General features: G+C 47.5%; 59 protein-coding genes, 1 other RNA gene, 1 pseudogene, 2 riboswitches and 1 other annotated feature (2 of these 64 only partly in view). Of the genes and pseudogenes, 13 read left to right on the top strand and 48 right to left on the bottom strand.

Going from position 1 to position 57671, the window contains the following annotated elements:
- From AF331_RS04670 to AF331_RS04555, 24 genes are all read right to left on the bottom strand, one after another.
- Positions 1–646 carry the 5' portion of an alpha/beta fold hydrolase gene (locus tag AF331_RS04670; RefSeq protein ID WP_053426980.1) on the bottom strand. 209 nt of this gene lie to the left of the window's left edge, so the window shows 646 of its 855 coding nt (coding positions 1–646); it begins with the start codon at positions 644–646; its stop codon lies beyond the left edge, outside the window.
- A gap of 104 nt (positions 647–750) precedes the next feature.
- The gene (locus AF331_RS04665) at positions 751–1305 is read right to left on the bottom strand and encodes a precorrin-2 dehydrogenase/sirohydrochlorin ferrochelatase family protein (RefSeq protein WP_152915537.1); all 555 of its coding nucleotides are present in this window, start codon (positions 1303–1305) and stop codon (positions 751–753) included.
- Positions 1286–2053, bottom strand: a complete 768-nt coding sequence (locus tag AF331_RS04660) for a sirohydrochlorin chelatase (RefSeq protein ID WP_235576312.1) — start codon at positions 2051–2053, stop codon at positions 1286–1288. The genes AF331_RS04665 and AF331_RS04660 overlap by 20 nt, the downstream gene beginning before the upstream one ends.
- Positions 2040–2807: a uroporphyrinogen-III C-methyltransferase gene (gene cobA, locus AF331_RS04655; RefSeq protein WP_053426977.1), complete on the bottom strand. Its 768-nt coding sequence runs from the start codon at positions 2805–2807 to the stop codon at positions 2040–2042. Before cobA ends, AF331_RS04660 begins: the two co-directional genes overlap by 14 nt.
- Positions 2808–2827: 20 nt before the next feature.
- Complete coding sequence (locus tag AF331_RS04650; RefSeq protein ID WP_053426976.1) at positions 2828–3049, bottom strand: DUF3906 family protein; 222 nt, start codon at positions 3047–3049, stop codon at positions 2828–2830.
- Positions 3050–3063: 14 nt separating this feature from the next.
- The gene (locus tag AF331_RS04645; protein ID WP_053426975.1) at positions 3064–4674 is read right to left on the bottom strand and encodes a nitrite/sulfite reductase; all 1611 of its coding nucleotides are present in this window, start codon (positions 4672–4674) and stop codon (positions 3064–3066) included.
- A gap of 12 nt (positions 4675–4686) precedes the next feature.
- Positions 4687–5280 (bottom strand): adenylyl-sulfate kinase, encoded by a 594-nt coding sequence (cysC, locus tag AF331_RS04640; RefSeq protein ID WP_048003716.1) that lies wholly within the window; start codon positions 5278–5280, stop codon positions 4687–4689.
- A 9-nt stretch (positions 5281–5289) separates the two neighbouring features.
- Entirely contained in the window at positions 5290–6429 is a 1140-nt protein-coding gene (gene sat / locus AF331_RS04635) for a sulfate adenylyltransferase (protein WP_053426974.1), read from the bottom strand.
- A 22-nt stretch (positions 6430–6451) separates the two neighbouring features.
- Positions 6452–7513, bottom strand: coding sequence for an inorganic phosphate transporter (locus AF331_RS04630; protein ID WP_152915570.1), 1062 nt, complete (start codon positions 7511–7513; stop codon positions 6452–6454).
- 13 nt (positions 7514–7526) lie between these two features.
- Positions 7527–8225, bottom strand: coding sequence for a phosphoadenylyl-sulfate reductase (locus AF331_RS04625; protein ID WP_053427787.1), 699 nt, complete (start codon positions 8223–8225; stop codon positions 7527–7529).
- Between the two features lie 101 nt (positions 8226–8326).
- Positions 8327–8440 carry a DUF2292 domain-containing protein gene (locus tag AF331_RS04620; RefSeq protein ID WP_370296022.1) on the bottom strand — a complete coding sequence of 38 codons (114 nt, stop codon included), beginning with the start codon at positions 8438–8440 and terminating at the stop codon, positions 8327–8329.
- Between the two features lie 114 nt (positions 8441–8554).
- Positions 8555–8659: riboswitch (SAM riboswitch) on the bottom strand.
- A 265-nt stretch (positions 8660–8924) separates the two neighbouring features.
- Positions 8925–9677: a 3-oxoacyl-ACP reductase FabG gene (fabG, locus tag AF331_RS04615; protein WP_053426971.1), complete on the bottom strand. Its 753-nt coding sequence runs from the start codon at positions 9675–9677 to the stop codon at positions 8925–8927.
- 216 nt (positions 9678–9893) lie between these two features.
- Positions 9894–11162: a threonine ammonia-lyase IlvA gene (ilvA, locus tag AF331_RS04610; protein ID WP_053426970.1), complete on the bottom strand. Its 1269-nt coding sequence runs from the start codon at positions 11160–11162 to the stop codon at positions 9894–9896.
- Positions 11163–11212: 50 nt separating this feature from the next.
- Positions 11213–11433: a binding site (T-box leader), on the bottom strand.
- A gap of 152 nt (positions 11434–11585) precedes the next feature.
- On the bottom strand, positions 11586–12398 hold the full coding sequence (gene thiD, locus AF331_RS04605) for a bifunctional hydroxymethylpyrimidine kinase/phosphomethylpyrimidine kinase (protein WP_053426969.1): 813 nt from the start codon (positions 12396–12398) through the stop codon (positions 11586–11588).
- Positions 12364–13428 (bottom strand): ThiF family adenylyltransferase, encoded by a 1065-nt coding sequence (locus AF331_RS04600; RefSeq protein ID WP_053426968.1) that lies wholly within the window; start codon positions 13426–13428, stop codon positions 12364–12366. The genes thiD and AF331_RS04600 overlap by 35 nt, the downstream gene beginning before the upstream one ends.
- Positions 13425–14189, bottom strand: coding sequence for a thiazole synthase (locus tag AF331_RS04595; protein WP_053426967.1), 765 nt, complete (start codon positions 14187–14189; stop codon positions 13425–13427). Before AF331_RS04595 ends, AF331_RS04600 begins: the two co-directional genes overlap by 4 nt.
- A 1-nt stretch (position 14190) precedes the next feature.
- Positions 14191–14394, bottom strand: coding sequence for a sulfur carrier protein ThiS (gene thiS / locus AF331_RS04590; protein WP_053426966.1), 204 nt, complete (start codon positions 14392–14394; stop codon positions 14191–14193).
- On the bottom strand, positions 14351–15472 hold the full coding sequence (gene thiO / locus AF331_RS04585) for a glycine oxidase ThiO (protein WP_053426965.1): 1122 nt from the start codon (positions 15470–15472) through the stop codon (positions 14351–14353). Before thiO ends, thiS begins: the two co-directional genes overlap by 44 nt.
- Positions 15469–16086 (bottom strand): thiamine phosphate synthase, encoded by a 618-nt coding sequence (locus AF331_RS04580; protein WP_160316485.1) that lies wholly within the window; start codon positions 16084–16086, stop codon positions 15469–15471. The genes thiO and AF331_RS04580 overlap by 4 nt, the downstream gene beginning before the upstream one ends.
- A complete protein-coding gene (gene tenA / locus AF331_RS04575) occupies positions 16086–16787 on the bottom strand; it encodes a thiaminase II (protein WP_053427786.1) in 702 nt (233 codons plus the stop codon). The genes AF331_RS04580 and tenA overlap by 1 nt, the downstream gene beginning before the upstream one ends.
- A gap of 100 nt (positions 16788–16887) precedes the next feature.
- Positions 16888–16996, bottom strand: a riboswitch (TPP riboswitch).
- A gap of 739 nt (positions 16997–17735) precedes the next feature.
- Complete coding sequence (locus AF331_RS04570) at positions 17736–18335, bottom strand: response regulator transcription factor (protein WP_053426963.1); 600 nt, start codon at positions 18333–18335, stop codon at positions 17736–17738.
- On the bottom strand, positions 18332–19465 hold the full coding sequence (locus tag AF331_RS04565) for a sensor histidine kinase (protein ID WP_053426962.1): 1134 nt from the start codon (positions 19463–19465) through the stop codon (positions 18332–18334). Before AF331_RS04565 ends, AF331_RS04570 begins: the two co-directional genes overlap by 4 nt.
- A 33-nt stretch (positions 19466–19498) precedes the next feature.
- A complete protein-coding gene (locus AF331_RS04560; protein WP_397548125.1) occupies positions 19499–19699 on the bottom strand; it encodes a hypothetical protein in 201 nt (66 codons plus the stop codon).
- A gap of 204 nt (positions 19700–19903) precedes the next feature.
- Entirely contained in the window at positions 19904–20182 is a 279-nt protein-coding gene (locus AF331_RS04555) for a DUF6509 family protein (protein WP_053426961.1), read from the bottom strand.
- Between the two features lie 122 nt (positions 20183–20304).
- On the opposite strand from AF331_RS04555, the gene AF331_RS04550 reads away from it, so the two are divergent.
- Complete coding sequence (locus tag AF331_RS04550) at positions 20305–20595, top strand: hypothetical protein (RefSeq protein WP_053426960.1); 291 nt, start codon at positions 20305–20307, stop codon at positions 20593–20595.
- An 89-nt stretch (positions 20596–20684) separates the two neighbouring features.
- Here the strand turns inward: AF331_RS04550 and AF331_RS04545 are convergent, their stop codons facing one another.
- Positions 20685–21602: a phosphatidate cytidylyltransferase gene (locus AF331_RS04545; protein ID WP_053426959.1), complete on the bottom strand. Its 918-nt coding sequence runs from the start codon at positions 21600–21602 to the stop codon at positions 20685–20687.
- 119 nt (positions 21603–21721) lie between these two features.
- Between AF331_RS04545 and AF331_RS04540 the strand changes: the two genes are divergently transcribed.
- Positions 21722–22282 (top strand): C40 family peptidase, encoded by a 561-nt coding sequence (locus AF331_RS04540; RefSeq protein ID WP_053426958.1) that lies wholly within the window; start codon positions 21722–21724, stop codon positions 22280–22282.
- A gap of 27 nt (positions 22283–22309) precedes the next feature.
- Here the strand turns inward: AF331_RS04540 and AF331_RS04535 are convergent, their stop codons facing one another.
- The 4 genes from AF331_RS04535 to speD form a co-directional block, all read right to left on the bottom strand.
- The gene (locus AF331_RS04535) at positions 22310–22879 is read right to left on the bottom strand and encodes a branched-chain amino acid aminotransferase (protein WP_235576311.1); all 570 of its coding nucleotides are present in this window, start codon (positions 22877–22879) and stop codon (positions 22310–22312) included.
- 14 nt (positions 22880–22893) lie between these two features.
- The gene (locus AF331_RS04530) at positions 22894–23661 is read right to left on the bottom strand and encodes an exodeoxyribonuclease III (protein WP_053426957.1); all 768 of its coding nucleotides are present in this window, start codon (positions 23659–23661) and stop codon (positions 22894–22896) included.
- Positions 23662–23871: 210 nt separating this feature from the next.
- On the bottom strand, positions 23872–24945 hold the full coding sequence (locus AF331_RS04525; protein WP_053426956.1) for a PRK06851 family protein: 1074 nt from the start codon (positions 24943–24945) through the stop codon (positions 23872–23874).
- Between the two features lie 125 nt (positions 24946–25070).
- The gene (speD, locus tag AF331_RS04520; protein ID WP_053426955.1) at positions 25071–25886 is read right to left on the bottom strand and encodes an adenosylmethionine decarboxylase; all 816 of its coding nucleotides are present in this window, start codon (positions 25884–25886) and stop codon (positions 25071–25073) included.
- 137 nt (positions 25887–26023) lie between these two features.
- On the opposite strand from speD, the gene AF331_RS04515 reads away from it, so the two are divergent.
- Complete coding sequence (locus AF331_RS04515; RefSeq protein ID WP_235576310.1) at positions 26024–27145, top strand: CAP domain-containing protein; 1122 nt, start codon at positions 26024–26026, stop codon at positions 27143–27145.
- Between the two features lie 433 nt (positions 27146–27578).
- On the opposite strand, the gene AF331_RS04510 is transcribed toward AF331_RS04515, so the two are convergent.
- The 4 genes from AF331_RS04510 to AF331_RS04495 form a co-directional block, all read right to left on the bottom strand.
- Complete coding sequence (locus AF331_RS04510) at positions 27579–28295, bottom strand: DsbA family oxidoreductase (RefSeq protein ID WP_053426954.1); 717 nt, start codon at positions 28293–28295, stop codon at positions 27579–27581.
- Between the two features lie 66 nt (positions 28296–28361).
- Positions 28362–30920 (bottom strand): helicase-related protein, encoded by a 2559-nt coding sequence (locus tag AF331_RS04505; protein ID WP_053426953.1) that lies wholly within the window; start codon positions 30918–30920, stop codon positions 28362–28364.
- 84 nt (positions 30921–31004) lie between these two features.
- Complete coding sequence (locus AF331_RS04500) at positions 31005–31442, bottom strand: CoxG family protein (protein ID WP_053426952.1); 438 nt, start codon at positions 31440–31442, stop codon at positions 31005–31007.
- A gap of 25 nt (positions 31443–31467) precedes the next feature.
- The gene (locus AF331_RS04495) at positions 31468–32253 is read right to left on the bottom strand and encodes an HAD family hydrolase (RefSeq protein ID WP_053426951.1); all 786 of its coding nucleotides are present in this window, start codon (positions 32251–32253) and stop codon (positions 31468–31470) included.
- Between the two features lie 147 nt (positions 32254–32400).
- Here AF331_RS04495 and AF331_RS04490 point away from each other — a divergent pair, with 147 nt between their 5' ends.
- Positions 32401–32697 carry a DUF948 domain-containing protein gene (locus AF331_RS04490; RefSeq protein ID WP_048003742.1) on the top strand — a complete coding sequence of 99 codons (297 nt, stop codon included), beginning with the start codon at positions 32401–32403 and terminating at the stop codon, positions 32695–32697.
- 162 nt (positions 32698–32859) lie between these two features.
- Here AF331_RS04490 and AF331_RS04485 read toward each other — a convergent pair.
- The 3 genes and pseudogenes from AF331_RS04485 to AF331_RS04480 all read right to left on the bottom strand — a co-directional run bounded on the left by AF331_RS04485 (position 32860) and on the right by AF331_RS04480 (position 34772).
- Positions 32860–33933 (bottom strand): annotated as a pseudogene (locus AF331_RS04485) (metallophosphoesterase family protein).
- 165 nt (positions 33934–34098) lie between these two features.
- Positions 34099–34286, bottom strand: a non-coding RNA gene (gene ssrS / locus AF331_RS21750) — 6S RNA.
- A gap of 48 nt (positions 34287–34334) precedes the next feature.
- On the bottom strand, positions 34335–34772 hold the full coding sequence (locus AF331_RS04480) for a peptidylprolyl isomerase (protein ID WP_048003744.1): 438 nt from the start codon (positions 34770–34772) through the stop codon (positions 34335–34337).
- A gap of 177 nt (positions 34773–34949) precedes the next feature.
- Between AF331_RS04480 and AF331_RS04475 the strand changes: the two genes are divergently transcribed.
- Entirely contained in the window at positions 34950–35240 is a 291-nt protein-coding gene (locus tag AF331_RS04475) for a phage holin family protein (protein ID WP_053427782.1), read from the top strand.
- Positions 35241–35260: 20 nt separating this feature from the next.
- On the opposite strand, the gene AF331_RS04470 is transcribed toward AF331_RS04475, so the two are convergent.
- Together AF331_RS04470 and AF331_RS04465 are read right to left on the bottom strand one after the other, a co-directional pair.
- Positions 35261–35785 (bottom strand): type 1 glutamine amidotransferase domain-containing protein, encoded by a 525-nt coding sequence (locus AF331_RS04470; RefSeq protein WP_053426950.1) that lies wholly within the window; start codon positions 35783–35785, stop codon positions 35261–35263.
- 63 nt (positions 35786–35848) lie between these two features.
- Positions 35849–36775, bottom strand: a complete 927-nt coding sequence (locus AF331_RS04465) for an NAD(P)-dependent oxidoreductase (RefSeq protein WP_082346858.1) — start codon at positions 36773–36775, stop codon at positions 35849–35851.
- An 85-nt stretch (positions 36776–36860) separates the two neighbouring features.
- On the opposite strand from AF331_RS04465, the gene AF331_RS04460 reads away from it, so the two are divergent.
- The 3 genes from AF331_RS04460 to AF331_RS04450 all read left to right on the top strand — a co-directional run bounded on the left by AF331_RS04460 (position 36861) and on the right by AF331_RS04450 (position 39320).
- Positions 36861–37115 (top strand): hypothetical protein, encoded by a 255-nt coding sequence (locus AF331_RS04460; protein ID WP_152915536.1) that lies wholly within the window; start codon positions 36861–36863, stop codon positions 37113–37115.
- Positions 37116–37233: 118 nt separating this feature from the next.
- A complete protein-coding gene (locus tag AF331_RS04455; protein ID WP_053426947.1) occupies positions 37234–37920 on the top strand; it encodes a response regulator transcription factor in 687 nt (228 codons plus the stop codon).
- Entirely contained in the window at positions 37917–39320 is a 1404-nt protein-coding gene (locus AF331_RS04450) for a sensor histidine kinase (protein WP_053426946.1), read from the top strand. The genes AF331_RS04455 and AF331_RS04450 overlap by 4 nt, the downstream gene beginning before the upstream one ends.
- 1461 nt (positions 39321–40781) lie before the next feature.
- Here AF331_RS04450 and AF331_RS04445 read toward each other — a convergent pair.
- Both AF331_RS04445 and AF331_RS04440 read right to left on the bottom strand, forming a co-directional pair.
- Positions 40782–41711, bottom strand: coding sequence for a DUF1002 domain-containing protein (locus tag AF331_RS04445; protein ID WP_053426945.1), 930 nt, complete (start codon positions 41709–41711; stop codon positions 40782–40784).
- A gap of 147 nt (positions 41712–41858) precedes the next feature.
- Positions 41859–43100: a M24 family metallopeptidase gene (locus AF331_RS04440; RefSeq protein ID WP_053426944.1), complete on the bottom strand. Its 1242-nt coding sequence runs from the start codon at positions 43098–43100 to the stop codon at positions 41859–41861.
- Between the two features lie 253 nt (positions 43101–43353).
- Here AF331_RS04440 and AF331_RS04435 point away from each other — a divergent pair, with 253 nt between their 5' ends.
- Together AF331_RS04435 and AF331_RS04430 are read left to right on the top strand one after the other, a co-directional pair.
- Positions 43354–44610, top strand: a complete 1257-nt coding sequence (locus AF331_RS04435; RefSeq protein WP_053426943.1) for a helix-turn-helix transcriptional regulator — start codon at positions 43354–43356, stop codon at positions 44608–44610.
- A 237-nt stretch (positions 44611–44847) separates the two neighbouring features.
- The gene (locus AF331_RS04430) at positions 44848–46083 is read left to right on the top strand and encodes an aminopeptidase (RefSeq protein WP_053426942.1); all 1236 of its coding nucleotides are present in this window, start codon (positions 44848–44850) and stop codon (positions 46081–46083) included.
- 334 nt (positions 46084–46417) lie between these two features.
- On the opposite strand, the gene AF331_RS04425 is transcribed toward AF331_RS04430, so the two are convergent.
- Both AF331_RS04425 and AF331_RS22310 read right to left on the bottom strand, forming a co-directional pair.
- Positions 46418–46900: a DUF5694 domain-containing protein gene (locus AF331_RS04425; RefSeq protein ID WP_053426941.1), complete on the bottom strand. Its 483-nt coding sequence runs from the start codon at positions 46898–46900 to the stop codon at positions 46418–46420.
- Positions 46901–46921: 21 nt separating this feature from the next.
- Positions 46922–47098 carry a hypothetical protein gene (locus tag AF331_RS22310; protein WP_160316484.1) on the bottom strand — a complete coding sequence of 59 codons (177 nt, stop codon included), beginning with the start codon at positions 47096–47098 and terminating at the stop codon, positions 46922–46924.
- 213 nt (positions 47099–47311) lie between these two features.
- On the opposite strand from AF331_RS22310, the gene AF331_RS04420 reads away from it, so the two are divergent.
- The 3 genes from AF331_RS04420 to AF331_RS04410 all read left to right on the top strand — a co-directional run bounded on the left by AF331_RS04420 (position 47312) and on the right by AF331_RS04410 (position 50218).
- Complete coding sequence (locus tag AF331_RS04420; RefSeq protein ID WP_053426940.1) at positions 47312–48148, top strand: alpha/beta hydrolase; 837 nt, start codon at positions 47312–47314, stop codon at positions 48146–48148.
- Between the two features lie 117 nt (positions 48149–48265).
- Complete coding sequence (locus AF331_RS04415) at positions 48266–49462, top strand: class I SAM-dependent rRNA methyltransferase (RefSeq protein ID WP_053426939.1); 1197 nt, start codon at positions 48266–48268, stop codon at positions 49460–49462.
- A gap of 204 nt (positions 49463–49666) precedes the next feature.
- Positions 49667–50218: a D-glycero-alpha-D-manno-heptose-1,7-bisphosphate 7-phosphatase gene (locus AF331_RS04410; RefSeq protein WP_053426938.1), complete on the top strand. Its 552-nt coding sequence runs from the start codon at positions 49667–49669 to the stop codon at positions 50216–50218.
- A gap of 49 nt (positions 50219–50267) precedes the next feature.
- Here the strand turns inward: AF331_RS04410 and AF331_RS04405 are convergent, their stop codons facing one another.
- From AF331_RS04405 to AF331_RS04380, 6 genes are all read right to left on the bottom strand, one after another.
- The gene (locus tag AF331_RS04405) at positions 50268–51530 is read right to left on the bottom strand and encodes a glutamate-5-semialdehyde dehydrogenase (RefSeq protein ID WP_053426937.1); all 1263 of its coding nucleotides are present in this window, start codon (positions 51528–51530) and stop codon (positions 50268–50270) included.
- Between the two features lie 74 nt (positions 51531–51604).
- Positions 51605–52714 (bottom strand): glutamate 5-kinase, encoded by a 1110-nt coding sequence (proB, locus tag AF331_RS04400; RefSeq protein WP_053426936.1) that lies wholly within the window; start codon positions 52712–52714, stop codon positions 51605–51607.
- 25 nt (positions 52715–52739) lie between these two features.
- On the bottom strand, positions 52740–53558 hold the full coding sequence (proC, locus tag AF331_RS04395; RefSeq protein WP_412177709.1) for a pyrroline-5-carboxylate reductase: 819 nt from the start codon (positions 53556–53558) through the stop codon (positions 52740–52742).
- A 445-nt stretch (positions 53559–54003) separates the two neighbouring features.
- Positions 54004–55155, bottom strand: a complete 1152-nt coding sequence (locus AF331_RS04390; protein ID WP_053426934.1) for a Ger(x)C family spore germination protein — start codon at positions 55153–55155, stop codon at positions 54004–54006.
- Entirely contained in the window at positions 55152–56588 is a 1437-nt protein-coding gene (locus tag AF331_RS04385; protein ID WP_053426933.1) for a spore germination protein, read from the bottom strand. Before AF331_RS04385 ends, AF331_RS04390 begins: the two co-directional genes overlap by 4 nt.
- Positions 56585–57671: the 3' portion of an endospore germination permease gene (locus AF331_RS04380; protein WP_160316483.1), read on the bottom strand. It continues 20 nt past the right edge of the window; the window shows 1087 of its 1107 coding nt (coding positions 21–1107); the start codon falls outside the window, past its right edge; the stop codon is at positions 56585–56587. The genes AF331_RS04385 and AF331_RS04380 overlap by 4 nt, the downstream gene beginning before the upstream one ends.

Genomic DNA, 57671 nt, shown 5'->3' with positions numbered 1-57671 from the left:
TCGGTGTGGACAATCCCTTCATTGCTTTTGGCATATGATATCGATAAAGGGCCAGGAGAAGACCGATTCCCGACGGGGAAGCTTCCTGCATGGAAAGGATCGCTTTTCGAATGAACGCATCATCGTTGAGTTCGAGGCTTGAGATCAGTGATACCATTTCTTCTTCGGTTTTCACATTGGAATCTGTTTTTTTCTCTCCATCCTGTCCAAGAAACCTTGGTCCGAATAAGCGATGAAGCCCACTGATGATAGGGAGGAAATATCCCGTTGTGCCGAACATACTGACTGGAAACCGTTCAATCCGCGCAAATCCGATGTCAAGGAGCACCAGTTTATCAACCCGGTCCGGATGAAAGGATGCTGTTGATAAGCCAATGGCGCCTCCCAATGAGTGACCGATGATGGCGGCGCTTTTCCAGCCCTGTTCATCCATGTATCCCTTCACCCAGCCGGCTGCATCTTTCATGGAAATCCTTCCTGAAAGACCTTCCCCCCTCCCGATACCTGGCAGGTCGATCATATGGACCGTGTAGGAATTGGATAGCGCTTCTGCAATGGACTGGCCGACATTCCCTCCCCATCCCGTCCCGGGCAGGAATATGAGGGGGGATGGTCCGCTTCCGACTACTTCAACAAAGTACTTCATATCCACTACCCCTCTTTCATTCGTCTCTTACCAATCTAACACATCCCAAAATATTCCACCACAAGAAAATGACCGGCCTCCCCGGAGACCGGCTTTCCTGTTTTTCATTGGCGCATGAGTCCCTGTATGAAAAAGCGAATCCGCTCCCTCCTCTCTTGCATTGGCAGGGTATTCTTGATTCGCTCCCGCTCTTTTTTGATGACAGGCAACTTTTCCGCAATCGATTTGCACCGGTCCATGAGGATCCCGGACAATTCTTTCGCCAGCCCGGGGCTTGAGCCAGAGGTGGAAACGGAAATGGTGAGCTCCCCATCCCGTTTGAAGGACATCATCTGCATGTTCCCCTTATTACCGTCACTTGCCACACAGACCCATGTGCCTGTATCCGCCATGCCGCATAGCGCTTCATTCGTGGAGGGATCATTCGTGGCAGCGATGAGAAAATGGGCTCCCTCCAAATCTTCTTTCTTAATGACGGCTTTTTTCCAAAAGAGTGCGCCTTTTTCATGAAGTCGCTGGATTTCTTCAGATGCCTCCGGGCTGATGACGGTGATCTCCGCTCCCTCCTTCATGAAAATGGATAACTTGCGCAGGGCAACCTTCCCTCCGCCGGCGACGATCACCTTCTTCCCGGTAACATCAAGCATCAGCGGCAACAAATTGCTCACCCCTCCTATAGAGCGGACTGGAAAGGGCTTCGTGCGTACGCTCCACGAATGCTTCCCTCACCAGATGGTTGTATCCGAGATACTTCCCAAGTTGAAGATGGGGATTTCCGATCCTGTTGATTTTCATTTGGATCTCTTTCATCAATAGGCCCGTGAACAGGAGGTACGGAATGAAAAGGACCGGCTCCCTTGTGTCTGACCTATCTTCCAGTGCCCTTGTGAAGGATGGTTCACACGCTGTCAGAAAACACGTCTGGACTGTTTTCATTCCGGAACGCTGACGTACCTTCTCTGCAATGGTGCCGAGATCACGTTTGACTGCCGGATCGGAACTTCCCCTTCCGATTAGCACAACGTGATCAACCATTGAACTCAAATGGAGGATCACACTTTCAATCATCTTGTCATGCACCCCGATCGGACGCCCGTAGCTTACGGATATCTCGGGGTACGCTTCCATGCAGTTATCAATCTCACCCGGGATATCTTTTTTTGCATGAACGGCCGTCAGTAAAAGGAGTGGTACGACGGCGATGTGTGTGGCGCCTCTCTCCACACAGGCAGCGAACCCTTCCTGGATGGATGGTTCTGCAAGTTCAAGGAAACTGATTTCTTGGATCTCTGCGTCTACATGGACTTTGCACGAGGTGATGAAGTCGACGGCTTCATCCCTCGCTTCCTTCACACGGCTTCCGTGACAGACATATAAAACGGCTTTCTGCATTTTATAATGCCTCACTGATGGCCGGTTCCGGCATATTCTCGAACCATTTGATCTTTTCACGGAAACGGACGACTTCCCCGACGATGATCATACTCGGATTCTGCACGCCTTCTTTCTTCACCACATCGACAATATCAGCGAGCGTTCCGGTGACCGTCTTCTGTACATCCGTCGTGCCCCAATGAACAAGGGCAACCGGGGTTTCGGGAGATTTACCGTAGCGGATCAGGCGGTCCCGGATAAAGGGGAGGTTGCCGACCCCCATGTAGATTGCAAGGGTGTCGACACCCTTGGCAAGGCCTTCCCATTTCTCTTCATCTTCTTCCCCGTGTGCGTGACCGGTGACGAATGCGACGCTTGCGCTCACATTACGGTGGGTGACAGGGATACCCGCATAAGCAGAAGCGGCAATGCCCGAAGTGATGCCGGGCACCACTTCGAACGGGATGGATTTAGCAGCTAGTGCCTCTGCTTCCTCTCCACCTCTTCCGAACACAAACGGGTCTCCGCCCTTCAGTCTGACTACTACCTTGGATCCCGATGCATATTTAATGAGAAAACGGTTGATCGTTTCCTGCTTCATCGTGTGATAATGAGGCAATTTCCCGCAGTAAATCAGATCGGCCCCTTCTTTCGCATGGGTTAGGAGCTCTTTGTTCACCAGTCGATCATAAAGAATCACATCGGCCTGCTGGATGGCTTTCAGCCCTTTGATGGTCAGAAGGTCCGGATCCCCTGGCCCGGCCCCAACTAAATATACTTTCCCCATTGGATCTCCTCCTTCAGTGTTTACTTTATGATGGTTTCCTTCTCATGGAGGACGAATGCCGCTCCTCCGCCTCGCAATCTCCTTTTCTCATAAAGCGAAATATCCACGATTTCCGGTTTCTTAAGAAAATATTTCTCCAACTCGATCTCTACAAGATCAAACGCTTTTTCATCAGAGTCTGCTGCGACAACGACAGGGGTAACAAATGTCGGAGTCGTTACTTCAAATCGGTAAAGATTCATTCATTTCATCCCCTTTAAGCTTCTTGAAGCAACCCGTCAAGTGACTGCTGAAGATCGGCTGTACCTACCCGATTTACGTAATCGAAGAAGGCTTCCCCCGGTTCCTTCGTATTCTTGAAGTGGATCAGGAGACCCTTCACCACATCTGATAGCTGTTCGGCTTCGACTTTCCCCTTCAGCTTTTCATTCAATGTCCCTCCATCTTGGAGTGTCCCGCCTACATAAATTTCAAATGCCTCGATCATCTTTTTATCCTTTGTCCTCATCTTGATCCCCTGAAGACCGATATCGGCAATTTGTCTCTGCCCGCATGAATTGGGACATCCGACCATGTGCATGCGCACCGGCACATCAAGGCTCAGTTCACGATCCAGTTCATTGGCGATCCTTCTCATTCTCTCTTTCGTCTCGACGAGGGCAAGATTGCAATATTCGATTCCAGTGCAGGACACGGAATAGCCTATGAAGGATAACGGGCTTGTGGAAATCCTGTCGAATATTTTCTCTGCCAACAGTGCGTCCACATGCTCATCCGGGATGTTCGGAATGATGAGATTCTGTGAGTTGCAGTTTCGCATTTCACCGTTCCCGTACTTTTTCGATATCCTTGCAAGCTCCAGCACTTCGTCGGAACTGAGTCTGCCCACCGGCACATTCAACCCCACATAGTTCAGCCCCTCTTGCTTTTGAGGCTTTACTCCGTAAAAGTAGCCTGCGTTCCATCCCGTAACGGCATCCTCTCCGCCATCAGGTAGCTCGACATACTCCAGTAGTTTTTCTTTGAACTTTTCAGGTCCCCAGTCGGCAACAAGGAACTTCAAACGGGCGAGATGCCTCTTCTCCCTGTATCCAAAATCCCTGAAGATCGTGGTTACAGCAATCGTTACGTCCTTTACCTGATGAGGTTCGATGAATACATCCAGCGTCTCGGCAAGGAATGGTCTGGCAGACAGTCCGCCCCCAACCTTCAGGTGGAATCCTGCCACCTTCTTTCCATCAATGACCTTGGTGGCCGGAACGAAAGATGCACAGTTGATTTCAGCATTGGATGCGTTGTTGATGTTCGAAGAGATGGACAGCTTATATTTTCTTGGAAGATTTGAGAAATCCTCATTGAGCTGGAAGAAGTCATACACTTCCTTCACGATTTCCCTCGTATCGAACAGTTCATCCGGATCGATACCCGTCAATGGATTACCGACGATATTCCTTGTGATGTCACCACAAGCACCTGCGGAGGAAAGGCCGACTTTTTCAAGACGCTCGAAGATGTCGGGAATCTGTTCGATTTTCAGCCAGTGGAACTGGATTGCCTGTCGCGTCGTGATGTCATACACATCACGACCATACTCTTTACAGATGGCCGCGAGTTCGACGGCTTGATCATACGTGAGGATGCCGGAGGGGACATTGACCCTCATCATGAAATAGCCATCTTCCTTTGGACGTTGCAAATACAGGCCTGCCCATTTGAACTTATCCCACTCTTCCTTCGGGATCGAAGAAAATCCGTTTTTAGCGTACTCAGGAATATCCTCCAGTATGGTCAACCCATCGCGCTCAAGCTTCCATTGTTCGGTTTTGTTCAATTTCTCATTTTGTTCCCAGTGCTTCTGATAAGCCATGCTCTCCACTCCTTAAATCAATTGTTTTACTTGAAGATGATTCCAGATCTGTTCAACGCACTCGTCTATCGAATGTTCTTTTGTGTTCAACGTGATTTCAGGATTCTCCGGCTCCTCATAAGGGGCGCTGATCCCTGTGAAATTCGGGATTTCCTGATTCCTCGCTTTTTTGTATAACCCCTTTGGATCCCTTTTTTCACACTCATCCAGTGGACAATGAACATACACCTCAAGGAACTCTCCCTCACCGACGAGACTGCGCACCACGGCACGGTCTTCTCTGTAAGGCGAGATGAAAGCCGTGAGGACGATTTGACCGCTATCCACGAATAGCTTCGATACTTCACCGATCCTGCGGATATTTTCTTTTCGGTCCCTTTCATTGAAGCCGAGGTCTGCATTCAATCCGTGGCGGACATTGTCCCCATCGAGTACATACACTTGCTTTCCTTCTTGGAATAGTCGATGGGACAGGGCATTGGCAACCGATGACTTTCCAGAGGCAGATAGCCCCGTGAACCAAAGGATGAAGCTGCCATGGCCATTTTTATTTCGGCGGTCTTCTTTTTTTACGGCACTTTCATGCCAAACGATATCAGACATGATCTCTCCTCCTTACTGTGATTCTTCCTTCTTCAAACCGTCGATGAGCACCTTGATGACTTCCGGTCTCGAGAAGGTGCTTGGAGGGACTTCCCCTGCCCTCAGCATCCCACGCACCTTCGTTCCCGACAGGATGACCCGGTCCTCTTTTCCGTGGGGACATGTTTTCGTCGTTGCCATGCCTTCACATTTCTGACAGTAGAAGCTGTGCTCGAATTTCAATGGAACGATGCCGATCTCACTTTCCGAAAATTGTTCGAAAATCTTCTGTGCATCATAGGTTCCGTAATAGTCCCCGACCCCGGCATGATCACGTCCCACGATGAAATGGGTGCAGCCATAGTTCTTCCTCACCAGCGCGTGGAAGATGGCTTCGCGGGGTCCTGCATACCGCATGGCTGCCGGGAATACCCCCAGGAACACACGGTTCGTAGGATAATAGTTTTTGAGAAGGACCTCATAGCTTTCCATCCTGATCGATGCCGAGATATCATCCGACTTCGTTTCTCCGACGAGGGGATTGAGGAATAAGGCATCCACTGTTTCAAGAGCCGTCTTTTGGATATATTCATGAGCCCGATGAACCGGGTTCCGGGTCTGGAATCCAACGATTGTCTCCCACCCTTTTTCCTTGAAAGCCGCCCTCGTCTCCACAGGATCGAATGAGTGAGCTTCAAATGGTTTACTCAAGCGCTTATGTAGGGTGATTTCCCCTCCCACATAGATGGGGCCACGGTGGAAAAGCTTTTTGACTCCGGGGTGCTCAAGGTCTGTGGTTCCATAAACGAGCAACGCCTCTTTTTCTTTATCGGGAGTAAAGATTTCCTGTACATCGATCGATCCGTATGTTGTCCCGTCGTATACCAGCCTGCTTTTACTCCCGACCGTTAAGCGATTGGCGATTTCCTGTTCCACCGGGAGGGTGATCGGGATGCTCCAGACGGTCCCATCGGCAAGCCTCAGATTCTCGACAACACTCTCATAATCGGCTTCTTGCAGGAAACCATTTATGGGACTGTATCCTCCTATCGCGATCAATTCGAGATCACTCAACGAGATCTCATCGAGGGGGATCTCCGTTTCAATGGTCTCAACTTCCTCCTTCGGTGCATATGATTGTACAAGTATTCCTCCATGTGGTTCTAAACTCATTATGTTTCCTCCTTCAATAGAATCAGATTCCTCCACCATCTTCATGAACGGCCCGTTTTTCTTTTCGGATCGCCTTCATCAAGGATAATGCCCCTATTGTCGCAATCATGACCGAAACGGGAATGATGATGGAATAAATGTCATAATCGACCAAAAGCTTTACTAGGAAATAAGAAATGCTCAATGACACAAGCGGTGAAACAATCCAAATTTTCACGATCTTCTTCACGATATCGCTCTGGATGACCTCCCTTCCATTCCTCGCGGTTCCGAGTCCTATAATGGAAGAAGACGTCACCTGGACCAGTGGAACGGGAAGCCCGAAGATCGAACTGGTGATCACCAAGCCTGCACCGACGCTTGAGATGAGGATTCCTTCAGGCTTTGAAAACCTCGTAATCTTCTTGCCGTTCGTTTCTACTACTTTGGCACCCAATAGAAGCGCGCCTACTGCCACAAACGCTCCACCGAGCCAAACGGCCGGTGCCGCCTTCAACATGCCGGCCCCCACCAGTGGCCCCACGGCATTGGCCACATTGTTCATGCCTGCCGAGAAGGCCTCCAGGAAGCCCGCGAGTATCAAAACGTACCCGATCCATGTATGATTGAATGCCCATCCCCGCTTTTCGAGTCCATATAACCCTTTTGCAAGCAACCATGTAAGAATGAACGCCGTGAACGGGACAATCACCCAGAACACCATGATGGTGAACAGGGATTTTATGAATAGAACCTGATACGCTACACCTACTCCGACTACGGCACCGACTGTCACCTCACTTGTCGAAAGGGGAATGCCCATCAGGTTGGCAATGAAAAGGGAACAGGTAGCCGATAAAAGAATGATGATCACTAACTTCGATGTCAGGATGCTCGATGGAATGATTCCCGACCCGATGGTCTTGACAACCTCACCACCTCCGAGGACTGCACCGGCAAGGACCCCGATGGAACAGATGATAAGGGCAACTTTCATTCTCTTGATGGCACCCGATCCGTAAGCGACCCCCATTGTGGCAGCCGCGCCGCTTGCCCCGATATTCATGGCAAAGAATAAGCTGATGATGATGGCGATGATTTCCAGCATGTCTGCCCTCCTAGTGTAGCCCGCATTCCGTCTTGCCTTTGCCTGTCCATCTGCCCGATCTCAAATCATTCATATCGTAAGCAGGGGCCGTACAATGGAAGCATCCGATGCTCGGGTAGCCTTTATCATGCAGCTCATTATATGGAAGGGAGTGTTTATGGACATATCTCCATACATCCTTCCATGTCCAGTGGATCAGTGGACAGATCTTGACGGACTTGAACTTGTCATCTTTATTGATGAACTGTGTATCTTTCCGCGTCGGTGACTGCTCGCGCCTGAGCCCTGAAATCCAGGCATCCCCTCCTGAAAGCACCTCCTTCAGCGGATCGAGCTTCCTGATCTGACAGCACTGATTCGGCTGTGTTTCCCATAATCGATCCCCGAATTGAGCAGCTTGTTCCTCAAGGGTGAGCGCGGGTTTTTTCATCTCGATTTGAAGGGAAGGGTACTTTTCTTGTACCTTTCTGATTGTTTCGTACGTCTCCTTGAAGTGTACATCTGTATCCAGGAAGACGATGTTTGCACGGGGATTCACCTTGTAGATGAGGTCGATCAGGACCATCCCCTCGATCCCGAAGCTGCATGCGTACACAATCCTGTCACCATAATGCCCATATGCCCACTCCAATACGTTCAAAGCCCCTTTATAGGTGGGATCAACCTCGAAGTCCTGATCATGTTCTTTCCAATTCTCGTGTGTCAACACGTTGATCACCGCTTTCCTCATGCCCAAAAGAAAAAGGCATTCATGCACAGGAAAATAAATCTCCTGCAGATGAATGCCTCTAGTTTTTCTAGTCAGCATGATTATTTGATTCGTACTTTCTCATTCCGCTCTAATTGAATGACTTTACCGTTTTGCACCACGATCGTGATGGAACCGAAGTCCATGTTTTCAAGCATGGAATTGATCGTATCCATCCATCCCGCCACATCTTCCTGCTTATCCTTCTTGTTCATCGACTTCCCCCCGGTTTCAACATCTGGGTCCATGGAAAAACAGCCCCCCATTTCGGAAAGCTGTTCAGGTATCGAACCTTATCTTCCAAAATGAGTCCCATTTTGCTGGAGTTAGCACCTTACAATACGTAGGTTGCCGGGTTTCATCGGGCCAGTTCCCTCCACCGCTCTGGATAAGTGATATTCATTTGAATAATTAAAATGATAACAGATAATTGAGATAAGTCAATCCGACTTTTTTGATAGGAATAATGAAATTGAACTATTTTTCACAAATTCGTTTCTTCCATGCCCTTAACTCAAGGTATTCACAGAATTTCATTTCAACCACCTTTTTTTATTGATGGGCTTATCCGAATTTATTCATCTTGGCGTATAAGCGTACACCCGTGAACCTCAAAAAAAATCGTGATCTAAAAATCACGATTTTTTTTGAGGAGATTTTTCAGGAAGCCGGACCACCTGATACGTAAAGGATCTGTCCGTTCACATATGATGAGCGCTCATCTGCAAAGAAGGCGACTGCATTGGCGACATCTTCCGGCTGTCCGCTTCGCCTGGCCGGTATTTGTCTGATGCTCATGCTGACGAATTCTTCAAACGGAACCCCGATCCGCTCGGCGGTCTGGCGCGTCATATCGGTTTCAATGAATCCCGGAGCCACGGCATTCACAGTGATTCCGTATGGACCCAGTTCAACGGCAAGCGTCTTCGTCAATCCCTGAAGACCAGCTTTGGCAGTCGAGTAATTCGCCTGCCCCCGGTTTCCCAATGCAGACGTGGAGGATAGGTTGATGATCCTCCCATGCTTCTGATGAACCATGAAGGTCTGGACCTCCCTCGACATCAGGAACGCCCCTTTCAGGTGAACGTCCATGACTGTATCCCAGTCGCTGTCGGACATTTTAAAAAGAAGATTGTCCCGGATGACGCCTGCATTGTTCACAAGGATGTCGATCCGTCCGAAGCGCTCAACTGTCTCAGCCACTGCTTTCTTCACATCCTCGTGTCTGGATATATCCGTGATCCTTGTAAAAGGTTCATACCCTTGTGCCCCTTCAAGCATCAATCGTAGTGCTTCTTCATCCGTATCCAGCACGGCGATCTGATGGCCCTCATGAGCAAGCCTTTCCACAACAGCCTTCCCGATCCCTTTAGCTCCACCGGTGACGACTGCCACCCTTTTTGTATTCGACACGTTACTCACTCCTCACATGAATGGTTGTTCATTCAGTAGGTTGCATCGTACAACAACCTCTCCTACTAACAATTCGGCAAACCACGGAAAGTTCCTGCCCCTAACCGGTTGTAGGTACACATGCCAAGGAGGTGTAAGAGACACGAAGGTCCCTTTCAATCGATAGGTGAACACAACAAGAACCCGGATCGCCGCTGGGCTTTCCGGGCTCTGTTATCACACCAATAATTGAAACAGCGTCTTATCCTGATTGACACATTGATAGGCAAATCCCTTTTGGTTCATCCTGTCCAGGAGCCCGGGATAATCCTCACGATGCTTGAGTTCAATCCCGACAAGGGCGGGTCCGCTCTCTTTATTATTCTTCTTCGTGTACTCAAAGCGGTTGATATCATCATGTGGTCCAAGAACTTCATCCAAGAACTCCCTGAGTGCTCCGGCCCTTTGGGGAAAATGGACGATGAAATAATGCTGCAGTCCTTCAAAGATCATCGAACGCTCCTTGATTTCCTGCATCCGTCCGATGTCATTATTGCCGCCGCTCACGACACATACCACGTTTTTCCCCTTGATCTGATCGGCATACTGATCAAGGGCTGCGAGGGAGAGCGAACCTGTAGGCTCCGCAACGATCGCATTGCGATTATAAAGTTCCAGGAGGGTGGAACACACCTTCCCCTCAGGGACCACCAGCAGATCATCGAGGACCTCCCGGCAGATCGTGTAGGTGATCTCCCCTACGTTTTTAACGGCTGCACCATCCACGAATGGATCGATCTCCGAAAGGGTGACATGCTTTCCTTGGGTCAGGCACTCATTCATTCCGGCAGCGCCGGATGGTTCAGCTCCGATCACCTTCGTATCAGGCGAAACGCTCTTCAGGAATGTCCCCATCCCCGCTGCCAACCCACCTCCACCGACGGGAACGAAGAGGTAGTCGATCTGTTCCTCACAGTCATTGAGGATTTCCACTGCCACTGTTCCTTGTCCGGCAATCACATCTTCATTATCGTATGGATGGATGAACGTCCGGTTTTCTTCTTCGCTGCATAGAATGGCTTTTTCATAAGCATCATCGAATGTATCACCTGTCAAGACGACTTCCACATACTCCCCTCCGAAGAACGTTACCTGATCCACTTTTTGCTTCGGGGTCGTAGTCGGCATGAAGATCTTCCCGTGGCTTTGCAGCAGGTGACAGGAATGGGCGACACCCTGGGCATGGTTTCCTGCGCTCGCGCAGGCGATCCCGTTTTGAAGTTCCTTTTGGGTTAGTTTTTTTATCCGGTTATAGGCACCCCTGATTTTAAACGAACGTACGACTTGAAGATCCTCCCTCTTCAAATATACGTTGCAACCGTATTTATTCGATAACAGGGGATTGAATTGCAAAGGTGTGTGAAGCACTACGTCTTTGATGCGCTGATTGGCAATCATGATATCCTCCACCAATACGGTTCGGCTCTTTTCCTGTGTATGATCCATGCTTCTCTTCCTTTCTATTGCTTTTTATCACAAAAAAAACCCGTCCCCTGAATAGGGACGAGTCTGATCGCGTTACCACCCTAGTTCCGGTCCTCACGGGTCCGGCACTCTATGAAACGTCTTCTTAACGGTGAAGACCGACAAAGCTTACTGCATCGTTTCAGCCTTGTTTCTCGGAGAGGATCTTCAGATCATGGCATCCGCCGGTTCCCAGCAACCCGGCTCTCTTTGGGACACGCTATCACCCTACTGTTCTCGTCATTGAATATGATTCTTCAATTTTATAGATAAGATTAACAGGTAATAAAATACGCGTCAATAAGTTTATAGTCAATTTTGAATATTCCATTAATGTAAACGCAATCATTTATAAAGGCCTCATCGACCGATCTAAAAACCTCTGCAAGGATACATCAAAACGGATTATTCTATCGTTCTCGTAAACTTCCTGAAAGCTTGATGATTGGTCGGTCCATGACCACTCCCAAGTTGAAGGGTGTGTTCGATTGCAGAAGAAATGAACGCCTTTGCCAGAGATACGGCCTCATGGACGGTATGACCTTTGGCAAGTTGTGCGGTGACCGCTGCAGAGAACGTACAGCCTGTACCATGTGTATGAGGTGTATTGAACTGTCTGGAAGTAAAAGTATGAAACCGATCCCCGTCATATAAAAGGTCGGTCACTTGTTCCGAAGATGAGTCGATAAGGTGCCCTCCTTTAATGATGACATGATCCGCCCCCATGGAGTGGATGGATTCAGCCGCTCTCCGCAGATCAATCTCTTTAATGATTTTGATTCCTGTCAGTTTTTCTGCTTCAGGGATATTGGGGGTGACCACAAAAGATAAGGGGATCAATTCCTTGATCAAGGTCTCCACGGCTTCTTCTTGAAGCAAAGAAGCCCCCCCTTTTGCCACCATGACCGGATCTACTACTATGCGATTCCACCCCAGCGTCTTGATGGATGAAGCGACTTGGGAAATCATTTCAGCATCCACCAGCATTCCGGTCTTTACTGCGTCAGGAGACAAATCCGTTGCAATTGCCCCCATCTGTTCACCCACAAAAATCGGTGGTACAGGATGGATCCCGTGGACGCCCAATGTGTTTTGTGCCGTAACAGCAGTGATGGCACTCATCCCGAACACACCGAGCTCCTGGAACGTCTTCAAATCCGCTTGGATCCCTGCGCCGCCACCGCTATCTGATCCTGCTATGGTCAATACTTTCTTCATCTTGCACACACTCCTGTTCATCGATGTATTTACGGTAGATGGCCTCTGCTTGGGGAATGTCTGAAGTCCCATGGATCAATGCACGTCCATCTGAAAAAACGACCATCCGGTGCCCTTCGATGGCCACATTCACGAGGAAACGATTCGCACTGAGGATCTGCCCCTCCTTCATCCTTTCAGTGAACGACTCAAGATGAAGATTGAGTGGGCTTGACGGTCTGATATGAACGGCATCCCTCCCGCAAAGGATGCTTGCCTTCACTCCCGTTACCCCTTTCAATGCAGGAAAGCTTGGACTGGGTCCGCATGTCGGGCAATCTTTTTTCCTTAAGCGTTGAATCGAAATCTCACTACGGCTGTTTTCCCAAAGATCAAAGGACACGAGGGTCTTTCTCAAAGCATCGTTTGCGCCCGTAAGGATCTTCAACGCTTCTGTTGTCTGATAAGAGGTCACCATCGTGACGGCTGGAGAGATGATACCTTGCGTTTCACACGAATCCCCATCCATGGGGATCACGTCTTGTATGCAGCGAAGGCAGGGCCCTTCGTCAGGGAGAAACGTATGGGTGATGCCATAGGAGCCAAGGCATGCGCCGAAAATCCACGGAATGGCTCTCATACGTGCGTGATCATTCACCATAAGTCTCACATCGAAGTTATCGGTTGCATCAATCAAGAGATCCGCTTCCATCGAGGAAAGCATACCGGGGGTGACTTCGCCGACCATCCCTTCGATTTCCACCTGTGAATTCACTTGCTTCAACCGGCGTTGGGCTGCCGCTGCCTTTGGAAGTGAATTCTCTGCATCATGCTCCGTATAAAGCTGTTGCCGCTGCAGATTGCTCCATTCCACGTAATCACGGTCGATGATGGTGAGCTTCCCTACTCCCGACCTTGCCAACATGTCGGCGACAGAAGATCCCAGCGCACCGGCACCGATGATGATGACGTGCTTCCCCCCCAGTTCATCCTGCCCCCGTTCCCCGATGGGAGAAAATAAAATCTGTCTGGAATACCTTTCTCTCTTCACTTCATCAGTCCCTCCGAGGGGCTGCTTGCGGTAGCGTAGGTCTTTTCTGGTATGCGGCCCGCTTCATATCCCAGTCGGCCAGATAACACCGCGAGCTTCATTGCCTCTGCCATTTTCACAGGGTCACCTGCTTGAGCAACGGCCGTATTCAGCAAAACGGCGTCGGCGCCAAGCTCCATCGCCTTGGCCGCATCTGCCGGCGAACCGATTCCGGCATCGACAATGACGGGTACACGAGCCTGTTCGATGATAAAGGAAAGGTTCAGCGGATTGATGATACCCTGACCCGACCCGATCGGAGAAGCACCTGGCATGATGGCATGCACACCAAGCTCCTCTAGCCTTCTGGCAAGGACGACGTCATCCGACGTATAGGCCAGCACCGTGAACCCCTGGCTCAACAGTTCTTCTGATGCCTTCAAGGTTTCCACCGGATCCGGTAGCAGGGTCTTTTCACATCCGATCACTTCCACCTTGACCATGTCACACAAACCGGATGCTTTGGCAAGCTGCGCATGGCGGACGGCTTCCGTGGCATCCTTCGCTCCGGCAGTATTGGGCAGTAAAGTAAAACGCCCGAGATCTGATTCTTCCAAAGCATTTTCTCCAGGGGGATCAAATACGTTCAAGCGCCGGACCGAAAAAGTGAGTATCTCTGCACCGGATGCTTTCACTGCCTTCCGTTGAATCTCTTGATCCGGATATTTCCCCGTGCCGAGGAGCAATCTTGATTCAAATTCATACGTCCCTATCTTCAACATATCATCCGCCTCCTACGAAATGGACGATCTCTACCCGATCGCCAGCGTTCAATTTAATATCCTCATGATCATCCTTCTTCAGTATCTGTTTGTTCCACTCCACAATCACCCTACGATCACCGATCGTAAGATGGATAAGAAGGTCATCGACCGACTTCACATTATGCGGAATCATGGTCTCTATTCCATTGACAAGTATATTCATGACTCAAGCCCCTTTCAAAGTCCTTATCAGTCAGTAAATCTGCCATCAGCACGCCAGTAATCGGGGCCAGAAGGATCCCATTCCGGTAGTGACCTGTCGCCAATGACAGTCCTTCCACATCCGGAACCCTACCGATGTATGGAAGCCGGGAAGATGTTTTCGGCCTGGTGCCTGCCCAGGCTTTTCTCCATGCTGCGTCAGCAAGCTCCGGTGCCATGGTACATGCTCTGGCAAGTAAACTCGAAACACTTTTAGCAGATACATCTTCATTGAATGACCCCTCTTGTTCGGTGGCCCCGATCGTCAAAGTGCCATCGGCTTTCGGTACCATATACAGGTCATCTGTCACAATCGTCCTGTTCAGGCATCCTTCCTTAGGAACCAAGGAAATGCATTCCCCTTTCACCGGGACCGCGTCCAGGACGATTCCTAACCGTCGCAGGATGTGCTGGCTCCATGCCCCTCCCGCTACCACCACCTCATCACCGTAAAGTCGGCCTCTTGAAGTGTTGACCCCGAGGATTGTTCCACCTTCCATGATCAGTGATTCTACTTCGGTGCCTTCATGGAGTACCGCCCCCTTGCTTGCAGCCGATATAGACAGCGCCTCGGACAGTCGCGGTGCGAGAACGTTCCCGTCAAGGGGGATAGAGAGACCACCAATGAACGAATGGGACAAGGAAGGTTCCATTTCCCTTAACTCTCTTTCTTCCAGCCATCTTAGGTGCTCACTCACTCCTTCAGGACTATCAGCTTCCCCTCGGAGGAGGTGCTGTTCCCTGTTGGTCGTAGCCGGTATGATCATTCCATTTTGTTTTAAACCGATATCGACCCCTGAACAGTGCAGAAGCTCTTCAGCAAGGTCAGGAAAGAGATCCCGGCTTTCTTTGGCAAGGGATGTCATGGATGGATTCCCCCTTGTTTCAGTATGGACCCCCAACATTCCCGCTGCTGCACCTGAGGCTTTGCACGCAAGCGCACCTTTTTCCAAAAGGGTGACGCTGCACCCCTTCTTCACAAGCTCGAAGGCGATGGATAAACCGATCACTCCCCCACCGACAATAATGATGCGCTTCATAGTACTTCAGCTCCCTTAATAGATAATCGATATTCCTCGGCCGCTCTCTGCGGATCCCGGCTGAGAAAGACACCAGACAACACGGCGATGCCCGTTGCCCCTGCACGGATCACTTCAGCAGCGTTGTTCGGCGTGATCCCGCCTATTCCAACCACGGGCAATCTATCCTTAACTTTCCTGATCGCACCCACACCGATACCGGCTTTTCCCGGTTTAGAATCAGTACGATATATATTCCCCAGGATGACGGAGTCTGCCCCTGCCATACCTGCCTCTTCTGCTTCGACCGCATCATGTACGGAGACACCGATTTTGATAGACGGGAATTTCTTTTTGATATGAGACGGTCCAACGCTCCTGGATCCCAGCTGAATACGTTCAACACCCGTCAACAAGGCCATGTCGACGCGATCATTGATCACTAGTTTCTCCGCGGGGACCCCGGATGAGCGAAGTGCGAGAATGGTGTCATATAGACAGCGAGACGACCAACTGCACTCTCTCAGATGTATGGCATCCACAAGGTGATGCACAAGCGTGCAGATATGGATGACTTCTCGTGGAGACTGCTTTCCTGATGTGATGATGTGCAACTCCGGTTGAAATCGTGCCATCATGCACGGGCCCCGGATCGGGTGGTGGTCAGTAGTTCCTGGAAGGGCCACCGTTCAAGGCTGAAAGCCATTTCCCAAAACTGCAGTTCATAGATGCTGCTCATCATGAACAGTTCCTTCATGCGAGCACGTTGAGCATCACTTGCGAGCTCTGCCAGTTCATCGAGCCGTTGGATCTGTTCCTCGACCAGCTCCTTGAACCATTCCCCTCCATAGGTGGCGATCCACTCCTGGTAAATGGGTTGTTCCGGCGTGCTCCCTTTCAATTTCTCCCCTACCTCGTAGTAAAGCCAGTAACAAGGCAACAAGGCAGCCAGGATATCAGCCAGATCACCGACCTGGGCTGACCGATACATGTGTGAAGCGTATGCGTATGCCGTCGGGGATGGGACGAACCGCTCCTTTTCTTCTTGTGTGATTCCGAGTTTGTCAGAAAACCCTTCATGGAGAGAGAGCTCTGCTTCGAATGTTGCCTGTGCATGTGCAGCCAACCGGGCAGAAGTTTGAAGATCGGCCGCTTTTGAAGCTCCCAGTGCCTGCATTTTTGAAAAATGTGTCAGGTAATAGGAATCTTGCAAAACATAAAATTTAAAATTTTCAAGCGGCAGGGATCCATCACCGATCCCCCGTACAAAAGGGTGTTGAAAACTCGCTTCCCAGCAATCATCTGCAGCCAGCCGTAATTCTTCTGAAAACTTCATCTCTTTTTCCTCCTCCTGACGATCCACTGAAACGAAAAAAAGCCATTTTCCACATAGTTGGTGGAAAATGGCTTTTTGAGAATACAAAACGGATGGAAATACCCTCAAAACGCCACTTCCCTCCGCTGGTATCAACCAGATCAGGTTCAAAGGGTCTTGAAGTTTCACTTCAATCTCAGCCGCTATTAAGGGCCCCCCTAGTGGATCGTCATATGTAAGTTGAGTTCGATGCTATCGTATCATGAAGAGATGGATTGTCAAGTCCATCCTAGGAAGAAACTGCTTTTATCCTATGGAATCGTACAAAGGTGAGGCGTTATGAAAGTTCTATTAATTTTTGAATTGGCGTGTGGTAAGTAGGAGTCCGTGCTCTTCGCTGCGGCCAATCGCTTTCCACGGGGCGTGCGGTGAGCCTCCTCATTCTTGCGGGGTCTCACCCTGCCCGCTTTTTCCCGTTGGAGTCGATTGGCCTCCGCTTCGGGCACTCTGTAGTGAATAGTAGGACATGTTAAAAATCTAATAGCGTGTGAAAAGTTTCAATCCTTATTTCCTTATAGACTTTAAAAAATCATGGTATCTGTGCTATATCCAGCGGTTGATATTGTTATAAAAAACGGTCGCTTTTTGAAATCTGGATAGTCGGTAAGCAGGTGTTCGTACTCTTTGCTGCAGCCAACCGCTTTCCACGGGGCGGACGGTAAGCCTCCTCATTCTTGCAGGTTCTCACTCTGCCCGCTTTTTCCCGTTGGAGTCGGTTGGCCTCCGCTTCGCACTCTGTAGTGAATAGTCGAAGTTATCGTAGAATGAGGAGAAGGACTTTATATATACGGTTCATTTTGTACTCATTGCTGTCAGCCGGTGAAGTTGTCTACCCGTTCCTTTTGTTCTCCCCATGGTGAAGGGGGGCAGGTGTTGGATCATCATTTTCATTATGTGCAAAAAAACAACTCATTTGAACCAGCCTTTCTCCTTCGATTGGGTAATGGCTTCGATCCTGTTTTTCACGCCGAGTTTTTCAAGGATGGTTGAGACATAATTGCGTACGGTTCCTGCCTTCAAACTGAGTTCATCGGCGATTTCCTGTGTGTTTTTCCCATCTGCGACGAGCCATAGGACCTCTTTCTCACGATCGGTCAATGGATTTTCTTCCCCATAGACATCATCCATGAGTTCTGGTGCAAACATCCTCTTACCGTCCATGACGAGACGTATGGATTGAGCCAGTTCTTCACTGGGACTATCTTTCAGAAGATATCCCTTCACCCCTGCCTTCAGGGCGCGTTGAAAATACCCTGATCGTGCAAAGGTGGTCAGGATGATGACCCGGCAGTCCGTGTCCTTCAGTCTTTCTGCTGCTTCCAGCCCGGTCATCTTGGGCATTTCGATATCCATCATGCATATATCAGGACGTAGTTCCCGAACGAGGGAGAGCGCTTCTTCCCCGTCTCCTGCCATCCCTACGACTTCCATGTCATCTTCGAGGTTCAAGAGGGAACCAAGGGCCCCCAGCATCATCCTCTGATCTTCTGCAATCACGATTGAGATCAATTGTAACCCTCCCTGTTTGTATCTTTTATGACTTTAGGCACGCTCATCGTAAGCGTGGTGCCACCTTCTCCTTCGATTCCAAGCTCTCCGTTCACAAAGTCGAGCCGCTCACGGATCCCGATCAGGCCGCTTCCTTTAGATTTACGATAATCCTTAGGGATGCCTTTACCATTATCCGAAAGTACAAATCGCAGGCTATCATGGCTTTCCACCACTCTGAGAGTACATTGTGTGGCCCCGCTGTGTTTTACGATATTCGTAACGGCTTCTTTCAGGCACATGCTGAGGATGTTCTCAAGGAACAGCGAGATATTGGGAAGGGGCTCCTCGTATTCAGGAATGAACCGGATGTCGGCAGCTGACAAGAGCTGACGGATCCGGATGAATTCATCTTCGAGCCGGATACCCCTCATCTGTGATACGAGTGTCCGGACTTCACTCAACGCCGTCCGTGCCGTCTGCTGGACATCCATGAGCTCGCTCTTCGCCTGCTCGGGATTCTTTTCAACCAGTTTTCTGGCAAGATCGCTTTTCAGCCCGATCAATGATAATTTCTGACCAAGGGTGTCGTGGAGATCCCTTGCGATCCGCTGCCGTTCTTCCTGCTTCACCAATTCCGAGATCCGTTTATTGGCGTCCTCGAGTTGCTCTTCCAACTGCCCTTGTTTGTTTCGATTGAAAATATTGAAAGGAAGCAGAATCACACTGATCCAAATGATCAGGATGAAAGGAAACTGAGAGAGGAAAACCTCATGTTGAAGGACGAATTTATAGTTGATTGATGCCGTTGTAAGAACCAAATGCACCACATATAGCGTCAGAAACGCCGCCCTGTTCCGTATATTCCCATTGTAATAGGCGATATAAAAGGCAAAATAGATGAAATTGAATTGCACGGTCATCGTGATGGAAATGGCGATCAGGATCCCTGTCCACAAATACACCGGCCACCTGCTCGACAGGAAGGCAAACCGCAACGATATGAAAAACATGATCGTCAGGATGATCCCAGTGATGATTTCCATGGTGGAGGAAGATTGAAAAATGAAGTAAAACGGCAAAATCGACGCAATGGCCCACACATAAGGCGACGTGCCTGAACCTTTGAGCTTCCCTGTGGAAATGTTCATCGTGATTCCTCTTTTCCGTCAGGCATTAAGCCCTTAATATTTCCTTTTTTGAATGGCTTTTTGTTTTTGCATCACGTCGTACGATTTAAGTATGATATCGGTTAACACGTCACCCTTATAAACACGTCCGATTTTGGTGTTCTCCTGATAGTATTCGACAATCTCATCCAACTTCTCCGACGTTTCGGGATCAATCCTTACATTAAGCTGCATCTTTCCTTGATTTGACAACATTCATCTCCACCTTCCATCAGAAGTGTAGCAACTGCTAGCATTTTGATATCTTTATCATAGCACATGATATCAGGAAAAATCGACCAAAAAAGATGGCGTTTAAAAGAAATCATAGGAGGAAATCCTCTCCACCTACACACCCGTTTTATCACAAAAAAAGAACACCCTTTCACCGCAGCCAGTGCCGTAAAGGGTGTTTTCACATCAGATCTTTTCGTCGCAATAAGCAACCAATGCCTGCTCTTCTTCTTCCTCAAGGGCAAAATCCAAGTAGGTTTCGGAACCCCGTTCGATGATAGCATACTGCGCGAGTTTGGAGGACGCTTCCTCCCTGACGTAAATGCCTTTTATATACATTCCGGATGGTGTATATAATTCATCATCTTCCGGAACTTCGATTTCAATCATGACTTCATACCGCTGTCCCGGAAGGATCCCGGTCGGGTCTTTCAACTCTTCTGCGTTCATTTGAATAATCTCCATGCAAAACTTCCTTTCATACCTTTTCCTAAACACCCATTATACACGTAATCCTGTCCTTTCACACCATTCTCTTCTCACCCCCATGTTTTCTCGGTTATAATAGTGCTTTAAGGAGTGATCTCATGGAACGAAATGAAATGGAAAAGAAAATCATTGAAAACTATCAAAAAGATGAAAATATGATGATGATGGTTTTTGCCCAATGGTGCGTGAATCAGGATCTTGATCCCGTTGCCGTTTACCTCAAAGCGTATCCGGAGCAGAGAGATAATCCTGTCCTGAAACAAATGATGGAGCTGACGGTCCCGAAAGAAGAATCCTCAGATATTCCCTACAGTACCCTTCTGGGCGTCCTCCAGTTGTTCGGAAACGAAGATTTGGCAATCGCCATTCAGGACATGCAAAAGAGCTGAATAAAAATCACCAGTGTACTAAATCCGGTATACACATCCATCGTTAACAATCATAATCTAGAAGCCTAGATCCTCTTCAGCTTCTTTTTTTACATAAAATCAAAATAATAGCGGATGATGTGAAAGAAAATCGGTGCTGTATAAGCCAGGCTGTCCACCCGGTTCAAGTAGCTTTCCAGCAGAGAAGTGAACTTCGGCCGGTCCCCGATGAGAAGATCGCGTTTCAATACCGATACCGTAAGACTTCCGATAAAGGCACCCGTCGCAATGATGACGCCTGACAAGAGACCGAATGTCTCATTCAGTGGCGTCAGATATGGATAGAGGGCATAGGATAAGCCCATTGTGACTCCTAAAGCAACGATATACCCCTCCCATGTGATGGCAGGATTCGCCGTCGGGACCACCTTTAAGCGGCCGGCATAGATGGAAACCAGATGTTGAACGATGTCACTCACCTGTGTAAGGATGACAAGGTACAGGACGAGGTTAGCACCATATTCAGGACTCGCAACTTGGAAATAGGCAAGATGGCTAAGACCGAACACCATAAGCATCAGGCCCCATTGAGTGGAGCTGACTGACCTTAAGAACCCTACGGTCCCTTTCCCCAGGATTCTCGGTAGCGGCAGAAGTAAAAAAACGTACACAGGAATAAAGACGATGAACATCCCATACCAACCAAGGTATATCCAATAAAATTGGAGCGGTATCGATATGTATGCCCAAAGGAAAATACGACGGTCGGCCTTCCGTGTCTTCATCATGGAAAAATACTCTTTCAGAGAGAAGAAGCAAAGGATCATTAATGAGAGCATGGATACAAGGGGGTTGAAGAGGGTGGCAACCGTAAAAACGATGAACATCCCCCACCATGTTTTGATCCGCAGGGAAACACGGGAAAAATCCTTGTCCCCCTGGAACTTCCTCACTAAAAGGAATGCCAGATGACCGGCTGAAAGCGTCAGGAAAATGATGAATAACGTCCAATAAGCGCTAGTGGTCAAAGATGTCCCCCCCTATTGTTGAAATCCTTTAAAAGGATGGGTCATTGGTCATATTAACCCCTCAGGTTATTGTATAATGAAGAAGGTGGAACATCTACATTTTTTTAGGAGGTTGGCAGATGGAAGACCACTTTATTTATATTTTACTGACGGATACGGGCACCCTTTTCACTAAATCGATCAAGAGCTATACGAAAGCCCCCTACAATCACGCGTCCATTTCATTTGATCGGGAACTCACGGACATGTACAGCTTCGGGAGGAAGCATCCATCCAATCCACTGTCTGGTGGATTTGTAAAGGAAGATGTCCGCAGTGGTACATACAGCAAATATCCGAAGACGACCTGTGTGATTTACAGGCTGAAGGTGTCTCAGAGGGATACGCAAAAAATGCTCCGGGTTCTAAATGTATTCAAACGCAGCCGCAATAAGTATCTCTATAATCTATTCGGGATCGTCGGCGTGACCATGAATGAGCCGGTGGAATTCAGCAACTCCTACTTTTGCTCCCAATTCGTCGCGGAAGTATTGAGCCGATCTGGCGTCAAGCTCTGGGATAAGCTTCCCGCCCTGGTTACCCCTGAGGATTTCAGGAGATCCCCATCGCTTGAGCTGGTTTACGAAGGAACTCTGTCAGATTATGAACCGGTCAGAAAGCAAAGGAACCTCCCGGATTGAACATATCCGGGAGGTTCCTTTTGTTCATCATTCGATTGTAAAGCGAAGGAAAAAGATAAATTGATACACCATTTCATACATTTCCAAGAGGGTTGCTTCTTCACTGAACCCTCTCATATCGTTCAATGTCAGATTGAGGTCCCACAGGCCATCTTCCCCATTGAATAGCAGCTCATAGGAGTCCTCTCCATTGGCCAGGGTTTCACCCAGGATCTCCTTGATCTCTGGACCGAATTTTTTTTGGAGTTTCAGTCCCAAGAGGGCACCGTATGTATGAAAAACGTCGTTCATCTCAAGGGAGATGCCATCGACACCAACACGTTCAAAGCACTCCGCTTCCAAATAGACAAAGTGTTCTGGGTTTTCCTTCAGATACCGTACAGGTTCATCCAAGATGGCATGTCCATCCGCAATCAATTCTTCCGTTTCCTTATCACACCGCTCCACCACCGCTTGTGAAAGGGCGGTTTTAAAATCGATGATGGTGAGTCCTTCAGGAGACTTCAGGTCATTTTGCAGTAAATATTCCATTTCTTCGGGCAAGGCTTCAATAGTCCCCTCGACCCTATCTACCCACTCAATCATTTTCTTTTTCATATGTAGCTCCTCCTTTACTCGGACAGTCCTATGAATTCAGCGTATACGGGGCAATGATCGCTGCCGAGCACCGCTGGTTCCATGCCTGCTGAAGCAAGTGCAGGCGCAAGGGATTGCGAAGCAATGACATAGTCAATGCGCCATCCGATATTCCGCTCCCTCACCTTGTTCATATACGACCACCAGGTGTATGCATCATCACGATCCGGATGCAGATATCTGAAAGTATCAATGAATCCGGCTTCCAAGAGCCTCGTCATTTTTTCCCTTTCCTCATCCGTAAAACCTGAATTCCCACGGTTTGAACGGTCATTCTTCAAATCGATGGGTTCATGGGCGACGTTCAAATCCCCACATAGGACGACAGGTTTTTGCTCGTCCAATTTGCTTATATAATCCCTTACTTTATCTTCCCATCGAAGGCGGTCGACTATTCGCGATAGATCCCGCTTTGAGTTCGGGGTGTACATGGTCACAAGATAGAAGGATTCAAATTCACATGTAATCAATCGTCCTTCTTCTTCAACCTCCCCCTCGTCAAATCCGTAACTCACATGTAGTGGTTCGGTTTTCGTAAAGACGGCTGTTCCCGAGTAACCTTTTCTTTGAGCGTAATTCCAATATTGATGATAACCAGGCAGATCCAACTCGATCTGACCCGCCTGCAGCTTAGATTCTTGAATGCAGAAGATATCCGCATCACTATGTTTGAAGAAATCAAGAAATCCCTTTTTGACGCAGGCCCTGATTCCATTCACATTCCATGAAATTAATTTGACCATTTCTCATTTGCACCTCTATTTTCGTGTTTCCGACCATTGATCTCTGGTAGGAATCCCTTCTATTATTCTACCATATTTCATTCAGACGAACGAAATTATACTGACATAATATATAGGATTACCATTATTATATTTGAATAACATTAACTCGTATTGATTATTTTCCAGCAAAAATAAGGCGCGGGGTCCTGCCCGCGCCTTCATCCCTCTTCATTGGATTTCTGATTCTATCCGCTTGTAGAGATTTTCCGTTATCCGCTCCACCTCATCGAAATCCATCAGACTAACATAGATCCCTTTCATCTTGTCATGAAAATCCTTGGCTTCATTCAGCGTCTGGATCGCTTCCTTCATTTTATCTTTGTAGCCCTTCGTCGCCTCTTCAATCTCACGACTGAATGTTTCATCGGTTCCTTTCGTGATACATCGATCATACATATCGACGATGTGATCCCCTTTCCGTGACGGGAAATACTCGTGGGGAGCCGTACTGTCAAAAATGGCTATGCCCTGTTCCCTTAGGATGACCATATCCAGGCTATTGGGATCAAAACCGCAGTGGTAAACCTCCACACTGAACCCTTTATCCCTGCCGCTTGCTGCAATTTTTTTCAGCATCGTTGACTTACCGGATCCTGCCCTTCCCTTGATGAAAAACCTGTCGGTAAGGCCATCGGTGAGGTTTTGGATGTAGTCGACTGCGCCGATCGGGGTTGCCGCACCAAGGAATCGACGCGTGATTTTTCCTTCTGTTCCCTGTTCCTCTCCTGCGTAGAAGCTGTCAATCAATTCCTCCGTCAGGGTATTGGCTTCTTCGAAATCCATATTGGAAATGTACACTTTTTCGATATCATCATGTTCCCTCAAGGATGCTGCAAACGTATCATAGGCTTCCTGCCGTTTACCGATGAACTGATTATGAAAAGATAACACGGCTTCCGTATGATCTGCTAGCCTCTCCATATCCAATGCTTTTGTAAGATCAATTCTTTCCACTACAGCCTGGGCTACATTGAACATTTCACTGCCATCGATTACACCAATCCCCTTCTCCGGAAGCAGGATGGCATCCAAGGCATCAGGTTCCAAAGCACTATGAATATAATCCAAGTCATATCCCGAATTCTCAAACCGTTCACCGATCTGCTTCAAAAGGGTCGATTTACCTGCCCCTGGCCCACCGTCGAGTATATACACTTTTTCCAATTCTTCAAAAGCGGAATCCGATAAACTGATCAATCCTTTTGCAGTATTCCCGCATGCAAAATAATGTTTAATCGTCATGGAATCATCCTCTCTTCACTCTCCCCATAAGCAGGGAGGCGGTTCGCCCATAGTAAACCATATGTCTTACAGCCTGCCCCCGTGAATCGAACAAAAAAAGACGCCCTCTGACTCGGGCGCCTTTCCTATTCCCTTTTATCCATGTTCTTCCCGTAAAAGATTTCATCCATCTCTTTTTTCAGCTTGCTTGTGATTTCCTTTGCCTCTCCTTCATCGAGGCGATCTTCCGTATACCCGAACAGATAATTGTTCAGATCGAATTCCTTCAGTTTGCATTTTGTATGGAAGATATTCTGCGGATATACATTCACATCGATCATGTCGTATTCCTCTTTGATTGCCTCAGGTATATAATTCTGGATGGATTGAATATCATGATCTATAAATAGCTTGCGGCCATTGATATCCCGGGTGAACCCCCGTACTCGATAATCCATCGTCATGATGTCTGTATCAAAGGAATGGATGAGGTAATTCAATGCCTTCAGTGGAGATATTTCACCGCAGGTGGACACATCGATATCCGCCCGAAATGTACTGATCCCTTCATGGGGGTGGTATTCCGGGTAGGTGTGGACGGTAATATGGCTCTTGTCCAGGTGCATGGCGGCGCTTGCCGGAAGAGGGCCGGGAGATTCGTCGAAGTGTTCAGTGGGGACTTCAACGATCGGACCTTCCGATACCAAGATGGTGACACTTGCTCCCTGGGGGACATAATCCTGCTTGGACACATTCAACACATGAGCCCCGATGATGTCAGACACATGTGTCAATATGCCCGTCAGACGTTCCGCATTGTATTGTTCATCAATATATTCGATGTACGCCTCCCGCTCTTCTCGCGTTTTGGTATAGCATACATCGTACATATTGAAGCTTAAGGACTTTGTCAGATTATTGAATTCATGGAGCTGAATGCGCTCTTGATGAGATAAATTCATGAAACACTTCCCCCTCATTACACGTATGTGTGTATGTTACCCGAACACCCCCAAGGTAAAACAAACTGGTAATAGCTTTTTCTTTTTACTTTGAGCTTGGATTGGTTAGAATGGAAGTAGGAATGGAGTTGTATATCGTGAAAAAACTACTACTGCTTATCGTACTTATAGCAGCTGCATATATTACCAAGCCACTATGGATCGAACAGGTTGAGGCATCAAGTCTCGGCTCCATCATGGACAAATTCCAGAAATTCAAGGAACGGGATGATGTACAGGGTGCGATAGACGGCCTGGATCAAGGCATGCAATCCCTGCTTACAAAACTGGATGATCTAAAAGAGAGCAAGGATAAAGAGCCAAAAGAGTCACAAGCAGAAAAGCCGGCACTGACCACCCCAAGCAGTGACACCTTCTCTGTTCACAATATCGAACTTGGCGCTGGCAAGAAAGAAGTAGAAAAGCAAGCAGGTGATGCCCAGAGGCATTCCATGAATGAGTATGGTGTAGAATGGTTCGCCTACCATGACCACTACCAGAACTTTTTCATGGCCTCTTATGACGACAATGGCAAGGTGAACGGCCTATACACGAATCAAGATCTCATCGCTTCCACGACAGGCATTAAAATCGGAGCCTCCAAAGAGGATGTACGTAATGAAATGGGCAAACCCCTCGAACATATCCGTAAGGGGATGACGCTTTTTCAACTTCAGACCGACGGGGAGCATGATGTTTTTGAAGTCGACGATTCCTATGTGACGATCTTTTATGATAAGCATGAGAATAATACTGTCACAGCCATCCAGGTGATCGATTCCGGGTTGGAGAATGAGAAGAAGGATTACTACACTAAAGCCTCAGCATCCATGAAAGAAGGATTTGAGTATCAGCTCTTCGACCTCACGAATGCCATCAGGGTCAGGATGGGTGAATCCGTCCTTACATGGGATGACCACGTCAGGGAAACGGCAAGGAAACATAGCGATGATATGGCAGAAAACAATTACTTCAGTCACACAAACCTCGACGGCGAATCGCCTTTCGACCGGATGGCCGATGATCAGGTAGCCTTCAGGACGGCGGGAGAAAATCTTGCCTATGGGCAGCTCAGCTCGATTTTTGCCCACGAAGGCCTCATGAACTCGATGGGCCACCGTGAAAATATCCTTCAGTCCCATTATGAGTACCTCGGCGTAGGGGTTTCATTCAATGAAAAGGCCCAACCCTATTACACCGAGAACTTCTTTAGTGAATAATCCTCATCTGTTCAAGCAGAGAGCAAGGAAGTTGGGACAAAACTAAAAAGGGATTATTTCACGACGAACAATATGAGTATGGCTTCTTTATACCGCTCATGATTTCCGTGCAAGACTACGCTTTCCGCGGGTAGCCCGTGAGCCTCCTCGGCAAGCCTGCGGGGTCTCACATCAGCTACTCTTCCCGCTGGAGTCTTCGTCTTGCACTCCAATCAACCGCTGGAAACAAGTACATTTAAATGGTTAAAGTACAATTTAATAACCCGAATGAACTTTCCTTAAAGTAGAAAATTCGTTCGGGTTTTACTGTGGGTAAGACACTTTTGTCCCAGCCCCTTCTTGTTTTCAACCCTATGATAAACAAGAAGACCGACTCGTGATGAGTCGGTCTTCTTGGCATAGAGGAAAGACATTCCAGACGCTGCTATATCATTTATTTTTCTTCAGGTATCTCGCACCCATTTTCATCGCAGGTCATCCCCTGGTCCGTGTTTAGTGAAGTCAAAGGGGAACGGGATTCCTCTTGCCAAACTTTTTCCAGTGCATCACGGAAAACTTCAGGTGGTTGCGCGCCGGAAATGGCATATTTTCTGTTAATCACAAAAAACGGTACGCCTTGTACCCCGATCTCGCGTGCTTCTGCTTCATCCATTCGGACTTCCTTCGCATAGGCTTCACCTTTAAGGACTTCAGCTGCCTCATTCCTGTCCAATCCGGCAGACTCTCCAAGGTCGAGAAGGGTGGCTTCGTCACCGACATGCTTAGAATCGGTAAAGTGAGCTTTCAAGAGCAACTCCGTCAACTCAGCCGCTTTTCCTTTGGTTTGTGCGAATTTAGTGAGTCGATGAGCATCGAATGTATTCGTCGGCACACTGGTATCAAAGCGGAAATCAAGGCCAACGGCCGCCGCTTGTTGGGTGAGGCTTACGGAATTATTCCTTGCTTGTTCTTCAGTGATCCCGTACTTGGACGCGATCAGCTGATGGATGTTCTTATCCGTATCCTTAGGGAAGTTCGGATCAAGCTCGAAGCTCTTGAACTCGACTTCCACCTCATTTGCATGATCAAACTGCTCAAGTGCCTGCTCCAGGCGGCGTTTTCCTATATAACAAAATGGACAAACATAATCAGACCATACTTCTATTTTCATCCCTTGCACCTCTTTACTGTTTAATCTAGGGGCATCGTACCATATTTTGAGTCACAATACCCATCATCAGCTCAGTCGTCTTCTTTTTCGTTTCGACCTGTTGCCATGACAGCGGTCACAGATGGAAAAGCCGAATTCAGGCGGCAGCTTCTTCCCGCAGCTCCTGCACGTGCGGCTGTAGGATTGAACCTCGTCTGAAAGGGAATCATGCACGCCATCTGCTATCTCTTCCCTGACCCGCTCCCAATAGGCCGCTTCTGTCTGGCGGCCAAGACGATAGAGAAAGAGGAGGTGTAGGCCAACTGATTTATAGGATAGTTCCTGTTGTTCCAAATTTCGTGTCCTGATGACCGGTTCCGGGAGCTCCTCACCATCGATGATGGCATGCATGCATTGGAGCCACTGTGTGATCAGGCGATCCTCCTTTTTGCTGAAAGGAAGGTGAAGGAAACCGTATAGGTCGTCCAGGGAAAGCCTGGCTTCGATATCTGATCCCTCGATTCGTTCATACAGCTCTTTTTCCTCAATCAATGAAGCCTTCTCGGTTCCTTCAGGAGACTGGAATCGATCCCAAAGCTCGAAGAAGGTCCCCAAGTGATTACTGTAGCGCTGGAACCGTTCAAAGACCGAAGAGGTGGGTGCAACGGCAAAGCGATTGAGGGGGCGGTCTTCCTGATGAAGGAGTTTTTCCATCGCTTTGACGTGCCTGCTGAATGAAACCTTCCCCACCTCATAAAGCCCCTTCCGTCCTGCTCGGCCGGCGATCTGTTTGACTTCCTGTGAAGACAGCCGTCTTCTCCTGGTCCCATCGAATTTCTCCGTTTCAAGGAATATGATCCTCCGGATGGGAAGATTGAGACCCATTCCGATGGCATCCGTTGAGACAATCAGTTTCGTCTTCCCTTCTATGAATTGCATCATTTGCTTTTTGCGGGTTTCAGGCGGCATGCTTCCATAGATCATACTCACCTTATGTCCGCCGGACTGAAGCCTCGAGGCTGTCTCCAGAACCTTTTTCCTTGAAAAACAGACGATCGCATCTCCTTTTTTCGCGCTTCGAAGCTTGAATTCCTTTGCTTCCACTTGCAGGGGAATCTCTCGTTTATAGTGATGGACCGTAACATCCTCCTCGCTGAGCAAACGGAATAACAGTTCTTCCACATTGGTACTGCCAATGATATGGACTTCCTTCGCCCTGGATTTGGTAATGGCCCGATACCATGCGTAGCCCCTGTCCTGATCGGAAATCATCTGGGCTTCATCGATCACAACCACATCATAGTGATCCTTCTCATGGAACATTTCCACGGTACTGGCACTATGAAGGGCACCAACAGTCACTTTCTCTTCTTCACCCGTTTTCAGATTGCATGGGATTCCCTCACGATTCAATTTATCGTAAACCTCCAGGGCAAGAAGTCGCAAAGGTGCAAGATACATGCCGCTCCGGGCTTTTTTCATGCTTTCCAGTGCCGTGTGGGTTTTGCCTGTATTCGTTTCACCGAGATGCAGGATATAGCGGATATTGCTCTTACCAGGGGCACTGTACTCCCGTCCAAAAATGGACTCCATCATGGCCTCCTCTTCCCGCTGTTTCCTCTCCTGTTCTTCCCTTTCTTCCCGTTCGCGCTCTTCTCTCTCTTCCATATCTGCTGTCAAGCTAATCAGCTGGACTTCAGGATCCCAAGGTTCTTCCGCAATCTCAAGAAGGCGTTCTACCTTTTCTTCACCTAGCCAATTAAACCAGGTGTTCATGATTGACAAGAATAACGGGTGATTCATCCTGCTCAGCCTTTCCATATTCAAAGGCTGACCGAAGGCTTCCAGGTAGCGTTCGAGATGGTCTTCCGATAGGGCTTCAAGCATTGAATTCATGATCAGCTGATCGGCATGATAGGAACTGAATCGCTCATAAGGCGCCAGATACGTTTCATACTCCCAGGCATCCCGGTCCCAATGCTCACTTTTTTTATTGAGGGATCCCGTGAATTCTCCCATGAAATCCTCCAGTAAAGGATAGTGTGAAGAATGGAATGCACCCTCTTCTCTTAGCTGATCTTCCTCAAGGATGAACTTTTTCTTATTTCCGATGTCACCTGCAACCTTCTGCGCCATGAGGTAGCGAAGCTCTGCGTACCATGCAAGCTCCTTTTTCCGAACCTGGTCTTCCACCCACTGAAGGATATCCCTTCTGATTTCCTTTTGGAGCGTGGAGCGCTTTATACGGGCATGATCTTCCTTCTGTTGATCTTTGACTGCATCGAAACGGTCCCTCCACTCCTGACCGGCCTTGACTGTCTCTTTTAACCAAGCTTCTCCATCGAATGGGTCTATCTCCCTTATCTCGTTCCGGAAAAGCTGATTGACCCATTTTTTCTCCATACCGTTCAGTTCGATTCCCCGGCTGCGGAGAAAGGCCTTTTTATGGCTGAGCATGAGGTCATTGGTTACCCTATTCAACCACGTATTGATCCACACCTGATGAAAGAAAGACCTCCTATCTGTTACATAGTCATCGAATGTCGGGCAGCTTTTTCTCTCCTGCATGTAGCGCATGATATCTTCATCTATTTTTTGTTTCGTTTCATTTATGGCTTCTTCCCTTACGTCCTGAAGCTTTTGCATGCTGTATTCCCCAATCATATTATTCTAAGAATCTTTAGTTTATCATAGTTGGATGCAGCACAAAAAGCCCGCAATCCAGCGGGCTTAGTTTTGTTCCAACCTGATTTTGATGGCATGTGACAACGACACGATCATTTCTTCCATGATTCCTTCGAATATCCTGTCCGGAACCCACTTTCGGGAGCCTTTCGGATTCATGGACAGCCATCCGTTCATGATGGTCCCCTCCGCGTCTGCTTTTGCCGTGAATTCACCACATCCTACGAAAGATCCTTTGGCATCTTCCAGAGCGAAGCTGATTTTCTCCGGCGGGATCCATTCCGTCACCCTGACCTCCGCCGTGACCGTTTTTTTTATGATGCCATAAGGGATCTTCATCTTCCATTCTACGTGATCGCGTGCAAAACGCCTGTGTCCTATATACCCTGAGACGAGGGGAGCCCATTCTTCCAACTCGGATATGAAATCCCATACGGCTTCGATGGGCGCATGAACAAGCAGGGAACAGCTACTTTTGACCAAAACGCTACCTCCTTGCAGTGTCTAATCAAAGACGATCGAGCAGTGGAATGAGACCGGCCAAACGATCAATCTCATAAGTCGGAGTAACCAATTCAGGCTTCTTTTGATGATGATTGATCCAAACGGTCCTGATCCCACATTGATTGGCACCTTTTATATCTGTATTCAGATTATCGCCTACCATGATGGCTTCTTCCTTTGCTATCCCGACTTTCTCGAGTGCGATTTCAAACATCTCAGGCTCCGGCTTTCCTTTCCCGACTGCCCCTGAAACGATGATTTCCTTGAAGTATGGGACCAATTCAGGCGTCAGTTCAAGCTTGGTATGCTGGAGATGGGGTGATCCGTTTGTCAAAAGGATCAGTTCATACGAATCTTTCACCTTCTCGAGTACATCGAATGTTTCATCGTATACAAAAGGATGCTTCTTGCGTTCTTCCCTAAAGCGTTCGGCAAGTTCTTCTCCTAGACCCTCCACCCTCACACCTTCTCGTTCCAGTCCATTTTTCCAGGCTTCTTCACGATAGCCCGGGGCAATCCGGCTAAGCTTGGTGAAATTTTCGTCATGCTCGTCGAAAAAATCACCCCAAAGACCTTCGAATGGGTTGATCCCGATCATTTGTGTGAATTCATATGTATCATACGAGGCATAAAGCTCCCTAGCAGAAGCCCTCACAGAAGATTCCAGCTCATCAGCATCCACTTTCACCTGAGTTGCTGCATACCGGCATGTGGCACCAAATGCTTCGGAAATGCTTTTAGCATCCCATAATAACGTGTCATCCAAATCGAAAAAAATTGCTTTTAACAAAACTCATCCCTTCTCTCCACTTTGTTTTATACTCTTAAGATTACAAGGAGACGCCACATTCGTCTATAATAATCACGAGCGTGCGTTTTTTTAAAGTGAAAAAGGGAACATAGTAAGTATACATATCCGTAAGAAGGAGGAATCGACATGTGGATTGTTTATATCAGCATCGCCATCGTGGTGATTGCCATCATCATGCTCGGCGTATCCATTGTCCGAACGTTAAAAACGACTAAACCGGTCATCAATCGTATGAATGAACAGGTGGAAAGCATCCAGGGAAGAATGAATAAATTGACAGACGAATCGTCCCAGCTTCAGGCCACCCAACAGGAAATCCAGAAGGATATCGAGTTCAAGAAGGATAGCATCACGATGACAGTTGAAGAAGCAAAGGATCTTCCACGCTCCATCAAATCGTTGTTTAAAAATATGAAGGCTTGAATCCCTCCTCTTGTGAGGGATTTCGTTTTGATTTATTTTGTTTACATAATATTATTATGATATATTTGAACGATCGGTTTGCCTCTGGTATAGTTGAGATGCCCCTCCTGGACATTCGCTTGTTGCGGGACACTTAACCATGTACGGACAGGAGGGGCACCTTTACTTGAGTAACCCCTTGGGAATCCACCCCACCCTGCCTTCTTTTTTCACCAAATCAAATCCTGTACATCCTCCATCGACCAACTGCACCCTTTCACCGCTTGTTACAGGAAGCAAGGTGCATGACACATCGTCCTTCACGTTATGACCATCATCCTCTATGTATTCATTTTTAACCCAGAACATTCTTTCTGTCTTTTTATGCATGCATCGGCTGAAATCCTCTGCCACTTCCAACCGTTCGATCTCATAATCCGGGAACGTGATGCCGGCCGCTTCTTGATTGTGCGGCATATAATCACCTTTAACCTCGAAATCAGGAAGATGATCGACATACATGAAGGAGTATGCTCCTGATTCGATGATCAGTGCATTCAATTGTCCGGACGATTTCACGGCACAACCGCCATCGATGGAGATCATTTTCTTGTCGTGGTTGATTAATGGTGCATGGGAGAAGCCATTTTCAATGTAATTGACCACAGGCCAATGTCCAACGATGACCTGTTTACCGGCACAGTGAGACCCTTCCATGAACGCCCTCTTCGTCAATGCCTCCATCCGGCTCGTTTCATGCCACTCTTCCCCTGGGTCAATCCCTGCATGTACAAATAGATACCGTTCGCTTTCGATGGCGGTGGGAAGTCCTGAAAGCCACTCGATCTGCTTACTGAAGCTATTCACCAGGACATTTTTCATTTCTTCTATCCCCGTACCCTCAGAAAACGTCATGTCTTCTTTTATCATCCACTCATGAAAGAGGGATTTTTCTCGACGATTCAAGTACCCTATCAAATCTGGATTCAATTCCATCAAATCGTCCACCAATGTATCACAATTCCCCTCTAGCACGTGTACGTTCGGGCTCTTAACTGAAAGTTCCATGATGTAATCCACCACGCCGCTGCTGTCGGGTCCCTTTTCGCATAGATCTCCGATGAACAACAACCGATCGTCTCATTGAACATGTACTTTTTGCACTAATTCCTTCAAAAGATCGAGTTCCCCGTGGATATCACCAATGACGATCACTCTGGACTTATCAGGGATACTGAATTTCTTAATTTTTTCCATACGGGACATCCTCCATAGCATTATTGGTAGCGTTCCGACCGTATATGGCCATTATCGACTTTTCTATGTATGTCTGAAGAACGGAGATGATGGATTGCTTTTAAAAGTCCAATACGCACATACATAAAAAGCCAGCCTCCTGAGAGACTGGCTTTCATGTGTGTGTTAAGAGCCACAGTTGCCGTAACGGATTATAAGAAAGTTTTAAACCACCACTCCTCAAAGTGGGTGTTTGCAGAAGGTTTCCTGCCGTCCTCTATCGTGGAGGCATGGCATTCCGACTTCGATATAAAACTCCCTATTACAGCTTAAAGGTTAAAACTTCGTTATGGTTACGTACAACGCAGCCTGTAGATAGTATGATACAACAACGCCGGATTTATTTCAACCCTTGTGCCTGATTACGCGTCGAAGACTTCTACTTTCTCCATTACGTCACCGTTTCTCATCGCTTTTGCGATTTCAAGTCCAGACGTTACTTTACCGAATACAGTGTGAACACCGTTCAGATGCGGCTGAGGCTCATGGACGATGAAGAATTGGCTTCCACCTGTGTCTTTTCCAGCATGTGCCATAGAAAGAGATCCGGCCTCATGCTTATGAGGGTTGCCTTCTGTTTCGCATTTGATGGTATATCCAGGACCACCGGTACCTGTGCCGTTCGGGCATCCTCCTTGACTTACGAAACCGGGAATCACACGGTGGAAAGTCAAACCGTCATAAAATCCTTCTTTCGCAAGCTTTTCGAAGTTCTCCACTGTACCTGGTGCTTCATTCGGGAAAAGATCGAATTCGATTTTTTCACCTGTCTGAAATTGTATGTATCCTTTTTTCGCCATTATTAACAGCTCCTTTTTTCAAGTGATCAAGCTATATCATACCATTCCGGGGAAGGCATGTCACTTCCAGTGTCCGTTGGATTCCAAGAAACGTTCAGATAGTGGGCATGAATCTCCCTGGTTGGTGAATATCCTTAGAAAAAAGGACAACTCTGATTGAGGGAGAGATGCTGGATGATGGAGGAATTATTAAGGGGAATTTCGATTGACCCTCAGCTAACCATATTGGTGCCTGCCTTATGGGTTCTCGGATTTGCATTAAAAAAGACCCCGCATGTGGAGGACTGGTTGATCATCTGGATCCTCCTCTTATGCGGGGTGCTCGCCAGCGGCTGGAAGCTCGGGTTTGACTTCAACGGCATTGCCAACGGGTTCATTGCAACTGGTGCAGCCATCACCACACATCAGTCATTCAAACAAACCTTTTTCTCCAGGGTCGCGGATCGCGGACGGAGAGAAAAGAAATGATTATCAGAGTGCATCGCACTCTATTTTTTTTGAAGGACCCCTATGAACTCCCTCATATAGTCGGGAAGATCCGGTGGACGTCTACTTGAGATGATGTGTCCATCAACGACTACGGGCTCATCGAACCACTTGGCACCAGCATTCTCCATATCATCCTTGATTCCAGGGGTACTGGTGACGTTCACACCTTCCAGGATCTTAGCGGATATAAGGACCCAACCAGCGTGACAGATCTGTCCGATCGGTTTCTTTGATTGATCCATTTCTTTAATCAGCGAAAGGATGGAGTCGTATCTTCTTAGCTTATCAGGAGACCAGCCTCCCGGGACAAGGATGGCGTCATACTCATCAGCATCCACTTCATGGAAACTGTGGTCCGATGTGATTGGGACGCCGTACTTACCTGTATACGTTTTGTTTTTTTCCTCTCCGGCAATATGGACGACTGCCCCTTCTTCCCTTAAACGAAGGACAGGATACCATAATTCCAGATCTTCAAAGTCGTCGCTTACAAGCTGTAGCACTTGCTTACCTGTCAAACTCATCGTAACACCTCACTAAAAATAGTTTCATGTACATTGTCGATCATTCCGTTCATTGTTGCAACTTCAGCGCTCAAGGACTTTGATCAAGGCCTGTGTCCCGCTATCACCTTCACCAAGTGCAGCCAGTTCCTCATAAAGGCTTAGAGCAAGCTCCAGTCCTGGTGTGCGCATGTCCATTTCAGAAGCAGAATCAAGGGCTATCTTCAAATCCTTAATAAAATGCTTTACATAGAAGCCTGGGGCAAAGTCACCCTTTATCATCCGGGGAACAAGGTTGCTCAGAGACCAGCTGCCTGCTGCACCGGTCGTGATGCTACTGAGGACCTTATCGGGGTCGAGTCCCGATTTTTTTGCGTACAACAATGCTTCGCTCACCCCGATCATATTCGAGGCGATGGTGATCTGGTTGCACATTTTCGTGTGCTGACCCGCACCAGCCTTACCTTGGAGGACCACATTCGATCCCAGGATTTCAAAAATCGGCCGTACGGATTCAAACGTTTCCTCATCTCCTCCCACCATGATGGATAAGCTGCCATTTTGGGCACCGATATCACCACCGGACACGGGTGCGTCCAAACTATGTATACCACGTGTTTTCGCTTCCATGAAAATGGTCTCAGCAAGCTTTGGTGAAGAGGTGGTGAAATCGATGGCAATGGTTCCTTCCTTCATGTTTTCAAGGATGGCTCCTTTCCCGAGATAAAGCTCCTCCACATCGGAGGGATACCCTACCATGGTCATCACAATGTCGGCTTCCTTGGCGACCCCTGCTGGGTTTTCCACCCAGACTGCACCTTCCTCGAGGAGATCGTCTGCCTTGGAACGCGTTCTTGTATAAATCAGCACCTCATAGCCTGCTTTCAGCAGATGGCGTGCCATGCTTTTTCCCATAACGCCTGTTCCGATGAACCCGATCTTTTGATTTTTTATCTCCATCCTTTTATCTCTCCCTTCACTGTTCCTGCTAATATTTTCTTTCAAAACCATGCTTTTGTCCATGGCTGACGTTTAACTTTATGAGTCAGGGGAAAAGATACCCCAAACAAGATAAACCCCAAGGAGGAGATCGATGATGAAAATCAATAAAACATTTCTCGTAGGAGCAACCGTGACGGCAGGATCCATCGGATGGCTGCTTTCATCCAAAGAAAAACGGAATCAGCTTCATAACATCAGGCACGGAATCGTCACGAAGATCAAAAAGAAGAGCCGCGACATCGTTGACAAAGGCGGGGTCCCTCACCCTCAGAATGTCGAGGACAACAAGATGGTGAGTGAAGGCGCGATGACGTCTGTACAATATTTTAACGAAACCAAACAGCATTGAAGCATCCCCGGGGCAAACCCCCGGGGATTTTTTCATCTTTCAGCCCGATACACATAAAAGTTTCACCAATTTGTCTTATAATGGGTAAGTAGGAATGTGCCATAAGGAGAGATGTTTGATGAAACGATGGAAGATCCTTATCGTGGACGATGAGGCACCGATGAGAAAACTGATTAAGCTTTATTTACATAAAGAACACTATGATTGCTTTGAAGCAGAAAATGGAATCGAGGCGCTTTCGCTTCTGAAGGAGAATCCCATCGATATGATGATCGTCGACATCATGATGCCTTTTATGGACGGATATGAACTCCTTGCAGAGGTACGGAAGACGAGCGAGGTTCCTTTCATCTTCCTTTCTGCCAAAGGGGACGATATGGATAAAGTGAAGGGACTGAAGCTCGGCGGAGACGACTATATGGTCAAGCCCTTCCATGCAGAAGAACTTCTGGCAAGGGTGGAAGGTATCCTCAGGAGGTCATACGGCCTGAAGGTGAACAATCATGCCATGTCGGAAACCTATGGTCCCGTCTCCTTCAATCTGGCATCCAGAACCGTCACGGTGGAAGAACTATCCCCCCGTCTCACTCTCAAAGAATATGAGCTCTTTTTGTACCTCGCCCGCAATGAAGACCGCGTCTACAAACGGGATCAGCTTCTCGACAAAATCTGGGGCAGTGATTATGAGGGAAGCGACAGGACCGTGGACACCCACATCAAGACACTGAGATTAAAGCTGAAGGACCATGGAATGCTGATCAAAACCGTTTGGGGTCTGGGGTATAAATTCGAGGCAAGGCCTTGAAAAAGCGCTCTTGGACACTGAATAAAAAGGTTTCCATGCTTCTCCTTCTTAGTCTCCTTTTCACCATTCTGTTTTCCTTCCTTTTCATGCATTTTCTTTATAAGGACCTGTATATCGGGACGATGAAGGAATCGATCCTCTATCAAGGGGAACGGACGACGGCTCATTATCACTACGGAGAAGTGAGTGGGGATATCAAAGATAAGATCCTCTGGTACAACGTCATCTCCCCCTATAAAGTCGATGTGGTGGACAGCCTCCATGAATTAAAGGAGAACTTCCCCTATAAGGTAGATGGTGAGCCCCTCCTATCCAAGGAAGATACGGCTCTTCTTGATCAGGGACAGCATATCATGAAAGAAGGGTACGTAAAGGAATTTGATCGGGATATCGTCGGGGCAGTGTTCCCCCTCATGAATGAAGAACGTCATATGGGCTATATCTACATCTATATCCCTTTGGCCGAGATGACTGAAGTGTTCCAAAAAGGGATCCCGATTCTCGTGTTGGCAGGAACAATGTTCTATTTCCTCTTGTTTGTTATCATCCAGTCGACGCTCGGGTCGCTTTTCAAACCAGTCAAAGAGATGAAAGCATTCTCCAACAGGGTCGCAAACGGGGACTTCTCCCAAAGACTCGATGTGTCGAGGAATGATGAAATGAGCGAACTCGGGCGGACCTTCAATCATATGGTCGACTCCCTTGAAAACCAAGAAGAGCGGAAAAGACAGTTCTTATCGAATGTTGCACACGAGCTCAGGACCCCCCTCACCTATATCGGAGGATATACGGCTGTTCTCATGGATAAAGTCCATACGGATCCGGACGATGCGGAGGAAAGCTTAAAATTGATCCAGAAAGAAAGCATCCGGATGCAGAAGCTGATCAATGAGCTTCTCGAACTCAATAAATTGGAGGATTCATCCTCTCACCTGGAATTCGAACCGATTGTCCTCTCAGAGCTGCTGTCCGACACACTTTCTCTGGTCCAGCCCCATGCACGCGAGAAGGATCTTGTACTGGAGAAATCTTTGGACGAAGAAACGATCATCAATGGAGATCCCGATCGGATCCGTCAGGTTGTCTATAATGTATTGGACAATGCCATTAAGTACTCAAAACCTCAAGGAAAAATCATCCTGCGCTCGTCGAGGCAAGGAGATGAAGCCCTCATCACCATACGTGATCATGGAATCGGCATCCCATCATCCTCGATTCCGAGAATCGGGGAGCGATTCTATCGTTCCGACCTCTCACGCACGCGAAACTCCGGAGGCTATGGTCTCGGCCTCTCGATTGCCAAAGAGATTCTTCACCGACACGGCGGCTCTCTGCAAATAGAGAGTGAGGAAGGTGTGGGGACAACGGTGACGGTGAAGATTCCTTTATTGAAGCTTTGAATTTAATGGCTCGCCATTGAACATGTTCGTTCGAAAAGGATAGACTGATAAAATGCCTGGATTTAGCGAAAAACACTATGTTTCTTAAATCCAACAAGCTGCCGGTATCCGGCAGCTTGTTTTTTGAATTCTGTTCTATGGTGTCCTTGGGGCTATGGTGTTTATGAACAGGGATTCAAACATGTCGATCGGTAAGGTGACGGCTTTTCTATATCGGTACGTTAAAAAACACAGTCTGTTTTGAGTGATATTTTCTCTGTTTAAATGGTTTATTCTACATTAATATATAAAGGTATAGGTCCGTTCCTTTCCGCTGCAGGCGCTTGCTTTCCTGCGGGGAGGGCGGCAAGCCTCCTCGTGCCTGCGGGGTCTCCCCACTCCTCCTTTTCCGCTGGAGTCAAGCGCCCTCCGCTTCAATCCACTCTGTGGTTTTAATGCCGATATGAGTGGTAATTGACAAGGATCCAGACATTCGGCACTCATGGCGTCCGGTTTTTAAGTTATGCATTGGTCTTATTGGCTCGCAGTAGCGATACTTGTTCTTCACACGTGTGCAAAAGGCATAGGAGCGCTCCTTTTCGCTGCAGGCGCTTTGCTTTCCTGCGGGGAGGGCGGCAAGCCTCCTCGTGCATGCGGGGTCTCGCCACTCCTCCTTTTCCGCTGGAGTCAAGCGCCCTCCGCTTCAATTCACTCTGTGGTTTTAATCAAGGTGATATTCGATCTGACTATAGAGTCATTCATTTGAACTTTAGCCTGACATGATAAACAGTATTGCTACCTCTACTTATCATCATAATGAAATGATCTTTCTCATTAACATTAGCTACCACGTCTTAAAAAGCACTCAGTGCAGTGTAGCGGAGGCCACCCGACTCCTATGGGAAAAGCGGGCAGGGTGAGACCCTGCAGGCTTGCCGAAGCGGCTCACCGCACGCCCCATGGAAAGCGGGTGGCCGCAGCGAAACGGAACGACCCCTTCTCCCCTCCATCCCTAATCAAAAGGAAACAACATGCTTGATCCCCCACTTAAAAAATCCATACATTATGTTTACAAATAAGCAACGCACTTACGACTTATTTCGAACTACACTTAATACAGCTTTAGCGAACTCTTCTTCAGACAACGCACCTTCCAATACCTTTCGAACCAGTCCTGAGTGCTGACCTTCTATAATCTAACCTTCCATTTGTAAAGAAGTCTTTGCCTGTTGCATGACCTTATTCATAGATTCCCCCATCAAATCTCACTCTACGTTTCCTAGGAACAGCCCGCCCCTTTTTCTACATCCCTTTTCATATCCATTCCTCCCCCTGCAAAAAGATTGCCACTGAATAACGTCTGCACACATCTTTTCCTAGGGGATCATGCATGAAACATTCATCAATGACAAATGAAAAAACATGGCCAAATCAAAAATTGATTTGGCCATGTTCTTCATTCTTCTACAGGTGAGAAAAGGATCAGCTGAACCAACCTTTAATGGACTTGAAGAAGTTCCCGATGGCTTCAATCAGTCCGGTGAAGAAGTCGGATATCTTCTGCCCGAGTCCTTCATCCTGCACAATATCCTTGATCTTGGACTGGATGTCCTTCGTCAGATCCTCAAGCTGCTGCTGGACATTATCAAAATCGATATCAAGGGAACGCATCTTTTCAAACAGATCGATGAGAAGTTGACGATCCTCGGGTGATAACTCGATTTTCAATGTTTTCAGCTTTTCCTCGACAATCTGCTCCACTTCTTCTTTTGTCGCAGGGTTCTGCTCCGCGATTTCTTTTTTGATTTCGGTCAGGAGCTGACTGATCTCTTCTTTATCCACACCAGAATCCTTTGCGATTTCAGTTGCGACATTCAGTTCTTCGTTGGCCACCTCCATGCGGACGGTGTCTAGCTCTTCACCGCTCTCATCGTAGGCCTTATAGATACCTACCAGGGCAGAATGACCGCTGACTTTCACTGGAGATGCGACTTCGACGACAGCATTCTCTACCCCGGCGGTTAACAGGGCATTGGCATACATCGTATCCGTCACCTCGGTGATGTTGGATGGAGTGACGATTTCCACATTGAGGCCTTCACCTTTTTCAACCCTTGTGATCTTTGCAGAAGAAAACATACGGGCATTGCGGTTTTCCCCTTCGATGTACTTGACAAGATCGTCTCCGTTGGCGACAAACTCCTCCACATCTGTGTCAGCATCGATCCCTAGTTCCCGCTGAACCTCTTTTTTCTGGTCGGCTGTCAGTGTTTCACCGTACACAACGATGGGCACACCGAATTTCTCGTTAATACTATCTTTGTCTTTGGAATTATCGGAAGCAAATGCACTCGTCTGTACCGTTGTCATCATCAGGGCGGCTGTTACAAACATTATAAATTTCTTTTTCATGCTCATTCTCCTCTTGTCATTTCGCTCCGTCACTCCATGCCTCCCCCTTGTGCATGGGTGACTCTTACTATAAGACGTGTTCCCCCTCCATGAGGTTACAGGAACTTTCAACATTATAGCATATCTGCTCCGGAAGAATGATGGAGATTAAATTAAATAGAATCCTGTTTGTCTCTTTGCCATATACTCGGCCCTCCCGCGGATGACGCCAACGGGTTCCTCGAGGTAGATCGGCACCTCCTGCCCCCACTCCGGGATATAGTCCCTGCAGTTGAATTCCAGTGCATACAGCGTCTGGTCGGTCACTTGGAGCTCTCCTTTGATCGGGACAGGTCCTTGGAGATCGTATAGTCCAATCAAGGCACCGGCTTCATGACAGTGAACCCCTACAGGATGCGTATAGATCATGCCGTTCAGCTCCTCTTCATCCATTCTTGCCATGGATCTCCGGAAGACGTCATTCCCTGATGCACCGGGTTTCAATTCGTCCATGATGATGTCTTCCATTCTCAGGGCTTTGTTGAAGGCAGAGATAAGTCCCTGGGGCGGCTGTTCTTCATCCGGGTATAAAACATATGCCAGCTGCTGCGTATCTGTGGCAAGGCCGAGGTATTCGATTCCAAAGTCGAGGTGGACGATATCCCCCGGCCTGATGATCTCGCCTTCGATCCGGTCCATGGCAGCTCCTTTCCTCTGCAGATCCACCGTAGGATAAAAGGACGTCTTCAATCCGAGATCCAGCACCTTTTGGCGGATCCACTCCACCACATCATCGGTCGTTGTGATGCCGGGATGGATGACACTCCTGGAAAGGGCGGATTCTGCGATTTCCCTGGCGGATTCTGCGATGAAAGGATATGCAGTCAGTTCCTTTTGGGACCGCGTTGAATACCATTCGATCAAAAGAGGTTCCGCGGAGATGAATCGATCGGTGAATCCAGGAACCAGATCTGCTAGCTTGGAGTGGAGGGTATGGGTGAGACCATCACATGATGCAAACCCCTCGGAAGTATTCAAAGCAATTGTCGCGGGATCTTTCTCCTTGATCAACCTGACCAGGCACTCCCATTGATCTTCGACTGCAGGATTCCACACCCGCTCATAAAAAGGCTCGAACTCTGGATTGGTATGAATGACGGAGCGCTTCAGGGTTCCACCTTCCAAGGTAAAGACCAGGATTGTCAACCTCCTTGAGCTATCGACGGCAGAAGGAAATAATGTGAGAAGGGCCGGATCTTCATGGTACTCCCTCCCGATCGTGATCCACATCCCGACACCATGCTTTTTCATCAAGGTGGGGAGCAGCGTATTCAAACGGTGGAAAAGCCATCTATTCGTGATCTCTTCCCTCTTTCTCAACGGAAGGAAATGTGAAGTCATTTCGTTCATCTACAGCGCCCCTTTATCTTATGATTAAGTCTTCATCGCATATGATTCTACACATTTCGTCAAATTCCTCTTTTATGCCGTACCAATCACCCAGAAAATAGGACGTCAATATTAAACTGACCACCCTCCCGGATCGAAATACCTAAGAAAAAATATAATTATAGGAATATTCAAAACGTTTGTTCTCCATTTATGATACCATTCTAATACATCACCAGAACCTGCATCATTGAGGGAAAGAGGAGCTGATCATATGACCATCGGTTCTAAAATCCGCTTTCATCGACAGAAGCGTCAACTGACCCAGGAAGAACTATCAAAGGGGATTTTATCCGTTTCCTATCTTTCGAAAATCGAAAACAATTCCATTTCCCCTTCACAGGAAATCATCGAGCTCCTTTGTGAACGACTGGGAATCTCCAATCTGATGGATGACCATCGCGTCCTCCTGAACAAACTGGAAAAATGGAATCGTCTGCTTTTATGGAATTCTTTAGCCGAAGCAGACGAAATGAAGACGTCTATCAAATTGCAATTGGATAACGTAGACGAACTCACACCCCATCTCTACTATCAGATCCTGTGTTTCCGAGCCGATCTGATCCATCTCGACCTTAAAGCAGCACTTGCCCGATTAAACGCAATCCATAAAAGCTATCCTGACATGACGGATCTATTGAAATTCTACTTCCATAAGTATCGGGGAAACTATTATTATCTAATGAACGAATACAGCAAGGCGGAGAATGAACTGAAAGAAGCCGAAACCTTCTATGTCACCGGGAACGTGGTGAATGAAGAAGAAAGGGCCGATTTATATTATCTGTCAAGCCTGGTCAAGACCCGCTTGAATCACTTTCGCCTCGCCCTGTACTATGGTGAAAAAGCACTGAACATATTTCAAAGCGTCTATTTCCAGAAACGATGCGCAGAGGTCCACCTGCTTCTCGGGATATGCTACAGGAGGATCGGATCCCTGGATGAGGCCAATAAGCATTATGAATGGGCCGGGTATATTTCTGAAACCATCCGCTATACCCACCTACGGTCCAAGGTGGAACAGAACCTTGGATATATGAAGTCCCTATCCGGTGAAAGCCAAGAGGCCATCCGTCACTTTTTGAGGAGCATCGATCTGAAAGGGACAGATGCGGAAGGTCAGCTGTATTCCATCCTCTCCCTCGTTAAGGAATATCATAAATTGAATCAGCAAAGGGAAATGACCGAGTGGCTGGATCGCGGCCTGACACTATGCGGACGGGATCATCATCCTGCTAAATATTACGAGCTATGTTATTACCGATATGCGTCGGAGGGATTCAGGGACGGGTTCGAGCCATTCATGAGGGATCAAGCCCTTCCGTTTTTCCATCGCCACGATATGAAGATTTTATATGCGACGTATTCTACACTCCTTGGTCAATATTACCAAGGGATGAGGAAATATAAAAATGCCGCCTTTTATTTCAAAGAAGCCAATGACATCTATGAACAGATGGTATCTTTTTAGGAGGTGAGAATATGAAGAAAGTGACATCCACCATCATCGCAATCTGTCTGACATCCATGGCATTGACTGCAGTGGTCATCAACCAGGTCAACGAAGAGGAATTTCCACCATTCAGCGTCAAACAATAAACATTCATGAAATCCGTACCGGAGGAATCGGTGCGGGTTTTCATTTTTGATGAAATTTTCTGAAGAAAAAGATATAGTAAGGAGGAGACATACATAAGGGGGAATCAATGTGAATCAAGAATTTCAGCAAAAACTGGAGAACTATGCAGAGCTGCTCATCAAAGTAGGACTTAACCTGCAGAAAGGTCAACACCTGAGCATACAGGCACCGCTGTCCACGGCTCCTTTCGTGAAGATTGTCGCACGGAAAGCGTTTGAAGCAGGAGCGGCCATCGTCCTTCCCGAGTTTTATGATGAAGAATTCAAAAAAATCCGGATTGAACATTCAAGTGAGGAGTACCTAGGTGTATATCCGGATTGGAAAGCAAAAGGGATGATCGAGTTTGCCGAACAAAACGGCGCCCTCCTCAACTTGATTGCACCCAACCCGTCAATCTTAAAAAACAGTGACCCTGCCAAGGTGGCCGCATTGAATAAAGCGGCAGCCATTGCCACAAAAGATTTCTCGGCTTATATAGGAGGTGGGAAAATCAACTGGCTCATCGCTGCCCATCCGTCCGATGAATGGGCAGAAAGTGTCTTCCCTGGGCTTGACAAGGAAGATGCCCTGGATGAATTGTGGAAGAATATCTTCTACACGACACGGGCTGATCAAGATGATACCGTCGGCCTTTGGAAGGAGCATATCGCCTCTTTGAACACCCATGCCGACCGATTGAACAGTCAAGATCTCAGACTGCTTCATTATAAAGGGCCGGGAACGGATCTGACAATCGAACTCCATCCGGAAACCCAGTGGCTCAGCGCAGAGTTTACGAGCGACACAGGAACCAAGTTCGTGCCCAATCTACCGACTGAAGAGGTCTTTACCATTCCAGTGAAAGACGGCGTCAATGGTATCGTCTCGAGTACGAAGCCCCTGAACTATGGCGGGACGATCATCAAAGACTTCTCCTTAACGTTCAAGGATGGCAAAGTGGTGGACTTCTCGGCTGAAGAAGGGTATGAAACGCTCAAGAACCTTCTTGACCTGGATGATGGGGCCAGACACCTCGGTGAAGTCGCCTTGGTTCCCCATGACTCCCCGATTTCAAATACAAACATTATTTTTAACAATACCCTCTTTGACGAGAATGCTTCCTGCCATCTTGCGCTCGGGAGGGCCCTGCAGGTTTGCGTGAAAGACGGGAATGGCCGCTCCGAAGATGAGCTCGCTGACATCGGCTTCAATCAAAGCGGCACTCACGTCGATTTTATGATCGGCTCAAGTGAACTATCCATTGTAGGCACAACAGCTGACGGCACCCAAGTCAGCATTTTTGAAAAGGGAGATTGGGCAAAATAAGTCTTAGATCTCTGTCCTGTACAGAAGTCACTTCAAAAACAAAGAGTCTGGGACAAATGTGATTTAGTCATAGCAAAACCCGAATTAAATCGCCTTATAATCGGCAATTTAATTCGGGTTTTTAGTATGTACTTGCTCCAGCGGTTGATTGGAGTACAAGACGAAAGCTCCTGCGACAAAAGTAGCTGATGTGAGACCCCGCAGCCTTGCCGGAGATTGTCACGGGCTACCCACGGAAAGCATGCACAGAAATCATAAGTGGTATACATGATTTGTTTCTCATGAATGGACCCTTCTAGTTTTGTGCTCACCATATCGCTATGTACCTACCGTCTTATTCATCCGCAAATGGATTGGTCACCTTCCATCCAATTCCTTCGAATAATGATTTCAGCATCCATACATGGTCCCCACCTACCAGAAGCAACAGGCGGTCCCCATCTTTGCACACATCGATTACATTCTTGAAGATCATCAGTTCTCTCTCGTTCCACTTTCGTAAGAAATCATAACCGATCTGGTTTTCGCCCTCCTTCACCACGATGAATGATAAGTACATGTTTTCCATTTCGTTTACGATTTTTGCATCATTCAGATCTTTGTAAGACGTCATCAAAGGAATATCCGGACTAACTTCCGGGGAGCATTCACTGACTCTTTGCAAGGTACGGACAATATCCGGGAAGGAATCTTGAATCGTCGTATTGAGTGCCACCATATCCCCTTCTGTAATCCCTCCTGACCAGTTCACAGCATATACTTTATCATGACCGGCCTGCCTTGCCAGCCTGAAACCGATCTGTTGAATTTCATCCATGGAATCATTCCATCGGCATTCTTAATATAGCTCATTTAGTTCAGGGTCCTTTGAGGCTTCCCATTCCAGCGCAATTTTCGTCGGTTTGAAACGAGACAGGTGCTCTACCAATTCGTTGATTTCCGCTTCTTTTCGGGCGATTATATCTGCATCTTGTTCAAGATGGAATGTTCCTACGAGGATGATTTCTTTTTCCATGCCTTCTCCTCCCTTCTTTTATATAGCACCCGAGTACGACTTCCAGCTTCACCATTCTTCTCAAATGTAAACAGGAAAACGGATTCATGCCAATACTCCTCTATATTACCAATAATTACATCCATTATGACAAATAAATTTCTTTTATAACATATTCAAGACTTCCCATATGGCTTACAATAGGGTTATACCTTTTTAAGGGAGAGAACTGTTATGTCTTTTAAATCCAAGCGGGTCTACATATGGAGCATCGCTCTCTGTTTTGTTTTCCTCATCGCATATACCCTTTTTGAATCTCAGGACGTTGAGTCCAGTGAGCAGCCTCTCACGGTTGAACAACAATACCCCACAGTGTTCGTCCATGGCTATAAAGGCACCCATAATTCGTTCAGAACCATGCTTGAACGCTTCGAGGACGATCATGGATGGGGACAGAAAGTCCTGGAGATCTACGTGAGGCAGGACGGCCGTGTTGAACACACAGGAGAACTTCCCAGTGACCCAAGCTCCACACCACTCGTACAGGTAATCTTCGAAGATAACCGTGCCTCATTGGAGAAGCAGGCAGTTTGGCTCGAAAACGCCATGAAGTTCCTGCATCACGAGTATGGCGTGGAGAAAATCAATATTGTCAGTCACTCCATGGGTGGGCTTGCTTCCACTGTGTATCTTGAACAGACGAGTGACAATCCCTTCGTGCCTCAAACCGAACGGTTCATCACGATTGCCACACCATTTCAAGGAGTCACAAAGTCTTCTTATGCCCAAATCAACACCGGTGAGGCTGTGATCGATCTCAAACCGGGATCAGATGCCCTGCAGCATATGGTTCAAGATGCGCACCGGATCCCTGAAGGATTGAAGATGCTATCCATCGGAGGTAGTGGAGACGGAGTGGTCAACACCAAGAGTGCTACGTCCAGCAAAGATATCTTCACAGGTCAAAATGTTCAAACCACCATCGTATACGATAACAGCATCACCCACAGCGGGATGCATGAAACGTTGAAGGTCGATAAACTCATCGGAGAATTCCTTTGGGATCAGTGACATCCATCCTTTGGTGGATGTCTTTTTTTATCCTCCTCCCCCTTCCCAATCCCTTGCACCACAAGAGATTAACCTCTATACTACACATGACAGAAATCATAGATTAGGATGAAGCATATGACGAACGAGATTACGATCCAGGCAAATCCCAAAAGTGTAAAATCATTTAGGAAAGGATTCCCTCTTCTCCAAAAAGAACATCTCAATACCCGAATGAGTGATATTGAGGAAGGAACCATCATCAAACTGACTGACCATACACATTCCTTCATAGCGAGAGGGTATTATGGGAAACAAAATAAAGGGCTGGGGTGGCTTTTGAGCTGGAAGGAAACCGAAGCGATCGATGAAGCTTTCATCAAGAGGAAGATCGAACTGGCAGTCAATCAGCGCCTTCACTTTTTCTACAACGAGGACACTACCGCATTCCGCGTTTTCAATGGAGAAGGCGACGGCTTCGGAGGATTCACCATCGACCATTTCAATGGATACTACCTGATCCAATGGTACTCTCTCGGAGCTTACTCATTCCGTGATGAAGTCTACCGTGCCGTAAGAGACATCAAGGGATGGATAGGGACTTATGAGAAGAAACGCTTTGCCCAGGACGGGCAGTATGTGGAAGATGATGACTACGTCGAAGGCGAGAAAGCGACATTTCCCCTACTTGTGAAAGAAAATGGCATCCAGTTCGCTGTTTATTTGAATGATGGAGCCATGGTAGGAGTGTTCCTAGATCAGAGGGAAGTCAGAAAGCGGATCATGCACGCTTATTCTGAAGGGAAAACGGTCCTGAATACGTTCTCTTATACTGGAGCTTTTTCAGTTGCGGCTGCACTCGGAGGCGCTTCGGTCACGACCAGTGTCGATCTTGCCAAGCGCAGCTTGAGTAAAACGATCGAGCAATTCAGCATCAACGGCATTGACTACGAAAGTCAGAACATCATCGTGGAAGATGTGTTCAACTTCTTCAAGTATGCGGTGAAAAAAGAACACTCATATGACTTGGTCATCCTGGATCCACCAAGCTTTGCACGCTCGAAAAAGCATACATTCAGTGCACAAAAAGACTATCCATCCCTTATGAAGGATGCCATCTCGATCACGTCAGACGGTGGCGTCATAGTGGCGTCCACCAATTGCAGCACATTCGACATGAAGAGATTCCACGAGTTCATCGATCGTGCATTCAAAGAAATGGGTGAAACATACACCATCCTTGAACAGTACTCCCTGCCTGAAGACTTCAAAACAATGAGTCAGTATAAGCAGGGTGATTATCTGAAAGTGGCGTTCATCCAAAAGGGAAAATGATGACCTTTTAGCATCAGACTTAAGCATAAAGTATATGAATGTGGCCATCATGGAGGAAGGGGGTTTTTCGATTCCCACCCCCTTTCCTTTAAAAAATGGCACGTGAATATACAAAGGTAAAACACTGAATGTTCAGTTATTTCCCCGGAAAGCGCAAGATATGACAACTTCCTGTTGAATGATAGCGAATGAGGAGGGTTATTGTTGAAAAAGGCGATTTTTTTGGACCGGGATGGAGTCATAAATGAAGTTAAGACAAGTCGGGTGAAATTTGTGAATCGTCCCGATCAATTTTTCTTCCTGCCGAGGGTCCAAGAAGCCATTAAGAGGTTGAGTAATGGAGGATATGAGCTGTTTGTCGTAACGAATCAGGGTGGAGTAGGCTTGGGTTTTCTAAAACCTGGACAATTAGAGGACATCCATGCGTTCATGTTGAAAGAACTCTCTTCACTGGGGGCGACCATCAAAGAGGTGGCAGTATGTACCCATGCACCCCATTCTGGATGCTCGTGCCGCAAACCCGAAGCGGGTATGCTCCTGGATTTGTCCGAGCGTCACGGAATCGATCTTGCTTCTTCCTATATGGTGGGTGACCGGGAACCGGATATCCTTGCAGGAAGAAACGCAGGTTGCATGACCATTTTGATCTCCGATGCACCACTACCGGGGGTGAAGGCGGATTTCGTATTTCCCGACCTGTGGGAAGCTTCCCTCTTTCTGGTCGATGATGAACATCATACCCATCTTGGGACATGAACATGCACGGAAAAGAGGCAGTCAATGACTGCCTCTTTGGCTTGAACAATTATCGGATCTGTCCATTACCATGCATAAGGTACTTGATGGTCGTAAGGGCCGGAAGCCCCATCGGGCCTCTCGCATGAAGTTTTTGAGTGGAGATCCCGATTTCCGCACCGAACCCGAGTGCACCTCCGTCGGTGAATCGTGTTGATGCATTGTGATAAAGGGCAGCTGCATCCACAAGCATCATGAATCGTTTAGCCGTCTTTTCGTTTTCTGTCACGATGGCTTCTGAATGCTTCGTGCCATAGCGGTCGATATGATCGGCGGCGGCTTCCACATTCCCTACCACTTTTACGGCAACGTCGAGACTGAGGTATTCATTGGCCCAATCGGATTCTCCTGCCGGAATGGCATCTGCCTTGTGATTGAGCACTTCTTCATCTCCATGAACCGTTACACCATGCTGTTCAAGGGTGTCGAAAAGAACTTCATGATTCTTTTTGAACCACTTTTCGTGAATCAATAGTGTCTCTGCTGCATTACAAACAGCGGGACGATCAGTCTTGGCATTAATGATGATGTTCAGTGCCTTTTGCACATCGGCATCTTCATCAATATAAATATGACAATTTCCCACGCCTGTTTCGAGTACAGGTACCGTTGCATTGTCAACCACTGCCTGGATCAGTGCCCCGCCACCGCGTGGAATCAGGACATCGATATGCTCTTTCATCGTGAAAAGGGCATTGGTCGCCTCACGATCGGTTGAATTGATGAACTGTACGGCTTCACTTGGAACCGCAGAATTCTTTAAGGCGTCATGCATGACATCAACAATTGCTTTATTTGACTGAATGGCATTGGAACCACCTTTCAAGACGATGGCATTTCCAGATTTAAGGGCCAATCCCGTTGCATCTACCGTTACATTCGGGCGGGCTTCATAAATCATGCCGATGACCCCTAGGGGAACGGTCACTTTTTCAACCAGAAGCTCGTTTTCCAATGTCCAGTCCGTGATAGTCTTCCCTGTTGGATCCTCGAGCTCAGCTACCTCCCGAAGTCCTTCGGCAAAGTCCCTTATCCTTTGTTCGTCAAGGGATAGACGGTCCATGAGGGCATCATCAAAGCCTTTTTGTTTACCGGCTTCCAGATCTTTGGCATTAGCTTCCAATATTGGTTCCATATGTTCTTCAAGGTGGTCGGCGAGTTTATAGAGCACCTTGTTCTTTTCCTCGGTGGAAAGCATACGCAGTTTCTTGGATGCATCCTGTGCCAACTTCGCCTGCTTCTTCACATCAGTCTTTTCAATTGTTAAAGTCATCGAATACCTCCTAAAGATTTTCCATGGCTAAAGTATCGGGACACTATGATTCTACTTGTTTATATTATTAAGGGTTATACTCCAATCGGAAGTGGTACTTCGATATGACAAACCAGTGCGTCGGTTTCCACAACGATTTCATTCTCATCAATGTCAATCGGGTCTTTAAGCTTACCTGATCGATAATTGACAACACCTAGGGCGACCTGTTCATTCCGTTGATCCAGTATTCTCACGACCGCCCCTTTCCTGAAGTGACCCTTGACCGTGTATACGTCTTCCATAGTCAGACTGCCTTGTTTTCCGATCAGTCTATCTTTTGCTGCAGCATCGATGGTGATTTCACCCTCTGGTCCTGAGTTGAATGCTATCCATTGTTTTTTGGAATTCAAGTTGATCGAGTTGTCATCCGCTTCGAAATAGGTTCCGTTTGCTGTATGCTGCACTGCGTCATAGATGATGTTATCGACACCGGACTTTCCAAGGAATGCCGGTATTCCTGAAGCCATCGTGATCTTGAAGGCATCGATCTTCGAACGCATTCCGCCTGTACCGACGGAACTGCCGGGTTCTCCAGCCATTTCTTCAATATCATCCGTGATTTCAGTAACGGAATCCAACAAGGTTGCTTCCGGATTTTTGCGTGGATCTGAATCATATAGTCCATCTATGTCCGAAAGGATGATAAGCTGATCCGCACCCGAAAGGGCCGCCACTTTAGCTGAAAGGGTGTCATTATCACCGAACTTGAGCCGGTCGACTGTCACCGTATCATTTTCATTTACAATCGGGATGATGCCCCTTTCTAGTAGGACATTGATCGTATTGCGGACGTTATCATACCGATCCTCGTGTGAAAAATCACTGCGTGTGATCAAGATCTGTGATGCTACATAACCATGGGAAATGAACAGGTCAGAATAAGCTTCAATCAACAGCCCCTGTCCGATGGATGCAGCCGCCTGCTTTTCAGGTAGAGAACTTGGACGTGTCAGGCAACCGAGTTTGCGATAGCCTGCTGCTACAGCTCCAGACGATACTAGGACCACTTCATGGCCATCGTCTTTCAACCTGACAACCTCATCGACGAGGCGCTCCAATTTCTTTCTGCTCATTTCACCGTGAAGACTTGTAAGGGAACTACTTCCGATTTTGATGACGACTCTTTTCTTATTAATGGACATTCAATCACTCCTAGCTGATATTTCCTTATTGACTGACCAGTTGTTTTTGTTTCAAAGATGAACTGATTTCTGCAGAACGCTTTTGCGCCCCTTTTACAGCTGCTGATATGGCCTTTCCCCCACCGTATTCATCAAGTGCACGAAGACCCGCCGCCGTTGTTCCATTAGGTGAAGTGACGTTTTCTCTCAGTTCTGTAGGCGACTCATTTCGTTCAAGCATCATTTTTGCTGCACCATAAATGGTCTGTGCACCGATCTCTCTTGCCACTTCCGGGGACAATCCAGATTCTGTAGCCGTCTTTTCAATGTGCTCCATTAAATAATAGAAGTAAGCCGGACCACTACCCGCTACACCTGTAAAGATATCCATTTGCTCTTCTTGAATGATGAAGACCTGGCCGATCGTACGTAACAGTTCTCGCGCTTCCTCCATCTCGCTTTCCGTCGTGAATCGCCCTGCTGAAATCGCCGTCGCTGATTCCTTCAACATACTCGATGTATTAGGCATCACGCGGATCACGGACTGACCGGCAGGAAGATTCTGCTCCATGTGGCTGGTAGTAATTCCTGCAAGTACAGACATGATGACGGTCTTGTTATTGACCTTATACTTGATTGAATCGAGGACCGTGTCAATATCTTTCGGCTTCATGGCGAGTATGAGGACATCGATTTCATCAAATGGGAGCTGCTCGCTCGCCATCGTCCTCACACCATAGAGACGCTCGATTTGTTCACGCTTTTGTTGATCGCTTCTGTTCGATACGATGATTTGTTCACCCGAAAGCTTTCCGCTCTGCACGGTTCCTGATATCATGGCTTCTGCCATATTGCCTGCTCCCATGAATGCGACTGTTTTATTTTTAAACAAAAAATCATCTCCAATCAATTGATTCGCGGATACTGTATATGAATGTTAGTTGAATGTAAGTTGATTACCGTTTTCCGTGTTTGTATCACAACGCCAACTATCGTAACATGCTGACGGATGATATCAAGTGTAAAGCGGGAAGTAGTTAGGTATTGATCGAATGAGTTAGTGTAAGCGTTATCATTTGTGGATATATGTTCCTGAAGCTGTCTCAAGGCATCAGATTCCCTCAGATAGCGCCTCATCCTGATCACGATTGGGATCGGTGGATCCACCGGACATTTTTTAATCGTAATGGAAACTGATTTTTTTCATTTAAAAAGACCGAGGCAATCATCTGCCACGGTCTTTTTAAATGAAACGGTTTTCCGTTATTCACTATTTTTAAGGAATTGTATTTCCATCCGTCTACATGGCCTCAATCAAACTTTTTCTCTTTTTCATAATTATACGTATTAAAATTAGTAATCGTCACATCCACATCCGTTGCCTGTAGAGATTTGGCATTCAGGAAAAAGGCATAGTGGTCCTTCAATTTTTTATATTGCTCAGGGTGACGACGATAATAACCGTCTCCTATATGAAGAAGATCTGTCTCCTTTCCGATGCCAAACGTATACAGATCTTTTATATCTTTTTCAATGGACCTCTCGAGTTCTTCCTTCAATCCTTCATAAGAGGTACTCTTTATGATTTCCACAAGCTCTGCCTGCACATTCAGCGTAAGATCGAATACTGGATCTTTCCCCTTTCCATGGAAGGATTTCTTCAGACTGCCTGCCGTCATATAAAACACGGCCACAAGTTCTCCATCCATGTACACATCATAGTTAATCTTACTTGTACTGCTGTTCAGCCAGTTCGTGAAGATGGCGTCTTCCCCTGAAACCTTTCCTTTATATGAACCGTGCTGGAAAAGATCCAATCCACTGATCAGCAGGGAAGCATTCGTATCGTCACCTTTCCATGCTTGCCTGTCGATACTGATGATCGGAAGCATCGCAGCACCCATCGGTTCATTATACTCCCGCCTGAATCTCATCAAACTGGTACCGCCGATTTCCTCCCTAAGGCTTTCGTGATTCTCTTCAGTCAGCAGAACCGTATAGATTGGAGGATAATCATACAGGCCTTTGGCTGCAAACACTTCATCAAGTTTCTCATTCGTTGAGAAAAACAACATATTCGGTCTCAATGAACGATTACGCCCAAACACCTCCAGTACATCATCGAATGTGTGTTGAAGAACACTTTCCGTGACCACCACGGATTTGATATGTCCATAAAATAGCGTAGGCTTGGATTTTTTATACAGCTTCCCGACAGCAAGATTAATGGTTTTCCCTTTAGAAACCCCGATCAGGTTCGGGATCGGTTCAGAAGAACGGGTTCCTTCCTGTTTGGCTACGTTCGAGAAGTTCAATCCTTGGAGATAGATGGTAAACTCCTCTTCTGCTTCATCATAGTCCACTCCGATCGCCACGATATAACTGAGATCCTGTATGTTCTTCAGGCCGGAACACCCGCTCAGGAGGACGAATGAGAAAAAGAGTATTAAGAGCTTCTTCATCGACTATTCCCCCTCTCTCTCGTCCTGTCATGAGGGCTCGTGGACTTCGTTCTCGTCCTATAAAATTGGATAGGGAGTCGGAGAAATGATTTGAGAGCTTCTGTTCCGCTGATCGGTGCCACAGACCCAAGGTACAAAGATCCAAACGAAGATTTGGATGCAAGGTAGAGAACGGTCAGGATATAGGAGAGCAAGATGCCGAGAACCCCGAACAACGTGCTCATCAACAACACGATGAAGCGCAGAGTTGTAAGACCGCTCTTTAACGATTGATTCACCACGGTGAAAGATGAGATATAGGTGATGGCACCTACCACGAGCATGGTTGGCGAGGTAAGTCCTGCCCTGATGGCCGCGTCCCCCACAATCAATCCTCCCAGTACCGATACCGTCTGCCCGATCGCGCGGGGCAGACGTATGCCGGCTTCGTTGAAAAATTCGAAAAGGAACAGAACAATGAACATTTCCAGTGGTGCCGAGAGCGGAAGACCGAATCGAGACACGGAAATTGTCGCCACCAGCGGGTATGGGATCTGCTCGATATTATAAGCGGAAAAGGCGACCCACACGCCTGGCAGAAAGGCTGAAATCATCACGGCCAACATCCGCAACAGACGCTCCAGTGACACGAAAAAATAATTGATGTTCATATCTTCTGGTGATTTCACCTGAAGCAAAAGATTGACTGGTGCGATGGAAGCGGTCGGGCTTCCATCCACCATGAGGGCAAACCTGCCCTGGTTGAGGCTCTCCACGATATAGTCTGGCCTTCCTGTATAATCCAGGGTCGGAAAAATGGAATACGGATGATCCTCGATGAGTGACTCAAGCTCATGACTGCTTGCCAGTACATCGATGTCGATCCGGTCCAGGCGTTCGTGAAGCTCTTCCAAAATCCGCTGATCGAGTACATCCTTCAAGTAGAGGATCGCAATATTCGTCCTGCTTCGCTTCCCAAGAGTCCGTTTTTCCACGGAAAGCGCCGGTGAAGAAAGCCTTCTTCTCACCAATGAAATATTGGTATTCAAATCTTCGACAAATCCGTCCTTCGGACCACGAATGGACGTCTCCAAAGCGGATTCCTCTGGAGCACGCTTCGGTAGATCCGCTGCATCAAGGGAAATGATCTCTTCTTGAAACAAAAACAATGCCTTACCCTCCAACAGCAGATCAGCGAGCTGTTCACTGCTCCGATCCGTGCGGTCTTCCCCTTGAAATGCCTTTTTCAAATGTTCGATTGGAAATCCTGCTCCCGCCAGTTCAGGAAGGATGTATTGATCAAGATATTGACGCTTCACCAAACTGTCAATATAGATCAATTCACACTTCGTCTCCTGAAAAAGGTGATCGACTGCTTGGAAATCATCACTGCTGTTGAATAGTTCTTTCAGCTCAGCCCGTTTGGAATCCATGGAGGCAATCGGTGCTTTCATGATGCGCTCCCTCCTCCCTTTTTGTGCACAAGGACCTTTGTGTACAGGGCAGTTGCCATAATATATAGACTGAAGAACGCTACCGTTGCAGGGAAAAACCAATGATACAACACATAATAGAAATGATAGGTATCTACGTTGATCCACATCATTGAAAGGAAGAGGATGTAGATGGGGACAACCACTTTCCAGGACACCCTTGTGCTCCTCAGATTGCGGTTCAAGATACTCCCTAGCAAAAATAAAAAGAGACCAATACGGACCAGGGCACCGCATAACCACTGATAAAGGGCAAAGAAATCCATGTGTGTGATGAATTCCCCAATGCCCATGATCCGCCATTGATCATATGCGGGATACCTCATACTGGCTGCTTCAGATGGGCCGAATTCCATGATTGCGGCTGATAATGGTCCCATAATGAGAATGATAAGGATCAGTCCAAGAACCAGCAGATGGTGCAGTTTGATCTCTCCTTCACTAAAAGGATGAAGTAGCAGGAATAAGTATAATTCCATAAAACCACTCAACACATATAAACTTCCCTTCAACACCGGCGACCACCCTTCCGAGAGGACCGGGAGCAGCAGTGAGGGATCCTTCATATCCGTATTGGTGATGGCAATTAGGACCCCGAGCAGCATGACCATCGGAAGGAGCAGACCTGCAGCTACCGCCATATATTTCACACCAGCCCAAGTGAAGATGAAGCAGGAAACGCCCATGAGGAGGATGATGAGCCATCTGGACACGTCAGCCAAAAAATAAGCCTGAAGCCAAATGACAAGGTCAACGAATGTGATATAGGCGCTTAAGAACAGAAACAGACAGATCGGGGTAAAAAACAGGACCCGGACCAAAGGGTGGCTTTCCGTCAGGATGTGCCGCATCACTCCTCCACGTGGAGACATCTTGATCGTAAATCTGACAGCGAGGATGATGAGGAAGAAGATCGGGATGGCTGTGAGGATACTCACCCATCCGTCACGTCCTGCAGCCTGAAGGATATCGGGTATGAGCATCACATGACTCAGCAAGCCGGTCGAGAGGATGATCAATAAGCTTAATTGTCTGGGTATGAGT

This window comes from Rossellomorea marisflavi, assembly GCF_001274775.1.
Classification (GTDB): Bacteria; Bacillota; Bacilli; order Bacillales; family Bacillaceae_B; genus Rossellomorea; species Rossellomorea marisflavi.
The sequence above is the reverse complement of the archived record's forward strand: the minus strand, read 5'-3'. Positions and strand labels throughout refer to the sequence as shown.

Bases quoted from the DNA above. Each gene is read 5' to 3' on its own strand.
- cobA (WP_053426977.1), bottom strand. From the start codon at position 2,807: ATGGGGAAAGTATATTTAGTTGGGGCCGGGCCAGGGGATCCGGACCTT.
- AF331_RS04650 (WP_053426976.1), bottom strand. From the start codon at position 3,049: ATGAATCTTTACCGATTTGAAGTAACGACTCCGACATTTGTTACCCCT.
- AF331_RS04645 (WP_053426975.1), bottom strand. From the start codon at position 4,674: ATGGCTTATCAGAAGCACTGGGAACAAAATGAGAAATTGAACAAAACC.
- sat (WP_053426974.1), bottom strand. From the start codon at position 6,429: ATGAGTTTAGAACCACATGGAGGAATACTTGTACAATCATATGCACCG.
- AF331_RS04620 (WP_370296022.1), bottom strand. From the start codon at position 8,440: ATGGATACGATCAATTCCATGCTTGAAAACATGGACTTCGGTTCCATC.
- ilvA (WP_053426970.1), bottom strand. From the start codon at position 11,162: ATGGATCATACACAGGAAAAGAGCCGAACCGTATTGGTGGAGGATATC.
- thiD (WP_053426969.1), bottom strand. From the start codon at position 12,398: ATGAAGAAAGTATTGACCATAGCAGGATCAGATAGCGGTGGCGGCGCA.
- AF331_RS04595 (WP_053426967.1), bottom strand. From the start codon at position 14,189: ATGTTGAAGATAGGGACGTATGAATTTGAATCAAGATTGCTCCTCGGC.
- thiS (WP_053426966.1), bottom strand. From the start codon at position 14,394: ATGAATATACTTGTCAATGGAATAGAGACCATGATTCCGCATAATGTG.
- thiO (WP_053426965.1), bottom strand. From the start codon at position 15,472: ATGAAGCGCATCATTATTGTCGGTGGGGGAGTGATCGGTTTATCCATC.
- AF331_RS04580 (WP_160316485.1), bottom strand. From the start codon at position 16,086: ATGGCACGATTTCAACCGGAGTTGCACATCATCACATCAGGAAAGCAG.
- tenA (WP_053427786.1), bottom strand. From the start codon at position 16,787: ATGAAGTTTTCAGAAGAATTACGGCTGGCTGCAGATGATTGCTGGGAA.
- AF331_RS04565 (WP_053426962.1), bottom strand. From the start codon at position 19,465: ATGAACATTTCCACAGGGAAGCTCAAAGGTTCAGGCACGTCGCCTTAT.
- AF331_RS04560 (WP_397548125.1), bottom strand. From the start codon at position 19,699: ATGTTGTCAAATCAAGGAAAGATGCAGCTTAATGTAAGGATTGATCCC.
- AF331_RS04555 (WP_053426961.1), bottom strand. From the start codon at position 20,182: ATGGAGATTATTCAAATGAACGCAGAAGAGTTGAAAGACCCGACCGGG.
- AF331_RS04550 (WP_053426960.1), top strand. From the start codon at position 20,305: ATGGAACGAAATGAAATGGAAAAGAAAATCATTGAAAACTATCAAAAA.
- AF331_RS04540 (WP_053426958.1), top strand. From the start codon at position 21,722: ATGGAAGACCACTTTATTTATATTTTACTGACGGATACGGGCACCCTT.
- AF331_RS04535 (WP_235576311.1), bottom strand. From the start codon at position 22,879: ATGAAAAAGAAAATGATTGAGTGGGTAGATAGGGTCGAGGGGACTATT.
- AF331_RS04530 (WP_053426957.1), bottom strand. From the start codon at position 23,661: ATGGTCAAATTAATTTCATGGAATGTGAATGGAATCAGGGCCTGCGTC.
- AF331_RS04525 (WP_053426956.1), bottom strand. From the start codon at position 24,945: ATGACGATTAAACATTATTTTGCATGCGGGAATACTGCAAAAGGATTG.
- speD (WP_053426955.1), bottom strand. From the start codon at position 25,886: ATGAATTTATCTCATCAAGAGCGCATTCAGCTCCATGAATTCAATAAT.
- AF331_RS04510 (WP_053426954.1), bottom strand. From the start codon at position 28,295: ATGAAAATAGAAGTATGGTCTGATTATGTTTGTCCATTTTGTTATATA.
- AF331_RS04505 (WP_053426953.1), bottom strand. From the start codon at position 30,920: ATGCAAAAGCTTCAGGACGTAAGGGAAGAAGCCATAAATGAAACGAAA.
- AF331_RS04490 (WP_048003742.1), top strand. From the start codon at position 32,401: ATGTGGATTGTTTATATCAGCATCGCCATCGTGGTGATTGCCATCATC.
- AF331_RS04480 (WP_048003744.1), bottom strand. From the start codon at position 34,772: ATGGCGAAAAAAGGATACATACAATTTCAGACAGGTGAAAAAATCGAA.
- AF331_RS04475 (WP_053427782.1), top strand. From the start codon at position 34,950: ATGGAGGAATTATTAAGGGGAATTTCGATTGACCCTCAGCTAACCATA.
- AF331_RS04470 (WP_053426950.1), bottom strand. From the start codon at position 35,785: ATGAGTTTGACAGGTAAGCAAGTGCTACAGCTTGTAAGCGACGACTTT.
- AF331_RS04465 (WP_082346858.1), bottom strand. From the start codon at position 36,775: ATGGTTTTGAAAGAAAATATTAGCAGGAACAGTGAAGGGAGAGATAAA.
- AF331_RS04460 (WP_152915536.1), top strand. From the start codon at position 36,861: ATGAAAATCAATAAAACATTTCTCGTAGGAGCAACCGTGACGGCAGGA.
- AF331_RS04455 (WP_053426947.1), top strand. From the start codon at position 37,234: ATGAAACGATGGAAGATCCTTATCGTGGACGATGAGGCACCGATGAGA.
- AF331_RS04445 (WP_053426945.1), bottom strand. From the start codon at position 41,711: ATGAAAAAGAAATTTATAATGTTTGTAACAGCCGCCCTGATGATGACA.
- AF331_RS04440 (WP_053426944.1), bottom strand. From the start codon at position 43,100: ATGAACGAAATGACTTCACATTTCCTTCCGTTGAGAAAGAGGGAAGAG.
- AF331_RS04435 (WP_053426943.1), top strand. From the start codon at position 43,354: ATGACCATCGGTTCTAAAATCCGCTTTCATCGACAGAAGCGTCAACTG.
- AF331_RS04425 (WP_053426941.1), bottom strand. From the start codon at position 46,900: ATGGATGAAATTCAACAGATCGGTTTCAGGCTGGCAAGGCAGGCCGGT.
- AF331_RS22310 (WP_160316484.1), bottom strand. From the start codon at position 47,098: ATGGAAAAAGAAATCATCCTCGTAGGAACATTCCATCTTGAACAAGAT.
- AF331_RS04420 (WP_053426940.1), top strand. From the start codon at position 47,312: ATGTCTTTTAAATCCAAGCGGGTCTACATATGGAGCATCGCTCTCTGT.
- AF331_RS04415 (WP_053426939.1), top strand. From the start codon at position 48,266: ATGACGAACGAGATTACGATCCAGGCAAATCCCAAAAGTGTAAAATCA.
- AF331_RS04405 (WP_053426937.1), bottom strand. From the start codon at position 51,530: ATGACTTTAACAATTGAAAAGACTGATGTGAAGAAGCAGGCGAAGTTG.
- proB (WP_053426936.1), bottom strand. From the start codon at position 52,714: ATGTCCATTAATAAGAAAAGAGTCGTCATCAAAATCGGAAGTAGTTCC.
- proC (WP_412177709.1), bottom strand. From the start codon at position 53,558: ATGGGAGCAGGCAATATGGCAGAAGCCATGATATCAGGAACCGTGCAG.
- AF331_RS04390 (WP_053426934.1), bottom strand. From the start codon at position 55,155: ATGAAGAAGCTCTTAATACTCTTTTTCTCATTCGTCCTCCTGAGCGGG.
- AF331_RS04385 (WP_053426933.1), bottom strand. From the start codon at position 56,588: ATGAAAGCACCGATTGCCTCCATGGATTCCAAACGGGCTGAGCTGAAA.